This is a genomic window from Sporolactobacillus sp. PKPK-6 (assembly GCF_056678885.1).
Map to the genome: position 1 here is coordinate 57,672 of NZ_JBWXPA010000002.1, position 57,671 is coordinate 115,342.

Annotated in this window: 55 protein-coding genes, 2 pseudogenes and 1 riboswitch (2 of these 58 cut by a window edge); of the genes and pseudogenes, 22 read left to right on the forward strand and 35 right to left on the reverse strand. The window is 41.0% G+C overall.

Annotated elements, in window-relative coordinates; all coding sequences use genetic code 11:
• The 3 genes from AC1MBV_RS11130 to AC1MBV_RS11140 all read right to left on the reverse strand — a co-directional run.
• Nucleotides 1-351, reverse strand: the 5' portion of a protein-coding gene (locus AC1MBV_RS11130) for a DUF4064 domain-containing protein (RefSeq protein WP_255749383.1). The gene continues 57 nt to the left of window position 1, outside the view; only the first 351 of its 408 coding nucleotides appear in the window; the start codon lies at nucleotides 349-351; its stop codon lies off the left edge, out of view.
• Between the two features lie 34 nt (nucleotides 352-385).
• Nucleotides 386-910 (reverse strand): YcxB family protein, encoded by a 525-nt coding sequence (locus AC1MBV_RS11135; protein ID WP_480948308.1) that lies wholly within the window; start codon nucleotides 908-910, stop codon nucleotides 386-388.
• A gap of 176 nt (nucleotides 911-1,086) precedes the next feature.
• Entirely contained in the window at nucleotides 1,087-2,535 is a 1,449-nt protein-coding gene (locus AC1MBV_RS11140) for a glycoside hydrolase family 68 protein (protein ID WP_480948309.1), read from the reverse strand.
• Between the two features lie 445 nt (nucleotides 2,536-2,980).
• Here AC1MBV_RS11140 and AC1MBV_RS11145 point away from each other — a divergent pair, with 445 nt between their 5' ends.
• Nucleotides 2,981-3,853, forward strand: a complete 873-nt coding sequence (locus AC1MBV_RS11145) for a helix-turn-helix domain-containing protein (protein ID WP_480948310.1) — start codon at nucleotides 2,981-2,983, stop codon at nucleotides 3,851-3,853.
• 423 nt (nucleotides 3,854-4,276) lie between these two features.
• On the opposite strand, the gene AC1MBV_RS11150 is transcribed toward AC1MBV_RS11145, so the two are convergent.
• From AC1MBV_RS11150 to AC1MBV_RS11170, 5 genes are all read right to left on the reverse strand, one after another.
• Nucleotides 4,277-5,905, reverse strand: a complete 1,629-nt coding sequence (locus AC1MBV_RS11150) for a M20/M25/M40 family metallo-hydrolase (protein WP_480948311.1) — start codon at nucleotides 5,903-5,905, stop codon at nucleotides 4,277-4,279.
• A gap of 115 nt (nucleotides 5,906-6,020) precedes the next feature.
• Nucleotides 6,021-7,016: an NAD-dependent epimerase/dehydratase family protein gene (locus AC1MBV_RS11155; protein ID WP_480948312.1), complete on the reverse strand. Its 996-nt coding sequence runs from the start codon at nucleotides 7,014-7,016 to the stop codon at nucleotides 6,021-6,023.
• Between the two features lie 60 nt (nucleotides 7,017-7,076).
• On the reverse strand, nucleotides 7,077-8,390 hold the full coding sequence (locus AC1MBV_RS11160) for an MFS transporter (protein ID WP_480948313.1): 1,314 nt from the start codon (nucleotides 8,388-8,390) through the stop codon (nucleotides 7,077-7,079).
• Complete coding sequence (locus AC1MBV_RS11165) at nucleotides 8,380-8,904, reverse strand: PadR family transcriptional regulator (protein ID WP_480948314.1); 525 nt, start codon at nucleotides 8,902-8,904, stop codon at nucleotides 8,380-8,382. The genes AC1MBV_RS11160 and AC1MBV_RS11165 overlap by 11 nt, the downstream gene beginning before the upstream one ends.
• A 152-nt stretch (nucleotides 8,905-9,056) precedes the next feature.
• Nucleotides 9,057-9,608: a cysteine hydrolase family protein gene (locus AC1MBV_RS11170; protein ID WP_480948315.1), complete on the reverse strand. Its 552-nt coding sequence runs from the start codon at nucleotides 9,606-9,608 to the stop codon at nucleotides 9,057-9,059.
• A gap of 73 nt (nucleotides 9,609-9,681) precedes the next feature.
• Between AC1MBV_RS11170 and AC1MBV_RS11175 the strand changes: the two genes are divergently transcribed.
• Nucleotides 9,682-10,116 (forward strand): Lrp/AsnC family transcriptional regulator, encoded by a 435-nt coding sequence (locus tag AC1MBV_RS11175; RefSeq protein ID WP_480948316.1) that lies wholly within the window; start codon nucleotides 9,682-9,684, stop codon nucleotides 10,114-10,116.
• A gap of 72 nt (nucleotides 10,117-10,188) precedes the next feature.
• On the opposite strand, the gene AC1MBV_RS11180 is transcribed toward AC1MBV_RS11175, so the two are convergent.
• Complete coding sequence (locus tag AC1MBV_RS11180) at nucleotides 10,189-11,169, reverse strand: beta-ketoacyl-ACP synthase 3 (RefSeq protein ID WP_480948317.1); 981 nt, start codon at nucleotides 11,167-11,169, stop codon at nucleotides 10,189-10,191.
• 122 nt (nucleotides 11,170-11,291) lie between these two features.
• Complete coding sequence (locus AC1MBV_RS11185; protein WP_255749406.1) at nucleotides 11,292-11,777, reverse strand: Dps family protein; 486 nt, start codon at nucleotides 11,775-11,777, stop codon at nucleotides 11,292-11,294.
• A 272-nt stretch (nucleotides 11,778-12,049) separates the two neighbouring features.
• On the opposite strand from AC1MBV_RS11185, the gene AC1MBV_RS11190 reads away from it, so the two are divergent.
• From AC1MBV_RS11190 to AC1MBV_RS11205, 4 genes are all read left to right on the forward strand, one after another.
• Nucleotides 12,050-13,408: an IS4 family transposase gene (locus tag AC1MBV_RS11190; protein WP_255749780.1), complete on the forward strand. Its 1,359-nt coding sequence runs from the start codon at nucleotides 12,050-12,052 to the stop codon at nucleotides 13,406-13,408.
• A gap of 99 nt (nucleotides 13,409-13,507) precedes the next feature.
• On the forward strand, nucleotides 13,508-14,506 hold the full coding sequence (locus tag AC1MBV_RS11195) for an acrylyl-CoA reductase family protein (protein WP_480948318.1): 999 nt from the start codon (nucleotides 13,508-13,510) through the stop codon (nucleotides 14,504-14,506).
• Nucleotides 14,507-14,848: 342 nt separating this feature from the next.
• Entirely contained in the window at nucleotides 14,849-15,298 is a 450-nt protein-coding gene (locus AC1MBV_RS11200) for a MarR family winged helix-turn-helix transcriptional regulator (protein WP_255749409.1), read from the forward strand.
• Nucleotides 15,295-18,522, forward strand: a complete 3,228-nt coding sequence (locus AC1MBV_RS11205; protein ID WP_480948319.1) for an MMPL family transporter — start codon at nucleotides 15,295-15,297, stop codon at nucleotides 18,520-18,522. Before AC1MBV_RS11200 ends, AC1MBV_RS11205 begins: the two co-directional genes overlap by 4 nt.
• 50 nt (nucleotides 18,523-18,572) lie before the next feature.
• Here the strand turns inward: AC1MBV_RS11205 and AC1MBV_RS11210 are convergent, their stop codons facing one another.
• Complete coding sequence (locus AC1MBV_RS11210) at nucleotides 18,573-18,998, reverse strand: GNAT family N-acetyltransferase (RefSeq protein WP_480948320.1); 426 nt, start codon at nucleotides 18,996-18,998, stop codon at nucleotides 18,573-18,575.
• A 27-nt stretch (nucleotides 18,999-19,025) separates the two neighbouring features.
• A complete protein-coding gene (locus tag AC1MBV_RS11215) occupies nucleotides 19,026-19,163 on the reverse strand; it encodes a hypothetical protein (protein WP_255749415.1) in 138 nt (45 codons plus the stop codon).
• A 193-nt stretch (nucleotides 19,164-19,356) separates the two neighbouring features.
• Here AC1MBV_RS11215 and AC1MBV_RS11220 point away from each other — a divergent pair, with 193 nt between their 5' ends.
• A complete protein-coding gene (locus AC1MBV_RS11220; protein WP_480948778.1) occupies nucleotides 19,357-20,673 on the forward strand; it encodes a hemolysin family protein in 1,317 nt (438 codons plus the stop codon).
• A 139-nt stretch (nucleotides 20,674-20,812) separates the two neighbouring features.
• Here the strand turns inward: AC1MBV_RS11220 and AC1MBV_RS11225 are convergent, their stop codons facing one another.
• On the reverse strand, nucleotides 20,813-21,769 hold the full coding sequence (locus AC1MBV_RS11225; protein ID WP_480948321.1) for a helix-turn-helix transcriptional regulator: 957 nt from the start codon (nucleotides 21,767-21,769) through the stop codon (nucleotides 20,813-20,815).
• A 103-nt stretch (nucleotides 21,770-21,872) separates the two neighbouring features.
• On the opposite strand from AC1MBV_RS11225, the gene AC1MBV_RS11230 reads away from it, so the two are divergent.
• The gene (locus AC1MBV_RS11230) at nucleotides 21,873-23,111 is read left to right on the forward strand and encodes an MFS transporter (RefSeq protein WP_480948322.1); all 1,239 of its coding nucleotides are present in this window, start codon (nucleotides 21,873-21,875) and stop codon (nucleotides 23,109-23,111) included.
• Between the two features lie 42 nt (nucleotides 23,112-23,153).
• On the opposite strand, the gene AC1MBV_RS11235 is transcribed toward AC1MBV_RS11230, so the two are convergent.
• On the reverse strand, nucleotides 23,154-23,795 hold the full coding sequence (locus AC1MBV_RS11235) for a GNAT family N-acetyltransferase (protein ID WP_480948323.1): 642 nt from the start codon (nucleotides 23,793-23,795) through the stop codon (nucleotides 23,154-23,156).
• Between the two features lie 108 nt (nucleotides 23,796-23,903).
• Here AC1MBV_RS11235 and AC1MBV_RS11240 point away from each other — a divergent pair, with 108 nt between their 5' ends.
• A complete protein-coding gene (locus AC1MBV_RS11240) occupies nucleotides 23,904-24,851 on the forward strand; it encodes a helix-turn-helix transcriptional regulator (protein WP_480948324.1) in 948 nt (315 codons plus the stop codon).
• 25 nt (nucleotides 24,852-24,876) lie between these two features.
• Here the strand turns inward: AC1MBV_RS11240 and AC1MBV_RS11245 are convergent, their stop codons facing one another.
• The 3 genes and pseudogenes from AC1MBV_RS11245 to AC1MBV_RS11255 all read right to left on the reverse strand — a co-directional run bounded on the left by AC1MBV_RS11245 (nucleotide 24,877) and on the right by AC1MBV_RS11255 (nucleotide 27,192).
• Nucleotides 24,877-25,296, reverse strand: a complete 420-nt coding sequence (locus AC1MBV_RS11245; RefSeq protein WP_255749704.1) for a CBS domain-containing protein — start codon at nucleotides 25,294-25,296, stop codon at nucleotides 24,877-24,879.
• 101 nt (nucleotides 25,297-25,397) lie between these two features.
• Nucleotides 25,398-26,634: pseudogene (locus tag AC1MBV_RS11250) on the reverse strand (MFS transporter).
• Between the two features lie 198 nt (nucleotides 26,635-26,832).
• Nucleotides 26,833-27,192 carry a winged helix-turn-helix transcriptional regulator gene (locus AC1MBV_RS11255; protein WP_480948325.1) on the reverse strand — a complete coding sequence of 120 codons (360 nt, stop codon included), beginning with the start codon at nucleotides 27,190-27,192 and terminating at the stop codon, nucleotides 26,833-26,835.
• Nucleotides 27,193-27,324: 132 nt separating this feature from the next.
• Here AC1MBV_RS11255 and AC1MBV_RS11260 point away from each other — a divergent pair.
• The 3 genes and pseudogenes from AC1MBV_RS11260 to AC1MBV_RS11270 all read left to right on the forward strand — a co-directional run bounded on the left by AC1MBV_RS11260 (nucleotide 27,325) and on the right by AC1MBV_RS11270 (nucleotide 30,193).
• A pseudogene (locus AC1MBV_RS11260) lies at nucleotides 27,325-28,504 on the forward strand (MFS transporter).
• Between the two features lie 237 nt (nucleotides 28,505-28,741).
• The gene (locus tag AC1MBV_RS11265) at nucleotides 28,742-29,317 is read left to right on the forward strand and encodes a DUF2087 domain-containing protein (protein WP_255749700.1); all 576 of its coding nucleotides are present in this window, start codon (nucleotides 28,742-28,744) and stop codon (nucleotides 29,315-29,317) included.
• A 90-nt stretch (nucleotides 29,318-29,407) separates the two neighbouring features.
• A complete protein-coding gene (locus AC1MBV_RS11270; protein WP_255749699.1) occupies nucleotides 29,408-30,193 on the forward strand; it encodes a helix-turn-helix transcriptional regulator in 786 nt (261 codons plus the stop codon).
• Nucleotides 30,194-30,234: 41 nt separating this feature from the next.
• Here AC1MBV_RS11270 and AC1MBV_RS11275 read toward each other — a convergent pair whose 3' ends face one another.
• Both AC1MBV_RS11275 and AC1MBV_RS11280 read right to left on the reverse strand, forming a co-directional pair.
• Nucleotides 30,235-30,657: a DUF2000 domain-containing protein gene (locus AC1MBV_RS11275; RefSeq protein WP_255749698.1), complete on the reverse strand. Its 423-nt coding sequence runs from the start codon at nucleotides 30,655-30,657 to the stop codon at nucleotides 30,235-30,237.
• Between the two features lie 83 nt (nucleotides 30,658-30,740).
• A complete protein-coding gene (locus AC1MBV_RS11280) occupies nucleotides 30,741-31,529 on the reverse strand; it encodes a class I SAM-dependent methyltransferase (protein ID WP_480948326.1) in 789 nt (262 codons plus the stop codon).
• 301 nt (nucleotides 31,530-31,830) lie between these two features.
• Between AC1MBV_RS11280 and AC1MBV_RS11285 the strand changes: the two genes are divergently transcribed.
• Nucleotides 31,831-33,765, forward strand: a complete 1,935-nt coding sequence (locus AC1MBV_RS11285) for an acyltransferase family protein (protein ID WP_480948327.1) — start codon at nucleotides 31,831-31,833, stop codon at nucleotides 33,763-33,765.
• Between the two features lie 39 nt (nucleotides 33,766-33,804).
• Here the strand turns inward: AC1MBV_RS11285 and AC1MBV_RS11290 are convergent, their stop codons facing one another.
• The gene (locus tag AC1MBV_RS11290) at nucleotides 33,805-35,241 is read right to left on the reverse strand and encodes an aminotransferase-like domain-containing protein (RefSeq protein WP_480948328.1); all 1,437 of its coding nucleotides are present in this window, start codon (nucleotides 35,239-35,241) and stop codon (nucleotides 33,805-33,807) included.
• A gap of 210 nt (nucleotides 35,242-35,451) precedes the next feature.
• On the opposite strand from AC1MBV_RS11290, the gene AC1MBV_RS11295 reads away from it, so the two are divergent.
• A complete protein-coding gene (locus AC1MBV_RS11295) occupies nucleotides 35,452-36,066 on the forward strand; it encodes a LysE/ArgO family amino acid transporter (RefSeq protein ID WP_480948329.1) in 615 nt (204 codons plus the stop codon).
• A 137-nt stretch (nucleotides 36,067-36,203) separates the two neighbouring features.
• On the opposite strand, the gene AC1MBV_RS11300 is transcribed toward AC1MBV_RS11295, so the two are convergent.
• A complete protein-coding gene (locus AC1MBV_RS11300) occupies nucleotides 36,204-36,476 on the reverse strand; it encodes an IDEAL domain-containing protein (protein ID WP_255749693.1) in 273 nt (90 codons plus the stop codon).
• A 322-nt stretch (nucleotides 36,477-36,798) separates the two neighbouring features.
• Here AC1MBV_RS11300 and AC1MBV_RS11305 point away from each other — a divergent pair, with 322 nt between their 5' ends.
• Both AC1MBV_RS11305 and AC1MBV_RS11310 read left to right on the forward strand, forming a co-directional pair.
• On the forward strand, nucleotides 36,799-37,926 hold the full coding sequence (locus tag AC1MBV_RS11305) for an IS4 family transposase (protein ID WP_480947342.1): 1,128 nt from the start codon (nucleotides 36,799-36,801) through the stop codon (nucleotides 37,924-37,926).
• Between the two features lie 186 nt (nucleotides 37,927-38,112).
• Nucleotides 38,113-38,592, forward strand: coding sequence for a flavodoxin domain-containing protein (locus AC1MBV_RS11310; protein WP_255749692.1), 480 nt, complete (start codon nucleotides 38,113-38,115; stop codon nucleotides 38,590-38,592).
• A 166-nt stretch (nucleotides 38,593-38,758) separates the two neighbouring features.
• On the opposite strand, the gene AC1MBV_RS11315 is transcribed toward AC1MBV_RS11310, so the two are convergent.
• The 3 genes from AC1MBV_RS11315 to AC1MBV_RS11325 are packed head-to-tail and all read right to left on the reverse strand — an operon-like array spanning nucleotide 38,759 to nucleotide 39,808.
• Nucleotides 38,759-39,118, reverse strand: coding sequence for a Type 1 glutamine amidotransferase-like domain-containing protein (locus AC1MBV_RS11315; protein ID WP_480948779.1), 360 nt, complete (start codon nucleotides 39,116-39,118; stop codon nucleotides 38,759-38,761).
• A complete protein-coding gene (locus AC1MBV_RS11320; protein ID WP_480948330.1) occupies nucleotides 39,102-39,296 on the reverse strand; it encodes a hypothetical protein in 195 nt (64 codons plus the stop codon). Before AC1MBV_RS11320 ends, AC1MBV_RS11315 begins: the two co-directional genes overlap by 17 nt.
• On the reverse strand, nucleotides 39,293-39,808 hold the full coding sequence (locus AC1MBV_RS11325) for a class I SAM-dependent methyltransferase (protein WP_255749690.1): 516 nt from the start codon (nucleotides 39,806-39,808) through the stop codon (nucleotides 39,293-39,295). Before AC1MBV_RS11325 ends, AC1MBV_RS11320 begins: the two co-directional genes overlap by 4 nt.
• A 374-nt stretch (nucleotides 39,809-40,182) precedes the next feature.
• On the opposite strand from AC1MBV_RS11325, the gene AC1MBV_RS11330 reads away from it, so the two are divergent.
• Nucleotides 40,183-41,094, forward strand: coding sequence for an AEC family transporter (locus AC1MBV_RS11330; RefSeq protein ID WP_255749689.1), 912 nt, complete (start codon nucleotides 40,183-40,185; stop codon nucleotides 41,092-41,094).
• A 125-nt stretch (nucleotides 41,095-41,219) separates the two neighbouring features.
• Here AC1MBV_RS11330 and AC1MBV_RS11335 read toward each other — a convergent pair whose 3' ends face one another.
• The 9 genes from AC1MBV_RS11335 to AC1MBV_RS11375 all read right to left on the reverse strand — a co-directional run bounded on the left by AC1MBV_RS11335 (nucleotide 41,220) and on the right by AC1MBV_RS11375 (nucleotide 51,366).
• On the reverse strand, nucleotides 41,220-41,681 hold the full coding sequence (locus tag AC1MBV_RS11335; RefSeq protein WP_255749688.1) for a flavodoxin: 462 nt from the start codon (nucleotides 41,679-41,681) through the stop codon (nucleotides 41,220-41,222).
• A 204-nt stretch (nucleotides 41,682-41,885) separates the two neighbouring features.
• A complete protein-coding gene (locus AC1MBV_RS11340; protein ID WP_480948331.1) occupies nucleotides 41,886-42,872 on the reverse strand; it encodes a 3-oxoacyl-[acyl-carrier-protein] synthase III C-terminal domain-containing protein in 987 nt (328 codons plus the stop codon).
• Between the two features lie 82 nt (nucleotides 42,873-42,954).
• Complete coding sequence (locus AC1MBV_RS11345) at nucleotides 42,955-43,284, reverse strand: hypothetical protein (RefSeq protein ID WP_480948332.1); 330 nt, start codon at nucleotides 43,282-43,284, stop codon at nucleotides 42,955-42,957.
• Between the two features lie 65 nt (nucleotides 43,285-43,349).
• Nucleotides 43,350-43,432: riboswitch (cyclic di-GMP riboswitch) on the reverse strand.
• A gap of 123 nt (nucleotides 43,433-43,555) precedes the next feature.
• The gene (locus AC1MBV_RS11350) at nucleotides 43,556-44,458 is read right to left on the reverse strand and encodes a VanZ family protein (RefSeq protein ID WP_480948333.1); all 903 of its coding nucleotides are present in this window, start codon (nucleotides 44,456-44,458) and stop codon (nucleotides 43,556-43,558) included.
• Between the two features lie 380 nt (nucleotides 44,459-44,838).
• Nucleotides 44,839-46,428, reverse strand: coding sequence for an APC family permease (locus tag AC1MBV_RS11355; RefSeq protein WP_480948334.1), 1,590 nt, complete (start codon nucleotides 46,426-46,428; stop codon nucleotides 44,839-44,841).
• Nucleotides 46,429-46,976: 548 nt separating this feature from the next.
• On the reverse strand, nucleotides 46,977-47,495 hold the full coding sequence (gene tpx, locus AC1MBV_RS11360; protein WP_255749686.1) for a thiol peroxidase: 519 nt from the start codon (nucleotides 47,493-47,495) through the stop codon (nucleotides 46,977-46,979).
• 122 nt (nucleotides 47,496-47,617) lie between these two features.
• Entirely contained in the window at nucleotides 47,618-48,076 is a 459-nt protein-coding gene (locus tag AC1MBV_RS11365) for a MarR family winged helix-turn-helix transcriptional regulator (protein ID WP_370645880.1), read from the reverse strand.
• Between the two features lie 159 nt (nucleotides 48,077-48,235).
• Nucleotides 48,236-49,648: an MFS transporter gene (locus tag AC1MBV_RS11370; protein WP_255745307.1), complete on the reverse strand. Its 1,413-nt coding sequence runs from the start codon at nucleotides 49,646-49,648 to the stop codon at nucleotides 48,236-48,238.
• Nucleotides 49,649-50,136: 488 nt separating this feature from the next.
• A complete protein-coding gene (locus tag AC1MBV_RS11375) occupies nucleotides 50,137-51,366 on the reverse strand; it encodes an IS256 family transposase (protein ID WP_155217839.1) in 1,230 nt (409 codons plus the stop codon).
• 442 nt (nucleotides 51,367-51,808) lie between these two features.
• Between AC1MBV_RS11375 and AC1MBV_RS11380 the strand changes: the two genes are divergently transcribed.
• The 5 genes from AC1MBV_RS11380 to leuD all read left to right on the forward strand — a co-directional run bounded on the left by AC1MBV_RS11380 (nucleotide 51,809) and on the right by leuD (nucleotide 56,572).
• Nucleotides 51,809-51,943 carry a hypothetical protein gene (locus AC1MBV_RS11380; protein WP_255745308.1) on the forward strand — a complete coding sequence of 45 codons (135 nt, stop codon included), beginning with the start codon at nucleotides 51,809-51,811 and terminating at the stop codon, nucleotides 51,941-51,943.
• Nucleotides 51,944-52,214: 271 nt separating this feature from the next.
• Entirely contained in the window at nucleotides 52,215-53,378 is a 1,164-nt protein-coding gene (locus tag AC1MBV_RS11385; protein ID WP_255745310.1) for a 2-isopropylmalate synthase, read from the forward strand.
• A 38-nt stretch (nucleotides 53,379-53,416) separates the two neighbouring features.
• The gene (leuB, locus tag AC1MBV_RS11390) at nucleotides 53,417-54,508 is read left to right on the forward strand and encodes a 3-isopropylmalate dehydrogenase (RefSeq protein ID WP_255745311.1); all 1,092 of its coding nucleotides are present in this window, start codon (nucleotides 53,417-53,419) and stop codon (nucleotides 54,506-54,508) included.
• A gap of 31 nt (nucleotides 54,509-54,539) precedes the next feature.
• Nucleotides 54,540-55,949 (forward strand): 3-isopropylmalate dehydratase large subunit, encoded by a 1,410-nt coding sequence (leuC, locus tag AC1MBV_RS11395; RefSeq protein WP_255745312.1) that lies wholly within the window; start codon nucleotides 54,540-54,542, stop codon nucleotides 55,947-55,949.
• Nucleotides 55,950-55,981: 32 nt separating this feature from the next.
• Nucleotides 55,982-56,572: a 3-isopropylmalate dehydratase small subunit gene (gene leuD, locus AC1MBV_RS11400; protein ID WP_255745314.1), complete on the forward strand. Its 591-nt coding sequence runs from the start codon at nucleotides 55,982-55,984 to the stop codon at nucleotides 56,570-56,572.
• 207 nt (nucleotides 56,573-56,779) lie between these two features.
• Here leuD and thiE read toward each other — a convergent pair whose 3' ends face one another.
• Together thiE and thiD are read right to left on the reverse strand one after the other, a co-directional pair.
• On the reverse strand, nucleotides 56,780-57,436 hold the full coding sequence (thiE, locus tag AC1MBV_RS11405; RefSeq protein WP_255745316.1) for a thiamine phosphate synthase: 657 nt from the start codon (nucleotides 57,434-57,436) through the stop codon (nucleotides 56,780-56,782).
• Nucleotides 57,429-57,671, reverse strand: partial view of a bifunctional hydroxymethylpyrimidine kinase/phosphomethylpyrimidine kinase gene (gene thiD / locus AC1MBV_RS11410; RefSeq protein ID WP_255745317.1) — the 3' portion only. Its footprint extends 570 nt past the window's final position; only the last 243 of its 813 coding nucleotides appear in the window; the start codon falls outside the window, past its right edge; the stop codon is at nucleotides 57,429-57,431. The genes thiE and thiD overlap by 8 nt, the downstream gene beginning before the upstream one ends.

Below are 57,671 nucleotides of genomic sequence, written 5' to 3' on the forward strand. Positions count from 1 at the left end.
AATCAACAAGATGCCCGGAATCAGCAATTCCGGAAGACTAAGCACGCCTGCTATAAGAATGAGTACACCAGCAGTTTTCGCCATTTTTAGCTTTAATAATAAAAATAATCCAATGGCCGTCAACAAAAAGATAATGATTGTAAACACCAAAATCATATTACCGAAGATTTGTGCAAAATGCACAATTTCATTAATCTGTTGCGGCGTTAAATTTTGCTCTTCACTTGCCGCTTTCAACTGCATCTGAAATGCCGAATAGTCTGCTGTAAGCAGGCGTATTCCGATTAGTAAAAATAAAAGGTTGATGCATCCGCCAATAATCGTTAAAGCAATTTCACCAGTTCTTCTCAAAATAGACCCTCCTCGAAGTCGTCGTTAATCCCGTTTATTCTTTTAAAACAGAATTAGGAACAATTTTTTCAAAAAGTTTATCTAGTTCACGTTCTCCAATCACTTTTTTCGGCAAAATGATCGCTGCCATTGGATTGATATAAAAGAAAAGATAGTCTGACGTTTCCGTGATCTTGACAATACCTGCCCATGAAGTCCTGTATTCTCGATCCGAACCTGCACCTTCGAGAAGACCTTCTTCTGTCAATTCAAGCCGCTCATCAAGGGGCAATTGATCCCCCATTTTTTCATCAATCACTTTTGAAAGGTTGCGTCGAACGCTTCGGAAAAAGAACTTAGGGGTAATGAAGAACCACACAATAGCGAGAATACAGAAGAAGATAAATAATCCCGGCATAAAATCACCGCCTACCATGGGAACGATCAATGGAAAGAGAACAAAAATAAGTGAACAAAGACGTGCTGTCCATAACGATCGGCTCATTGCCTGTGAATGTTCGTAAGCATTCAGATTAAAAGCAATGTAGTCATCCTTTGTCAATTGATAATGTAAATCCAAATGACCGCACCTCTTCAATATGGAAAATTGAACCTTATTAAAATAATACACTATTTCCACTAGACGTTCACTAAGTTTGTCATCAAGATACGGCAAGTTTTCACAAAAAAAGATTCTGCAGAAGGTTTATCTGCAAAATCTTTTTTTATTTCATATTGAATTGATCATTCACATTTTTAACGATGATTTTCAATCGTTAACTGTCCCTGTTCAAGGGTACTTTTTGGAACAACCGAGGTTTGAGAACCATTAATGCTGAGCAGGAAGCTTGGCGCAAATGTTGATTGATGATCCGCAAAGAATCCTCTATTGGTCATATAGCTCGTAATTACTACTTTATTTCCCTGTTTCTGAGGTACCGCAAAATGTGAATATGTGAAGGTCAGATCTTGCGGATCAAGATCCGTATGAAGAACGAGTCCGCTATTGTTGAGCGGTTTATAAGGACCGGTCAATGAATTCGAAACATAACCAAGCATAAAGATGTCTTTATCACCGATTCCGTTTATGGTCATTTTTGAACCGCGTGAATCCGTAAACAGGTACCATTTGCCATTCATTTTGAAAACATTTGCCCGTTCAATTTCGTCTGTAACTGTGTTTGACGTGATCAGAGGCTTCATCACTTTCTTTAAGGTAAAATCATTATTCAATTCGATAATACCGAGTGCACCGTTTGCCAGTGTAGCTAGTTGTTTTTTGGAGCCGTTCAGTAGGCTTTCTTTTTCAAATTTATAAAATGCATAGCTCCCACCGTAGTATGCCGGATTATACAATTGATCGTCACCTTGATATCCGGTATCAGTTCCTGTATTTGCTTCAAACACGAGATACTTCCGTCCGTTGTCTTCAACATAGTGAGGATCGCGCAGCGTATGATTGTCGCCGGATGCGAACAAGCCTTCATCATGGAACTGCTGTACGTTCTGATAAATGGTTCCATCGCCGCCATCAAAGATCGATTTATGATCTTGAACGCCATCTACTTTAAGAGTATCCCTACCCTCTTGACTTACATTAATTTGCGCGGTTGTGAGCACCTGGTTGCTATCACCAGTTCCTCCTAATTCCGGTGTTCCCGAATAATCCGTATAGAAGAGCCGTACTTTCCCATCACGTGTCAGTGTCGCGGATCCTGACCATTCTTGAGTCTGGTGACTTAAGTAGGGATCACTTGGCACAAATTTGTCACTGTCTTTGAATACACGACCAGCACTTTTCCAGCTGTCAATCGAGTTATCACCGATTTTTTGGTAGAACAAATAGATTGATGTGTCGTCTCCATTTTTCGGATCTCCTGCAAGTCCGAAAACGATATGATAGCCATGATAATTTGCCGTTGTTCCATCAGCATTTTGCAACGGCCAGCTGTCCCACACGTCGAGGCCTTGTACTGTGTCTAAATTTTTTATTGTTGAGGCATCAAAGGTCGGAACCTCGAAACGGCTGCTTCCTTGCTGCTTCGAAACCTTCAACATGTCATAACGTGTAATGTGTGAGATACCGTAGTCTTTGTTATCGTGATTTGCATGTTTTGCATAGGTAGATGTTGTGCCCATCCCCAGAAAGAGTGCCGCAGCGGCAACTGCAACCGTCGCTTTTTTTAAGGTTGCTTGAATAGTCATTTGTCATTCTCCTTTTTATCTTAATTTTCTGTCTTCATTGGTGTTGCATTTGCCCATCATTTGATAAAAAGGTCCCATACATTGCTATTTTTTATCTTTTTATACAAATAATGTAAATTTAATGTTAAAAAATGAGCTGAGAATCTGCTCGAGCCACATTCGCCCAACTATTGATTCTCAACTACCACAAGGCCTTTTCTCCATAAGTATGTAGCCCATGTTGTATTGAAGATAGACCATTGAGATACTGCAAAGCAGTCAAAATACGTATGCTATCGTTAAGGGGAGCATCAACAATAGCAGAAATCACAGACTTGGCTTAACAGCCCAAATAATATCAGGACTAAACATGGCTGGCACCTCCTTCGATGAATTTATAGTAGCATGATTCGACATAAGTATATTAAAATGTATAATATACTCACATAAATAGGAGGATGTTCTCATGACTTATCAATTGGGCGAAGTGTTAAAGAAAGTTCGACAATCAAAACGCTATACACAGAAATATATTGCTGGGAATGAAATGTCCAGAGCTACTTATGCAAAAATTGAGGCTTGCAATATGCAACCAACAGTTGGGAAGTTCATGCATATTTTAAAAAGGCTTGATATTACATATGAAGAGTTAACTTATATCCAGCACTCATACCAATTAAATGGAAAAGATGAAATTCTCCATGATTTTTTTCAATTATCTTTTAGTACAGAAACTCATAAAATACAGTCACTAAGTAGTAAATGTGAGCAATATTTGCAAAACAATTCAGATAATGTAATTGAAGATATCCATTCTGTATGTAAAGCACTTATTTCTATACATTTTGATAAAAGTTTTGATTCCGCTTTGCCATATGCTAAGAAAATATGGGACCGCCTTTCAAAGCTTGATAATTGGTATTCTATCGAGTTAAAGCTTATAAATAATATTTTCTTCTTTTTTCCGTTAGAAACTGCTATTTCAATTGCTACCAAAGCGTTACAAGAGATTAATCGTTTTTCGTATATTATTAGAAATACTGATTTAAAATCGTCATATTTATTAAATATAACTATTCTATTTATAAAAAATAAAAAATATCTAAAAGCTCTCAATTATGCCGATAAAACAATTGAAGAGTGTAAATTAATTAGGAGGTATGAAGGATTAGCGGTTGCTTATGGACGAAAAGGTATGGCTATGATCAATATGAATGATGAAAAAGAAGGATTGGATTATATAGATAAAGGCTTATCAATATGTAAAGTACTCGAATTGAACGCATTAAAAGATGCTATTACCCAAGAAGTTCATGAACTAACTAATATTAATTTGTAGCAGTAATCTGCCTTTTCTCTCTATTTTTCTCTCCTGAGATCGATATCCACTCACTACATCTTTTCCCCTTCTTTAGATAATAATATTTACATTATATTCAAATTTATTATTTTTATTTTTTCCTTCCTCCATTTATTATTCCTATACAAACTTTCATGAATCACGAATTTAAATCGTTCATGCAAAAATATTGTCCCATTCAAATGTAAAATTGTGTCCCTCCTACCAAAACACATCATGTTGCGCTGCACATTATATGTATGTATGATGTGCTTAAGTTAATGGTTCAGTATCTATAAGAATGCAATTATCATCTTAAAAAGTTCGGAAAAAGAGAATTTCATTTCTTTCCGCTCTGCTTTTGCTTTGAAAATAAGGTTACAATTCATTTTTAATTTAATTGCAGACGTTGGATCAAAGCGATTATTCGTTCACTGATAGGAGCTGGTGAACACTGAGTGTTAACAGATCCTTTAGTGGCCCAAATGCAAAGTCCGCATCAAGGCGCTCGGTCCATTGATGCGCGTCGCGCCCGATCGGACCGAGATTCAAGACGGGTACAGATAGCTGCTCCATCGCTTCAAAAGGAATAGAATAACCGCGATTCCAGATCGGCATATTGTGAATCAGTTGATTCATTGATGACTGTTTGGCAGGCATACCGATATAACTTAGATCCGAAATTCCGCTAAAATAATGTTGTTCCTTTAACTCGACTTGATAATCTGTATAGGCGCGATACTGAATTTTTTCAATGGTCTCTTGAATCAGCCGGCGATGATGCGATTGGACTGCCGGATAAAAAGGAGGCGCATAGAACAGTACAATCATTGGTGCCAGCGCTTTGCAGCGGATGGCCAGTTGATCTACAATCTGAATGGAAATTTCCCGATCATCTTTATCACCGCGTTCGGCAACCAAAGCATCAATAAGCGTATCAACGTGTTTGTCTCCCAATGACAGTCGTGCTTCATGAATTAATTCTTCAAATGTGAGCACACGCACCTTCCGTTCTGCTGCGGTGGAGCCGGTAAAATGTGCATACTGCTCTGCTTCCTTTTGATACAGCGCTTCGATTTTTCTCGCCGCTCGGTTTGCTTTTTTGAGCAACATTTCGGTTATATCTTCAATCGATCGCTCCAATAAAAACAGATTGAACAGGGTTACAGACCGATGTGGAATTTGAACAGAATAAGAATCCTTCAGTCCTTTTTGGATTAAATTCGTAGGTGGTGGAGCAGCTTTGCCTTCATCTTCATCACACAATTCAGTGCTTAATTCGATCTCCTCTGTTATCAGCGAGGCCATCAAATTGCCGTTTAAACCGGAAAAAGGCTCGCCAACATGCGTTTCTTTTCCATAGCACAAAAAACCGGGCATAACCTTGCCTATTGATCCGGTATAGATATAATTATTGTGATCTCCAGGATAGAGTGAAAACATTGGTTCGGAATTGAGAGCTGTGCAGTAGTCCAGTTTATGCTGCTTTTGTAAGTGTAGTAAATGAGGTACTGCTGCACGCATGCCGACGGAATTCACTTCCTCGTCTGGCACAGAAATAAGTAAGAGGTTACCGTCAAACACGCCCTCGCATGCTGACTCGATCAAAGACATATGAAGTGCAAGTCCGCTCTTCATGTCCATCGCTCCTCTGCCGAACAGCCAATTGCCAGAACCCAGATCATTGCGAACCTCATTTGGAAGATCATCCTTCTTCGCATAAAAAAGATCGGTCAATTTATTAATATCAAAAGCAAATTTTTTCCATTGTCCGTAATCCTGCACATCGACGACATCAAAATGGCTGAACAGTATAACCGTTTTAGCAGTAGGCTTCGGTGCACGAACAAGGGCAGATATAAATGATCGTCCATCATCTGTAGGTATTTCATTTAAGCATTCAGGATGTGTTTGAAAATAATCCAGCTCAGATAGCTTATGTAAAACCAGCTTAGGAAACTTCTTTTCGGCTTGTGAGCCGGAAACACTCGGAACATGAACCAGGTCACTCAATAGTTCAGTTAATGCTTCTTTCGTCTGCCACTTACTCACCAGAACACCGCCCTAATGCTTAAAATGAGATCAGAATTAATATTTATTATACAATGAATTGCAACTTTGCAAAAACTATTTATTTCATTGATTCATTGAATACAATCATCTTAAACTACTCATTCTTATCGCAATGTAGTATCAAAAGTTCCTTTTCACGATTCGCGTCCATTCCCACTTTCCATTCATGATTTGTTGGACGTGTCTTAAGCCATTCAGCAGTATCTCGAATAGTTTCCTGAATCGGTCGAAATGTAAGTCCTGCCTTGATTGCTTTCCTATTATCTACAGCTAGGAATCCATCCATATTCGCTTCTTTTGGGATCCAAAGCGGCACCTCCGACCAATACGCAACGCCTTGATTCAACAAAAATTTCTCGGAAATCCATTGAATACGTGCTGCCGGATTTAAAGTGTCTCTGCATGCTTCAAGGAACTGCTTCATGGTGAGTGGGAAGCTCGGGCCGGTCGCATGATACACACCGGTTTGTTTTTTCTCCACAAGATCAAGAACAAATGAAGCTAAATCTCGCACATCAATCCATTGAACCTGCGCCTGCGGATTTCCAGGTGCAAGCACGTCGCCACCTTTTTTCATACGCCAAGGCCAATAGGAGAAACGGTCGGTCGGATCATATGGACCTACGATTAACCCTGGCCGAACAATAAGTGAATGACCTGGAAACTTCTCTTGAACTGCCGATTCACAAAGTGCTTTGAGAGGACCATAGTTTCCATCGCCAATATCCTCGACACGTTCATCCCTCAGCTTTCCTGTGTCTGTTTCCTCGTTTAGATTCCGCTCGCTGAAGTCTTCATAAACAGAAATACTTGATATGAATGTATAGTGATCCGTAAATTGAGCAAGCAAATGTGCTGACTTGCGGACAACTCTTGGGACATAGCCTGATGTATCAATCACCGCGTCCCATCTTCTGCCTTTCAAAACCTCCAAGTCACCATCGCGATCACCATGTAACTGTTCTACCTCATTCAGAATATCAGGACGATTGCCTCGATTGAATAACGTAACACAATGACCTCTTCTAAGCGCGAGTTCGGCAAGATGCCTTCCTAAGAAAACTGTTCCGCCTAAAATTAATAGATTCATATACTTCTCGCCCCCTTCTCTTTTTTATTATTAAATAAAACGAATTTTAACAGCATTTCGTTACGAATCATTCATCGCATCTTGATATATTTTTAATTTACCTTTAATTCCGGTATCAAGAAGAGCATACAAAATAGCTGCTAAGATGCCGAAAAGGCTGACAATCAATACAATCACTGTCGCGGGAAGACGGTTGACCAATGTAATCATCAAACTTGCTGAAATCATCCCGAAAGAACCACTCAAACCAGCAATCCCGGTATATAATCCTCTTTGATCATCAGGTGCCAGTTCTGCAAGAAAATTCTGCCCAACCGGAACATATAATAGTTCGCCTATCGTCGTAATCAGCATCGCTAGAAAGAAAAGTAATGGTGCTGTACCGATCATCATATAGACATAGCCTGAAGCAAACAGCAGAGCTCCTGTAATGATTGCGACTCGCTGACTGATCTTTCTGACTAAAAAAGTGACTATGAACGTAAAACAAATAACTAAAAATGTATTTTCAGATTGAAGCATGCCAAGCAGATTCATTCCATTAAGATAGAAGTTGCCAAACAGTTGTTGACGAGGTATCGCTTCAGTCATATGAATCGCTATATAGTTCGTCATTTGACACGAAATAGTCGCCAAACTAAAAGCAGCAAGAAAATACATGACAAATAATCGATCTTTAATTAATCCGAAAAGGCTTTGCATAATACCAACCTTTTCTATTGCCGGACCTTCATTGTCCTCTCTATCCTTTGACTTCCGAACAGGTTCAAAATCATCGGTGATTAATAAAAGCGTCGACAAAAAAGCGATAACATCAGATAGTGCAACGAGCAGAAAGAGAACAAAATAATACTTTTGAAAGAAAAAACCGCCAATTAATGAACCTGAAGCTAATGCAAGATTGACCAGCCAATACTGAAACTGGTACATATATTTTCTATATTCAGGCTGACTCGAATCAATGAGAAGTGCAGAAACTGCAGGCGATAACATGCCGAAAAAAAGCATACTGATTACGTAAAGAAGGAAGGTCAGATAAACATTATTCCACCACGGTGAATTGCAAAAAGCGATTAACGTGTACGTTACAATTGTCGTACCCTCGGCGATTAACATGATCTTTCGTCTTCCGATACGATCAGCAAGCATTCCTCCAGTAATACCGCCAATGATTCCAGCAAGAATCACGCCGGCAAACATGATTCCTGTTAAGGATGTACCCACTCTCTGAGAGAAATAGATTGGTAAATAAGGCACAACCATGGTAAACGATGCATTCATCAGAAAATCAACGCAAAAGCGAATGCGAACATTTTTTCCAAAATGATTAAATAAATTATTCAATCGTCCCATTAGATTTAATTTATTTGACATGCGTGTTGTCTTCTTTCAAATAACGTTCAACAACATTCATCTGTGCTTTGTACATTTCCGCACCAAATGCATACGCTATTTTTTGTGTATCACTCATGTTGTTTTTCCACTTCGCATTCGTTTGGTCAAGCCTGTCGGCAAGCACTGCGATGTGCTGTTTTTCTTCCTTTAACCATCCCTTCAATTCATCTTCAGAAACATGTCTTCCAAAATAGAGACGAACCAAGAAATCGGATTGAAACACATCCGTTTGAACTTCCGACCGCAAGTAATTCTGGAATTCCATTTCTCCTTCTTGGGTAATGTAGAACACATGCTTATTGGGCTTCCCTTCTTGAGTGACAATTTCTTTTCTCACCTTTCCCTCAATCTCAAGTTTCTTCAAGGTAGGGTAAATCATCCCATATCCTCCGGAGAAAAAATGTGAAAAAACTGTTTGAAACATCTCATTGATGTCATAGCCTGTTCGCGGCATGTCCAGCAGCAGTCCAAGAATAACATCTCTGCCCTTCATAGTTATCACCTTCATATTCTTATTGTTAATATTGATTTAATTACCATAATTATATAGTTGTTTAGGCGAAAGGCAAGATGCATCTTGTAAAAATGGCTGGAAATCCTATTATCGAATTTCCAGCCATATCAAAGATTTTTGTACGATTCACTTCATTGTTCCTGTAGATAGTCACTCGTCGTTCTCACCTTAGCAAAGCTTTGCAAAGCGGCGAGAAATGAAGTTTGTACTTGATTTGCTTGTATGGTGTCATCTTCTATGACCAAATCTTTTGTTGCACAGGCATCACCAAGCAGCGTACAGTGATAACTAAATTCAGCCGCTTGCCGTGTTGTTGAATCCACACACATATGGGTCATCATGCCGCAGATTACTAACGAATCGATTTGATTACTTTTTAGTACCTCCTGCAAACGCGTCTGAAGAAAACCATTTGGAAAATTTTTCTGTACAATAAATTCATTTCCTTGATTTTTGGGAGTGAGTGCAGAATGTATCGCTGCCCCAAATGTATTTTCAAGAAAAAAAGTGGCGTTCGCAATTTTTGCGACATGCTGAATAAATACAATGGTTTTTCCTGTCTTACGAAAACGGTTGAGTACTCGCTCAATCTGATTGAGCGCAACCTCGGGTTTTTCAAGCTGCATCTTTCCCCCAGCAAAATAATCATTCTGGACATCAATAATAAGTAAAGCTTCAGTCATGATTGTCACCCTCCAAAAGATCTGATATGGTGATTGTACATGAATGGAAGTAGTGTTTTACAGTAGCGGATGAATGAAATCACTCTTCCATTTTTTCAATGTGAAAGGAAATCAACGATGGACGAACTCGACCCGATTATTAACTAAAAACAGCCGGCTAACTTGGAAACAACTTGGTGAGAACATTCATATGATGGGACAAGCAACAGGTCAGCGCGTTCAGAAATTAATCGACCAAGGAATCATTCGCCGTTTTACTATTGACCAGCACTATGATTCCATTCAGTTTATAACCATTTATATGTCTTCGTCCGATTACAGAGGATTCGAACAGATGATCGCTGAAAATCCGAGTTGCATTGAGGCCCATAATATTTCCGGTGACGGATGTTATCTGTTGAAAGTCTGCTTTCCGGATGTGAAAAATCTTGATGAGTTCTGCACGCAGCTTTTGCGGTTTGGCAGGTATAAGGTGAACAGTTCAATATGGCAGCTTGATTGCCACTAACCGTATAGAAAAATGGATCAGGAAGAAAACAAAGATGTTTTCTTCCTGATCCATAATTTTTAGAACATCTTTTTAGATGCTCCATTCAATAATTTGACCGCAGTGGCAAAGTCCCCCGCCAAATCCGTATAAAAGTAAACGATCATTTTTCTTAATTTTTCCTGTCTTGACGGCTTCTGATATCGCCAGAGCAATCGAAGCCGATGAAGTGTTGCCGTAATACTCTAAGCTGTAAAGAACTTTATCCATCGGAATCGCTAATCGTTCAAATATGGCTTCAATTAATCGCAAGTTTGCGCTATGCGGAATGAACCAATCAATATCCGAAATTTGTAATCCGCTGTTTTCCAGCAGTGCCGGGATTCCGGCGGTTACTGTCTTAACTGCCCATTTGAACACTTCACGGCCGTTCTGAATCATTTTTCCTGTATCAATGAGCTTTTCTCCATCCATAGTTGACGATAATCCTGTACGATAAAGGGCTTTACCAAGACTTCCGTCAGCACCCATATAAGAGCCGAGAAAATTGCCTCTTTCATCCGTATGTTCAACAAGCGCGGCACCTGCTCCATCACCAAGAAGAATGCATGTGGTTCGATCCGTATAATCCGTTACCTTTGACATTGTTTCAGCAGCAACCACGAGCACTTTCTTATTCAATCCGCTTGTAACAAGACCGTTCGCAACGTGCAGTGCATATTCAAAACCCGAACAAGCGGAACTTAAATCAATCACACCTGCATGTTTGAGTTGAAAGGCTGCTTGAACTCTCGCGGAGACACTTGGAAATCCATAATCCGGTGTGGTGGTCGAAATAATGACCAAATCCACATCAGTAAGGTCACTTTCATAACGGTAAACGAGATTACGTACCGCTCCGCAGGCCAAATCACTGGAAAATTCTTCAGGACCTGCAATTCGACGTTCTTTCATCCCAGTCCGTCGAACGATCCATTCATCCGATGTATCGACAAGTTGTTCTAAATCGTGATTCGTCATTCGGCGTTCCGGAACATATGCCCCAATGGCCGTTATTGTCGCTTTTGATTCCAATCGATATCCGTCCTCCTTATTTCTAGCCTTTATATTATATCAGATATTAGTACTAGGTGCTAATATTTAAATAAAAAAATGAAAACCGAAATAATTCGGTTTTCATCTTTGAATAATTATTCTCATTTAGGGTTGTTCTGAGGTACCGGGTCTTTACCCAGGAACGAAGAATAAAACCAAATGTCTTTGTCAATTTTATTTTTTACAGCAATCAGCATATCATTGGTTACGGCATCGCCTTCTTGATCTGATAAGACAATGCCTTCTGCCAATTCGTCACGCAACTGTACCAGATCATCAATAGCGACCTGTACCATTTCGTTCTCATTCAATGGATTCGTGTATGGTTTTTCTTTAATCGTCGCATGCTCTAAGAATTCCTGAAGTGTCGAATAGGGTTGACCATCGATTTGAATCAGTCGTTCTGCCACTTCATCAAGAATCGCAGTTACTTGATCATATAATTCTTCAAATTTAATATGCAATGTGAAGAAACTTGGACCTTTCACGTACCAATGTAGTTGATGAATCTTTGTGTAGAACAAACCGAAATTTGCTACCTGCTGATTTAGAAAAGTTTTGGTTGTTGTGCCTTGCGCAACTGCCATAACAATCTCTCCTTTATTTATATTAATTATTTAACTATAATTATTATAATATAATTCATTACTACTGTCTAGTCTTAAAAATTCCGCAAAATGCATTGATTTTTTCAGTGTTCATTTTAACCGTTTACATTTACAATACTAAAACTTGAAACATCAAAAATGGGCTTCACAGCTTATCCTGTAAAGGATTAGCACAAAAATAAAAGCAAGAACACCGATAACTCGGTATAATTGAAGTGTCGAATCCCAATTAACCGAGGAGTGTTCATGCCATGAAAAGTATATCACGAAATGACCATCCATCTCTTGGAATTTCTTCTTCAGTCCAGGAATTTTTTACACGATTTCGTTTGAGTCAACTTGCGAGAGCCTCAAACGCCACAAAGGCAAAGGGGGTCCCCTTCCGGGTACTGTTCTGTTATCTCATTAGCACGGTCTTTTCAAACAAGTCAGCGTATCGCGATTATTTGAAGCATCAAAATCAGCTGAACTTCTCGGATAAGACCTTTCGCAACCTGCTCAACAACGGCAAGATTAACTGGCAAAAGTTTCTGATTCTGCTCTGTTGCCGGATCATTCAGTTCATTAAACCCTTGACGGATTCGGCACGGAAGCCTGTGTTCATTGTGGATGATTCCATGTATGAACGCGCCCATGCGAAACGCGTGGAGCTGGCGGCGTTTCAATTCGACCACGCCAACCATCGGCATGTGCGCGGCTTTCGGTTTCTTCAACTAGGCTGGAGTGACGGCAACACTTTTTTGCCGGTCACCTTTTCCTTGCTTTCGGGTCAGAATCAGGTATGCGGTACAAAAGCTGATGCTCGCACCCATTCTGGAAAGCGGAAGCTTCAGGCCCAGCGTAAAGCGCCTGATGTGGTTCGAGAACTGCTTTCTTCTGCCCTGAGGCATGGCGTCCGAGCATCCTATGTTTTGTTTGATTCTTGGTTCTCTAGTCCTAAAATGTTTCAGCAGCTGCGTCAACTTGGCCTTCATACCGTCGCTATGGTGAAACGGTCGAAAAAGGTTTATTACCGGTTCAATGGTCAAATGATGGACGTGAAAGCGATCTTCAACGCTCAGAAAAAACGTCGTGGACGCTCACGCTACCTACTTTCTACCGTTGTAGAAGCGGTTGTTGAGGGAGAGGTCTTACCCCTGAAACTCGTATACGTCCGCAACCGTCGTAAACGCAAAGAGTATCTGGTCTTAGCGTCAACCGATATCCAACTTTCTGAAGATGAAATCATCCAGCTTTATGGAAAACGCTGGTCCATTGAAGTGTACTTCAAGATGTGCAAGCACTATCTTCGACTCGCTAAATACCAGGGTTTGTCTTATGACGGGATTTTTGCGCACACCGCCCTGGTCGCTATCAGTTATTCCCTTCTTGCGGTTCAGCACCGTGAACAGGTGGACGATCGCACTTTGGGTGAGTTGTTTTATTTGATGGTCGATGAGCTTTCGGATGTGACCTTCGTCGAAACGCTTCAGCAGTTGATCGACTTATTTCAAGAAGTTTTCAAAGACGAGTATGTTCTTTCTGAGCAAGCAGTCCATCACATCATCGAAAATTTTCTAGAGAAGCTACCTACCAGCTACCAGAAACAGCTGACAAAAGCGGCGGCCTGACCTAAATTATTCATAGTAATCATAGAGCAGGCAAGGGATGGGTGCGCTTTTTTAACTTTCAAGTTTTAGTACAATAGATAAAGGTAAGGAGGAATTGCTGTGGAATCAATACTTCGAGCTTTAGTGGTCAATAAAAACAAAGAACATTTTTCAGTCGCAATGAAAAACATTACTATGGATCAACTGCCTAAGGACGATGTGGTTGTTAAAGTGCATTACTCCAGTATAAATTATAAGGATGCGCTTGCGTGCATGCCTGACGGAAAGATCGTGAACACATACCCTTTTATTCCAGGCATTGATTTGGCTGGTGTCGTTGTAACATCTGCAGATGATCGATTCAAGCAAGGAGACCAAGTCATTGCAACCGGCTATGGTATCGGCGTCAATCATTACGGCGGTTTTTGCGAGTACGCATCAATTCCTGGTGACTGGATCGTACCACTGCCCGATGAGCTTACCTTTAAAGAAGCAATGATTTATGGAACCGCCGGATTTACGGCCGCACTCGCCATAAACAAGCTTGAACAAAATGGTATGACACCAGAAAAGGGACCCGTGCTTGTTACCGGAGCAACCGGTGGTGTCGGAACAACAGCTGTAGCCATGCTTTCTAAGCTAGGTTACGATGTTACTGCAAGTACAGGTAAATCCTCGCAAACAGAGTATCTGAAACAACTAGGCGCAACTGCCGTCAAACCACGAAGTGCTATTTACGATGGAAAGATTAAAGCATTAGATAAAACACAATTTGCTGCTGCCATTGACCCTGTGGGAGGAGCGCAGCTCGCCTCACTTATCAGTAAAATTGCTTATGGTGGTACCGTCGCTGTCTGCGGATTAACCGGAGGCAGTAAGATTCCGACCACAGTTTTCCCGTTTATCCTTCGTGGAATTAATCTACTAGGCATTGACTCAGTGTATTGTCCGATGCCACTGAGAAAAACAATCTGGAAACGAATGGCAAGCGAATTAAAAGACAGTCAAAAGCTTTCTATGATAAAAAAAGAAATAGCGTTTCAAGCACTGCCGGATATTCTGCCAAAATTACTGGAAGGAAGTACTGTCGGAAGAATCATTGTGAACATAAATGAATAAGAAGAACGAAAAGCAGTGAGCCATTAAAAAATGGATTCGCTGCTTTTTCATCAATATAGTCGCTTTCGATACCTCAGCCGATTTGTTATTGATCAGTTGTCGTAGTAATGCATTTTTAAAATAAAGGATCTGCGCTCCTGATCATTTTAATCCTTTACTCCCTCCTTTTTGATTCTTCATTTATTAGACGGACGAGAAGTGATTTTAGACGAATAAAAAAATATATTTATTAGTTGAATGTGATTATAGAAAAATTATCAATTTTAGTTGACTGTATAAACCAAATGTTGTTATTATAAAAAATGGTTAACACAGTTATCTATTTAAGGAGGAAGTGCTCAATTGGAATTAGATTCGGTTAAATCCTTGATTAGTGCTTATGAAGATGTCTCTATTTATACATCAAATATCGTTCACGAAGCTGTTGAAGATCTCATTAAAGCCCATGGCATCACATTTGAACAGCTTTGCTTGCTCCGGATGCTAGAGAAGAAGCCGGGACTCAGCCCGATTCAAATTGCGAATCTGCTCGATATAAATAAAAGCGGCGTTAGTATTCGCGTCAGTCGGTTAGTGGATAAAGGTTATATTGAAAAGCGGATGATTGATAATCGCAGCTTCGGATTGTACAACACAAACACAGGAAAGGCTATTTTTCTTGAAGGAGAACGTAAGATTCATGAGCTTGTAGGTAAATGGATCGAAGAAGTCGGCGAACAGGACAGCAAGGAATTTGTTCGTATCTATTTGAAGATCAACGAAATCATTATGAGACAGAAGGCGGACAAATGAAAAAAATGATCACATTGCGGTGGGTACTGCTTGGTATTTGGGTACTTGGCCTTGCAGTCCTTATGTTTACGGCTCCGAATTTTAATGCGCTTGTTCGTGATAAAGGCGGTTACTCATTGCCCGATAATTATTCGACACAGCAAGCCAGTAAACTAGAGAAAAAATTCAGCGAAAATAAAGATACAACCGCTTATATCGCTGCTTTCCATTCCAACAAGGGCTTTTCTCGAAAAGACTTAAATGCGATTGAAAAGACGTTAAACCGTGTTAAAGACAACAAAAAGGATCTCAAAATTGAGAGCGTCATCGATGTCTTTGATCATAAAGATTTAAAAGATCAGCTGGTTTCAAAAAACAATAAAACGTTAATGGCTGCCTTTCAAGTACAGAACGTAAATCCGACAGCCGTTCACTCACTTCGAAATAAAATCGATGCTGAAATTAAAACAGACGGTGTCAAAACCTACTTAACAGGTCAAGAATTGATTAATGATGACATGAATTCAGCAGCTGAGGCAGGCGTAAAGAGAACAGAGGGTCTTACACTCATCTTCATCCTCGTTGTTCTTTTCCTTGTCTTTCGTTCTGTTGTCGCACCGTTTGTGCCACTCATTACCGTTGGCATCAGCTATATCGTTGCACAATTTGTGGTTTCATTTCTTGTAAACTATTTCAATTTCCCAATTTCAAACTTTACGCAAACATTTATGATCGCTGTCCTGTTCGGTATCGGAACCGATTACTGTATTCTCCTTTTAAGCCGATTTAGAGAGGAACTTGCAAAGGGAAATGATAAATATCAGGCGACACTGGCAACGTTTCGAACGGCCGGGCTGACTGTACTGAAAAGCGGAATTCCCGTTTTTATCGCCTTTCTCTCACTTGCATTCGTTGAATTTAACCTCTACCGAAGCGCGATTGCTGTCGGGGTTGGTGTCATCTTCCTGTTGCTTGCCCTCTTTACGCTGCTCCCTCTTTTCATGACCACACTAGGAAAACACCTTTTCTGGCCGATGAGTGGAAAAATAAAGGAACCAAAAAGCGATCTTTGGGCAGCTGCCGGCAAGCTTGCTTTTGCACGCCCGATCGTTGCCCTGCTAATCGTTGCTTTATTTACGATACCGCCGATCATTACTTATAGTGGGCAGCTTTCCTTTAATTCACCTGAAGAATTGCCAAATTCCTATGGAGCAAAAGCAGGCTTTAATGTCATTTCCAAAGATTTCGGTGCCGGTAATATGTCTCCGGCTACAATCTATTTGCAAAATGATGACAACATGCGCTCATCGGATTATGTTGCGCTGATTGAACGCATCTCCCTGGCAATAAAAAAAGATCCGAATGTTGATAAAGTGATGAGCGTTTCACGTCCGCTCGGAAAACGACTGAATGACATCTATGTAACCAAACAATCGGATACCGTTCATAAGGGGCTGAAAAGTGCCTCCGGCGGATTAGGAACCTTGCAAAACAGTCTGCAAACAGCAAGTAAGAAAATTGATAAGTCTCAGCCACAATTGAATTCTGCAATAACCGGCATCGACAAACTGCAAACCGGAACATCCGCTACAAAAGACGGAGTTCAGAAAATACAAACCGTACTGGCGCAGATCTCGGATGGAATTAAGTCCGGTTCAGCCGGAACAGCGGAAATCAGAAAAAATGTTCAAGATGCTCAGAAACAGCTGAAACAGCTCCAAACCGGTCAAGAACAAATTCAGAATGGCTATCAACAGGTGGCTGACAACTTGCAAAAAGTCTCAGACCAACTTGGCCAATTCTCATCATCAGGATCCGGCAGCCAGCCAGCAATCGACACAAGCGATTTGGAAAAGACACTTGGTCAGATTCAAATAAATTTGCAGGCGTACATCAAATCCCATCCGGAAGCGATGCAGGATCCGAATTTTGTTCAATTAGCAACCGGATTAAAGCAGTTACCGACCGTTATGGAAAATCTTCAGAACAATATCCAAACTGAGATTACCAATCAAACGAAAACAGCTAAAGCGCAAATCACTCAGCTGAACAGCAGCATTCAAAAATTAGCGGATGCAATGAATCAACTAAACAGTCAGTCCGCAAAGGTGACGCAGGGAATCAGCAGCTTTCAATCCGGCCTCACCCAACTGGATGACGGTCTAGGCAAATTGGAAAACGGATTGAATCAGGCAAGCAGCGGTCAAGACCAAGTCATCCAGAACACACCGCAGCTGACCAATGCGCTCACACAAATTGCTTCCGGTCAAAATCAGTTAAAGAACGGCTTCAGTGATGTGCAAGATCAAATGCAGACACTGTCCGGCGGACTTGCAAAAGGCGCGGACGGTGCAAAAAAGATTAAGAACGGTGTCAATTCAGCGAATGATTTTATTGGCAACTGGACCAAGGTTTCCTATGAACAGTCAGGGATCTATGTGCCGGATCAAATCTTCACAAATAAGAGTTTTAAAGATGCCCTTGATCAATATATGAGTAAAGATGGCAAAATCGCAAGCATTCAAGTGACTTTGAAAGATGATCCTTACTCAAATAAAGGGATTGCTCATTTTCAAGAATTCAAAAAGGAACTTCCGTCTATTTTGAAAGGAACGAAGCTCGAAAATGCACATGTGGGGATCAGCGGCATCTCTAGTTTTAATAGTGACTTAAAGCAGCTCTCAAGTTCAGATTATCAAAAAGCCGTTACCTTTGTCATCATTGGTGTGTTCATCGCACTCGTCATTGTCTTGCGGTCATTGACTATGCCGATTTATTTAATGGCATCTCTCCTTTTGACCTACTTCTCGGCAATGGGTTTTTCGGAATTAATTTTCTCAAAACTGTTCCATTTCTCCGGACTAACGTGGACAACGCAATTTTTCGGATTTATTGTACTCGTCGCACTTGGCATTGATTACTCAATCTTTGTCATGGAGCGATTCAACGAGTATGCAAATCGGGCAATACGAGAACGTATGCTGCTGACGCTGTGGCATATGGGCAGCGTAATCTTCTCAGCTGTGCTCATTCTGAGCGGAACCTTCGCAGCAATGATGCCTTCCGGAATGCTCTCGCTTGTTGAAATTGCCAGCGTCGTCATTATTGGCTTGATCCTTTATGCAGTGGTGATTATCCCATTCTTTGTTCCGGTGATGGTCAAATTGTTCGGCCGTGGCAATTGGTGGCCTTTTATACCTAATAAAACAAAGTTGATTGATTCAAACGATTCACATTCAATATAAATAAAAAAATAAGGCCTCATACAGTGATCATAAACTGTACGAGGCTTTTTTTAGTAATTGAGCATTTTTTGCAATATGTACTGGCATTCGCCTTTACCTGGATAATCCCCTATTCTTCCAATCACTTGAAAACCAAGTTTTTGATAAAACAGCGGTGCCTGATAGCTCATGGTCTCCAGCAGAACCATATCGCAATGGTGCTCGCGTGCCTCCTGCTCGATTCGTTCAATCAGCTTTGTCCCGACTCCTTTTATCCGATACACTTCACTCACTGCCAGCAGGCTGACGTGAAGTGCGTTCCAATGAAATTCAGCCGCCGCTCCGCCTATCACTTGTCCCTGATCATCATACATTGCATAACTAATTTTTCGGAGCTTCCTGTCTGCGAAGGCAGGCCGTTTCTCTTCCGTAGTCACTTGCAATTCATGATCGACCCAATCCTTGATTTCATCATAATCGGCTTTCTTAATTTCCACTCAAAATTCCTCCAGCATTAAATAAAATCAAAACTTAAATGCGCCTGACGCATAGTAGTAAATTAATGTCGCAATCACGTCGATTGCACACACAACCGCGATAATCGTTACCACCTTGCTTCTTTTTGTCTTTTCAGCACTTGGCTTTGCTTCTTTCTTGTCCATTTTTCCGCCCTCCGACTTGCATCATATTGCTTTATTTTATCACATTTCTTTATTAATAGCTGTGTGTTCTCAATGAGTTATAAAGGCCACTTAATTCACTGACTCGTTTTTACATTTTATATAAAGTGGGTATAGTACAGATAAAGCCAAACGAATTTTTTACATAATAAGGAGCGATTACTTGGATACGCCTATGGGAGATGGTGGAAGTTCAATCTTCTTCCAGCTCGTACTTATCGCCATTTTAACATTAATTAATGCTTTTTTTGCAGCTGCTGAAATTGCCTTTGTTTCATTGAATAAGAAGCAAGTTGCGCACCAAGCCGATCAAGGCGATCGCAAAGCCATTCTACTAGAAAAATTAATCGGTGACCCGGGTAAATTTCTTGCAACCATTCAAGTTGGTATCACCTTTGCCAACCTATTTTCGAGTGCCTCTGCCGCTACCGGACTTGCGAGCCGATTTGCGGACATGCTGCCTATCCCATATGCCCGAGAGATATCGATTGCGACCATTACCATTCTGTTGTCGTATGTCACTCTTGTATTCGGCGAGTTGTTTCCGAAACGTTTAGCCCTGCAAAACACTGAAAAAATGGCCCGCTTTGCGGTAACACCAATTCTTTATTTCAGTAAAGCTACGCTACCCTTTGTTAAGCTTCTTTCACTCTCAACTAATTTATTGGCAAAACTGTCACGAGTTGATCGAGACAAAGCAAATGAGATTACCTCGCGTGAAGAAATTCAACTGCTCGCTCAAACAGGCGAAGACGATGGATCAATCAATCATGATGAGCTTGGCATGATCAGAGGTGTTTTTGAACTGGACGTTAAAAAGGCTCGGGAAATCATGACTCCAAGGACGGAAACATTTGCAGTCAGTGTGGACACGTCACCGTATGATCTTGCACAAATGATTTTAAATGAAAATTATTCACGTATTCCTGTATTTCAAACGGACAGCGATACGATTGTCGGTGTACTCAATATGAAGGACTATTTCAAAGCTGCTCGTGATGTTGGTTTTGATCAGGTTAATCTGACCTCCATATTACGCGAACCGTTATTTGTTCCTGAAACAAAATATATCGATGACCTGCTTCATGAAATGCAAAAAACACATAATCATTTGTCCATTTTGATTGATGAATATGGCGGCTTCTCCGGTATTGTTACCATGGAGGATTTGATTGAAGAAATTGTCGGTGAAATCGATGACGAGCATGATGAAGTTGAGCGTAAAATCACTCGAATTGATGATCGCACGTACCTCGTCAGTGGCTTGCTTGAGATTGATGAATTCAATGAACGCTTCGGGACCTCCATTAAAGGTGTAGATATCGATACAATTGCCGGTTTTATTTTAAATCAGATCGGATCCATTCCCGAAGAGAACGAGCAAGTAATCGTTTCTCATGAAAATATGGTTTTTAAAGTTGCCTCTGTCAAAGACAACCGGATTGAGAAAATCCGCGTTACGATTCAGGACAGTCAGAACAGCACGGGCTGATCTGTTCCATGTCTTTATTGCCTGACTTTTTTCACTGCTTATCATATGGATGTATAACAAATCTCAACTGGAGAAGAAAATCACTGTGATAGGCAGAAACACATTCACCTTATCTTATCAGGATAGCATATTAAGTGATTTATTTTTTGTTGGAATAGATCACAGCGAGGTCTCTTACCTGTTCAGCTATCTGGTTTCGCAATTCGTCTGGCTTTAATACTTCAACCTCTGATCCATAATAAAGGATTTTATGCACAGCCTGTTCAATCGTTTCAAAATTGACAGTAACGAGCACCTTGCCCGTTTCATCCTGTTTTAGTAATGTGAGATTTTGATATTTATTGTTTGCAAGTTCTTCAATGATGGAAGCATCAATACGAAGTACGCAAAATATCTTTGGAAGGCTCATTTCAAATGATTGGTACCATTCATTCCAAAAATCTGCAATCTCAAAACTTCGAGGAATAGAAAAATAGTGCTTAGTAAACGTAACCTTTTGAACGCGGGACACGCGGTAAACTCTTAATTTCTGATCATGCAGAGCCACGAGGTACCAGTTATCTGTCTTGGCAACAAGGCCATAAGGCGCAACCTCTCTCAAAATGATTTCACCCGTTTTCTTACGGTAGCGCATGAAAATTATTTGATTATGCTCTACCGCGTCTTTAATTATAGACAGCCAGGGAACTCGATCCTGCTCCTCAAACCATCCGCCATGATCCAAGTAAATGCGTCTTTCACATTGACCGACTTCATCAGCAAAGTGTTTTGAAAAATTCACGAGAAGTCTATTAAGAGTATTGCGATCCACATGTAAATTTAGATCACTGAACAATTTCGGTGACTGTTTGATGAATAACGCACGTATTTCCTGCGGTGTAATAGCTGGTATATTAAGGTGTACGTTTTTCTCCATTGCAAAACCGCCATGCGACCCTCTGACCGAATAAATCGGCATACCTGCAAAACTGAGTGCGTCAATATCCCGATAAATAGTCCTCTCGGTAACTTCAAGTTTTTCAGCAAGTTCTCCAGCTGAAACAATTTCTTTTGTCTGAAGAAGCAAAAGAATCGAAAGCAGCCGATCTGCGCGCATAATCATCACCCTTTTTTTAAGTATATCATTCATATCTGACAGAAGATGTCATGATTATTCATTAAACTAAAAACGATGAAACGGACAAAAGGGATGAATACGAGTGAACAGATTACATCAACTGCTCCCCAATTTTAATAAAAAAACATGGTGGCTATTAGCGGGGTATACATTATCTCTAATAGGAACAGGAATGACAGAACCATTTCTCATTATCTATCTGCATCACGTGCAAGCAATCTCATTGTCTGTGGCAGGGACAATCATTGGTTCAAGCGGATTAGCCGGTGTGATCGCGATTCCAATTTCCGGATGGTTAACAACTCATATACAAACAAAACGGATTTTTTTTCTTTCCGTATTGCTCAATGCCGTTGGACGTTTCCTTTTTATATTTGCTGCAGATGTCAAAACTGCGTTTTTCGCTTCCATCCTGTCAGGAGGAGCTGGAGCGGTATTGTGGAATGCCTTATCGATGATCCTTGCCGATTCTGCAGACAAGACTCAGACCAGAAGTATCTTCGGGACTGCATTCGCGTTGCAAAATTTGGGTTCAGGAATTGGCGCGGCACTGGGCAGTACAATCATTCATTCAAATTCTGCCTATTCATTTAAAACTATTTTTATTTTGGATGCATGTTCTTTTCTTTTATTTTCATTTTTCGGTCAAAAATGGGTGGAAAATTCGCGTAAAAAAGAGCTTAAGGGTCAAATAAAAAGAGACAAGTCTATCCATTCAGCTGCTTCACAGTGTAACAATATGATCATGCTCTGCTTCTGTTACGCCGTATTTGCAGTAGTAATGACAGGACTCTCAACCACCTTATTTCCTCAGTGGGCAACAGAAAATGCGCAGACACCACTGCGCGTTGTTGGTCATGCTTTCTTTCTCAACAGTCTTATGATCGTGTTGGGACAACCACTTATTCTTCGACTGACCGCCAGTATCCGAAGCACTCGTGTCATTAGTCTTGCTGCCTTCATTTTTGCTACGGGAGATTTTATGATTCTTTCCGCAAGTTTTCTTCAAGCTGGTTGGACGTCTCTTGTACTCATTTTGGCATTTACCATTTCAGCAATTGGTGAAAATTGTCTTTTTTCTAGTTTACCAGCGCTGATCAACCGTTTAGCTACTGATGAAACACGCAGCAGCTATAACAGTGCGATGAACACTGCTTGGCAAATCGGCTCTGTTTTAGGACCTGTCATTTCCGGATCTTATTTGTCACAAGGCAGGGCGATTCTTTTATTTATCTTATTTATTGGCGCCCTTATCATTCTTGTTTTCCTTTTACACATTTTAGAACAAATCATACCGGTCGATTTGAACAAAGGAAAGTGAGTTATTACACTTTTTTAATAGGTGCGTTGATGATTCCATCAATCATATTTTAAATCCCTTATCAGCCGCACTTCGTCTTCTAATCAGATAAGGATATAAAATTTCTCCTTCAATTTTTAAGGTTTCAAACCCATGTCTCTCTAATGCCCTCCTCCTTTCCTTATCTTTTGCTAAACACTGAACAATAATCTGCTGTAAACCGTAATCATTAAAAAAGTTTTGCGTCACTTTGAGTATATCGTCAAAGATTTGACCCTGTGCATAGCTGGAAATAATATCGATTCTTAGAACACCGTTTTGAACTCCCTGTTCAAATAAATGAGTTGGATTATCGACAAACGTTCCCGGCTTTTTATTGAAAACACGGCTTATATAGTTTGTAGTATCTGGAATGGATGCGATCTCAATTGTCCCAATGATTTTGTGATCATTTTTTGTCTCAGCTACCCAGCGAAAATAGTGGTTCTCTTCACATGCCTGTTTCCATTCCCCAATACACCGTGCCATTTCGTCTTTATTTTTGAATTGAAAAATTGTCTCACAATTATGATCGTCAATATACTTCTGAAGATAACGATCGGTGTAGCAGGCGTAGAGTTCGTCCTTCCATTGCTCACTTATCAAAACAAATCGTAAAAGCGACCCTAAATATCCTCGTTTCGCAATGTTCATCTTTTTGTTCATCATCATCTCTCCCTATCTGTTTCCTTTATTATAGAATGGTAATAGTGACAACAATATGGCACATTTATCATTTAAAATTGATTGAAAGAGCATTAGGGAGCGAGCAAAATGAAAATAGATCGGCTTTTAGGTATTGTCATTTTCCTGATGAATCACGAGCAGACGACTGCTCAGGAGTTAGCCGAAGAATTTGAAGTATCGATTCGTACCATTAAACGTGACATGGAGACGATTAATCTGGCGGGCATCCCCATCCGCTCTGTTTTAGGAGCACACGGCGGATACAGCATTGAGCCTCGGTTTTCCCTAAACAAACAGTTTGTTAAAAGGCAGGAATACATGACCATTATTACTGCACTTATGGGCTTGCAGTCGTCCTTTCACAGTAATAAATACCAAATTTTACTTGATAAATATAGAAATTTATATGGGGTTGCAAAGAACAGCAGCATCTTTCTTGACAACAGCGCCGCGCAGGAAGGAGCTAACGTTCAGCATAATCTTAAATTTTTGGAAAAAGCCATTCACCAACGCCGCCATATCCTTATATCCTATCGAAATGCACAGCAGGATCATTCACAAAGAAAAGTGCATCCACTTGCTTTAATCTGTAAATGGTACGACTGGTATCTTTTTGCCTATTGCGAACGTTCAAATGATTACAGACTCTTTAAAATCACTCGGATCAAAAAAGCTGCTATGCTTGATACCGAGTTTCAAGAATATAAAAATATAGAGGAGCTAATGAAAAAGCATGATCATTCGTATTCAGTGAGCTGCATTGACATTGCACTTCTGGTCCAAAATGAGGATCGTGATCTGCTTGAAGAATTTTTTCCAAAAGGGAAATTTGAACTCATAAGTGAAAAGGAATGGATCATGCATGTTTGTTTGCCTGAATATGAACAGCTTTGGAAAGCAAAATTGATCGCATTAGGAGACCGTGTAAAAATTCTGAAACCCGAATCCTTGAGAAAAGAATTAGTCTCTGCTGCGCGCTCATTTATTGCAAATAATGAGACAGGCACTTTTCTGCAATCAAAAAACCTTCCCTGATTAGTCGTCAAAGAAGGTTTGAGTGTTATAAATGGTTTATTGAGCCCGCCCGCAATTTAAGCAAGTAAGCAATAATTTCACGTCTTCGAATCATCCCGATAAATACGCCGCTGTCATCCACAATCGGAACAAAGTTCTGCGTTAAGGATGTCTCCATAATATCTTCAATTTCAACATCAATTGAAATCGCTTTGATATCCCTGTATCGCGGCACGTCTTTCAACGCGATGTTTTCAGTATCTCTGAAGTCTAGATCTTCATTTTTTTTCAGATTCCACAGAATATCACCTTCAGTTAAGGTCCCAACATAAATGCCTTTTTTATTTAATATTGGAATTGCCGAATAGCGATAGTGTTCCATTTTCTCTAATGCCTGCCTGATTGTCCAATGTTCATAGACAAATTTCACTTCACTTTTTGGCGTGATTAGAAATGCAGCGTTCATTCTTGATCCGCTCCTTACTCATTTGCAACTTTTTCCAATAAGATAGTTCGTTGTAACCGTTTGCGCTATGTCCATTGCATCGAAGACAATGCACAAATCGTTCAATTCATTCCTTTATTCCATCGCCGTATTTTCATATCGCCTGGCAGTAACGCTGAAAGTAAGCCGACAAGTGGGAACAGGCTGCAAAGAATCATGACAAATCGGATACTGAACAAATCCGCAAGGTTGCCGAACAACACGGCACCGATCGCGCCCATTCCAAAAGCAAAGCCGATCGTTAATCCCGAGACCATACCTAGTCGTCCTGGCATTAATTCTTGGGCATAAATGACAGTGACACTGAAGCTTGATGTAATAATTAAACCAATTAATAAAAAAACCGGAGCAATTAAATAAAGCGGCAAATAAGGCAGCATAACCGTCAATGGCACTGCACCGATAAAAGAGCTGAGAATAACTGTTTTTTTGCCGAATCGATCAGCCAGCGGGCCCCCTAAGAATGTGCCGACCACACCGGAGATCATGAAAATAAAAATGAAAATTTGTGCCGCTCGAATGGAGAGTCCATAATCATGAATCAAATAGAATTGATAAAAATTTGAGATACAGGTTGAATACCAGGAACGAGCGAAAATGATGAAAATGAGCAGTACCATCGCCGCAACAATCCTTTTATGTACAAATGCTTCGCGTTTATTCCGTTCCTGATGATGTGCTTGCTTGTCACGCGGAGTGCGAATCGGCTGATGGTTTTTATACCAAACCGAGACAAAAAATAGGACAACCATCCCAATAAATGCAAAGCCTGAAAAAGATAAAACCCCTTTCTGTCCAAACGGAAGAAAAATGAGTGCAGTTAGAACAGGAGCCATCGATTGCCCAAAGTTGCCTCCTACTTGGAAAATCGATTGTGCTAAGCCTCGTTTTGCCCCTGCAGCCATATGTGCCACCCGCGAGCCTTCCGGGTGAAAAATTGACGAACCGATACCAATGAAGAACACGGCAAACAGTGCCCATATATAACTCGGTGCCAGTGCAAAAACAATCAAACCGACCAAGCTGGTAAAAATGCCGATCGGCAACAAAAATGGTTTTGATTTAATATCTGCGTAATAACCAAAAAAAGGCTGAATAACCCGATGCAGTCATATTGGCGACAAAAGCAATCCAGCCAATTTGCGCATAGTTCAAATTTAAGGTTTGCTCAAGGATTGGATTCATGGCTGGAATAACAGCCTGAATGGAATCATTGAAAAAATGGCCGCAGCCAATTGCGAATAGCACACCATAGAATGTGCGTTGGGCTTTCATCTGTTGTTTCTCAGCTGTCCCCATTTTATCTCCACTTTCTCATGATATTTATTCTCATATTCATAAAACGATGAAACATGAAAACAAATTCATTATACAAAACATCAGATGGGATTAATAGAAAATCTCTCAAGCAAATGACAATAATCTAAGCACAGTTTTTCTTAAACGGAATATAAGTGTAACACCTGAAACTCGAGTATATGCTACAGCAATATTATGCTACTTAAGATTCGTTTTTTGTTCATTATCCTTTTTACAAAGGCGATTTTCTTTTCCCCATTCGGCCATTAACTCGAGAATGGGAATTAGGCTTTTCCCTCGCTCGTTCAATCGATATTCGACCTTTGGAGGAATCTGTGCATAGTCAATCCGTTCAATCAAATCGTCATCCCGCAGCTCACTCAATACTTGACTGAGCATTTTATGAGTAATTGACGGCAAACTTTTTTTGATTTCTCCATATCTCATGACATTGTTCTTAAACAACTTATAAAGGACAAGCCATTTCCATCTTCCCCCCGCCACGGACAGCGTGTATGAGATGGAACAATTTCCTTCATCTATCGACCACTTTTTCATCTTTACTTTCCTTTCATATAGTATCTTACTTTAAAGTGCATACTTCATTTTCTTCCCACTAATATATACACTGATTTACGAAAACACAAGATTTACATTTACTTGGCCAATTTTTTTATGGGGAAGGAATGATTGAAAAGCATGTGGAAAGTATACGTTTTAGCGCTTATCAGTTTTCTCATTGGTACATCACAATTTTGTTACATCAGGATTTCTCGATCAGATCGCTTCGTCAATGGGGATTACTGTTTCTGAGGCCGGCCAATTTACGACAGTCTATGCACTAACCTATGCAATAGGTACGCCTATTCTCATATCACTTACAGGAAAAATAGATCGGCGTAAACTCACACTTTACGCGCTCGGTATTTTTATCATTGGAAACTTACTGTCATACTTTTTCCCAAGTTTCGCACTCTTTACTTTTTCGCGAATGATTGTTGCTCTAGGTGCAGGAGTGGTTATTGTCACCGCACTTACACTTGCAGCTAAAATTGCGCCTGCTGGAAAACAGGCAAGTTCCATTGCTACGGTTACAATTGGCTTTACTATGGCGCTCATTATTGGCGTCCCTGTTGGTCGATTATTGTCCTCTGCCTTTGGGTGGAGAAGCGTTTTCTTAGATATTTCCTTATTTGGTGTTATTGCAACAATTGTTATCGTTGCTGTGATACCCAAAGTGCAAGGAGACAAGCCGATTCCGCTCATTAAACAGCTGGCTTTGTTAAAAAATCCAAAAGTACTGCTCGGGTTATTTATTACGCTCTTCTGGTTAAGCGGCTATGCACTTGTGTATATTTATATCGCCCCCTATTTGCTAAAAGGATTAGGCTTATCCGGAGTTTTACTGAGTCCTGCATTGCTCGTTTTTGGCATTGCATGCTTAGTTGGTTCAAAAGTTGGCGGATACTGTGCAGATAAATATGGAATTACCGTCACACTACTTGTCAGCATGTGCCTAAATATTAGTTCACTTATTTTTCTTTCATTATCTGCTCATCATCCAATCATCATATTTGTTTTTCTTTTTCTGTGGTCAGCCTCTGTATGGAGTACCCAGCCTGCGCAACTGTATAATCTAGCCACAATTGTACCCTCTCAATCAGGTATAATGCTTAGTTTGAACCAATCAATTAGTCAAATTTCGATGGCAATTGGGGCTGTTCTAGGCGGGTATATGATAAGCATGTTTTCCCTAGTTTCTTTATCCTGGTATGGAACTATCGGCGTTGTCATTGCCATGATCCTTGTATGGGAGCTGCATCGATTGAAAACAGTAAAAGGAACGCAGAATACTTCTTCCGCAATTTAACTTCGAAATTTTATAAAGAAGATTTAAAATTGATTCGAGTATTGGCGACATCAATTTGCCTTCCGGCGTGATCAGCCACTAAGGTAGTACGATATTGGTCATTTTAAGCGGATTAAGACTGCTCCGATAAAATTCCCTAATGCACGTACATTAGGGGATCTTATTATTACAGTTGATTTTTTAAGCTAATTTGTTTATTATCTAATTAGATGATAAACAAATTAGAAGGTGTTTTTGATGCAGCTTACTCGTATCGTTGAATTCCACAAAGCACTTGCCGATCTAACACGTATCCGAATTATTGCGCTCCTGAAGCAAGGACCGCTTCATGGTCAGGCTATTGCCGGAAAGCTCTCTTTAAGCCCGCCGACAATCACGCACCACATGAGCAAGCTTCGCGACGTGGGATTAATTAAAGAACGCCGTGATAAAAATACCATTTATTTTTCGCTGAATGAAAAGGTACTTGAAAGCTGTGCGGCCGCTATCCTATCATTCGGAAATGGAGATGAAAACATGGATATGTCCATATCAGAATCAGAACGTGCAGCCATTTTAAACAACTTTTTTACTGCTGACGGAAAGCTGAAGACGATTCCTGCACAAAGAAAAAAGCGATTAGTTGTTCTTTCACGTCTTGTCAAAGGACTCGAGTTCGGAAAAGTCTATTCTGAAAAGGAAATCAGTGATTATTTGAGAAATTTTCATCCGGATTATGCAACACTTCGCAGAGAACTCATCATTTATCAATTCATGTATCGGAAAGACGGATTATACGAAATGAATCCGCCGGAGCTTTGGAATGTGAATTAATCAATGCTTTACTTATACAGATCCATTAAGTCAATTGGTCGCCTTTTTGGGCGGATATTCGTTCACTTCAGATAGGTTGGGATGAGAAAAATGACACAGGTTTCATATCAAGTCGATCAATCGCTTTTGCTTGAGTTAAAGAAATGCACAAATACAATTCATACGTCAAGAACCCATTTCCATAATGAACTTTCCATCGGATTAATTGAACAAGGCTGCTGTCAGACTATCATCAATCAGAAATCTTTCGCTCTCAATGCAGGAACACTGCTCATTATCCCAGCTAAATCAACACATCGCTGCCAACCGCAGGATGTCGGTAACTGGAAGTTTCGAATGCTCTATGTTCATCATGCTTGGTTTTCCAAGTTTACTTTTGATCAGTTCCGCGACGGCCGGATTTATTCAGACCTACCCTCGAGCACCTTTCATGAGTTCATAGATGAGTTCAAACGACTGGAACAAAATTTCTCTCATAGAAAAGTGGAAACACACGCATTAGACGATCTAGTAAATATGATGGATTTTCAGGAAAATAATGCTGCCAGTACCCATTTAACACAATCAGTTCCGCAGGATATTCAAGATATGAAGCATTTTATTAAGAAAAACTGTTTAAAGAAATTATTATTAGACGAGTTGGCCGATCATGTAGGCGTTGATAAATACCAGTTGATTCGTCGCTTTTATCGATACATGGGATTAACACCGCAGAAATATTTGATTAATTTACGTATCAATAAGGCAAAGAAAATGCTTCAAAACGGACTGCCGATCGCAGATGTCGCTGTCACCTCCGGCTTTTACGATCAGAGTCACTTTTCTAAATATTTCAAGGCGTATACCGGCGTTACACCGATGCATTACATTCAGTAAAAAACCGTTCGCCTCGTTCAAGCAGACAAACGGTCTTTTCTTTATTTAAGCGTTGGGAGACTCCCAGTGAGATGATTCACTGCCTTTTTTTCTCCATAGAGACAAATACCTAAGAACTTAAGATCATAAGTCTGCGTAGCGGATAATTTCAAAGTGTAATCTTCGTAGTCTCTGCTCCTCTGTGCGGTCGTTGTAAACCCGATCAACTCAATTTTTTCGGAAAAGCTTTCACTGACTTCTCGATGTAATTTCGTTAGATCTTCACGAGTCGACGATAAAACCGGGATGGGCAGATTGACAATACCTTTATGTAAAAAACCGTTGCCATCCTCGATACTGTTGCCAATCACTTCACCAAAATCCTTGCCCAAAGTACAGCCTAGAATCGCCGCCGTATTGGCCATCACGCCAAGCGGTTGCTCATGATCAATGACCATCACACATTTTTTTGTTGAATCGTACATTTTGTGTCCTCCTTTTTCCTTCACACTCATAGTAAAGAAGGAGAACCAACATGAATAGGAAAAAATTGATCGGACGCATGAAGCTATCTTGATTCAAAGAGTCCGGTAGCCTTCGTTATTTCAATAAAGCCTCCGTTTTTCTTTTTCTCTTCATTTAGATAGTCTATGAAATGTTCACGTATTGCTCCGGACAGTACCTCTTTTGCTTTGGCGCTTGAAGACCAAATATAGTCAGCAATTGCCCGAACATCATCGATCAGAAGTCCTCCTGGAAAGCACGTGAGCTGTACCTGATCAAAAAAGTTTTCAAGCTGCTCCGTCCCATTTTCTAAGCCAAAGGCGTCAGCTTGTACATTGGTCAGATCAAAACCAAGATTAGGATCAAAGCCTTTTAAGAGTTCATTAAATTCAACCATATGCTGTTTTCCGATGGTTGATGAGTAAAAAACACCGCCCGGCTTTAAAACTCTGCGCACTTCCTTAATGGCCTGCAATCTGTTCGGAACATGATAAAGCATATGATTCGCAATAACCGTATCGAAGCTATTGTCCTCAAATGGAATGTCCTGAATATCAATAGCCTTGAAAGTGATACTTAAGTTGTTGCCTATTTTTCTTTGTGCATCCTTCAGCATTCCGTTTGAAAAGTCGGACAGCGTGATTTTCCAATCTTCTGGTATACGGTCCTTGTTTTTCATCCAAAATGTTCCGTCACCAGCTCCAAGTTCAAGAATCGTACTGCCAGATTCTATTTTATAATGATCAAAAAGCCATTCGTGCCAATCCTTTTTATTGGTACTATAGCGTTCATGAATCTTTGTCCTGATCGCCAGGTTTGAAGAATTCTGATATTGCTTTTCTACATTTCCCATACGTCTGTGTCCCCTGCCTTTTAACCATTTTAACATGATCGTTAGGAGTATATCTTTTTTATATGCAACGACTACTTAATATTCTGGATTATTCCAATCCGATTAAAACATTGGCAATAATTACAATCCATTTTTAAATAGATTGAAAAACTTTTTTCATACGGAATGCGTTAAAATAGATATATGGTTATTTGCTTGACTTGAACGGTTTCCGAAAAAAATAATCCTCTAAAATACATAGTCTCGCCTGCCGGTCAGCATCTTGATAACACACAACGTTTCTAAAAGGCGGGTGGTTTTCGTGAAAAATAAACTAAAACATCGCTATATGGGCGGTTTGGACGGATTACGTGCATTGTCCGTTCTTGCGGTTATTGCCTACCATATGAATTTAACCTTTGCCGGCGGTGGATTTTTAGGCGTCGGCATTTTCTTTGTCCTCTCGGGCTACTTAATTACGGATCTTCTCATTCAAGAATGGGAAGATACAAACTCCATTAATCTAAAAAACTTCTGGGTCAGGCGAGCAAAAAGGCTGCTGCCTGCTATGATTTCCGTTTTAGTTGTCATCTTAGGTTATGTCTTTTTCTTTCAACCTGCTCTGCTCCAGGAAACCCGTATGGACGCTGTCGCCGCACTCTTTTATTTCAGCAATTGGTGGTCTGTTTTTCACCAACAGTCCTATTTTGACAGTTTTGCAAATCCATCGCTTCTGAAGCATTTTTGGTCGCTTGCTGTTGAGGAACAATTTTACCTCATCTGGCCATTAATTGTGACCGCTGCTTTACGTATCGGCAAAGGAACGAAGGTTCTTTATGGCATAACTTTATTACTGGCTGCAAGCTCCATTCTCTGCATGGGCTTGATTTACCATACAGGTACTGATCCGAGCCGAGTCTATTATGGCACCGATTCCCGCGCCTTTGCCTTGCTTTTCGGCGCAATTCTGGCTTGCGTGTGGCCAAGTCGGCAGCTTTCCGGATCAGGCAGCAAAGCACTTGGCATTTTCTTAGATGGCATTGGCACATTTGCTTTGATTTTCTTGTTCTTATGTGTTATCTATGTCAATCAGTACGAAGAATTTCTCTATACCGGCGGGTTGGCACTGTTTTCTTTAGTTAGTGTTGTGCTTATTACCGCACTCGCCCATCCTGCAACTTTGCTCGGAAAATGGATCGGAGTAAGACCGCTGCGCTGGATCGGCTTGCGTTCTTACGGTATGTATTTGTGGCATTATCCGATTATTCAGCTCACGACACCGGCAAGTCAGGCTAATGAGGTACATCCTTTACGTATCGTACTGCAGCTCGTTCTAATTTTTGCCGTCTCTGCACTCTCCTACCATTTTATTGAACGGCCTATTCGCCGATTAGGTAAGGGCGGCAGTTGGCAGTTGATCATTCGAAATACCGGTATTGGACTCTGCACACTTTTCTTAATCTTTTATGGGTCTTCATTTCTTGCACAGCATACGAATGCAAAACCGGCAGCTAAACAAAAAGTAAGCGAGAAAGCACTGTCCAAAAATGATTCAGACGAGAAAAAGTCGACGGTATCTATGAAGGATGAGAAAACTTCTGCGAGCAAAGTAAACGGATCAACCATATCTAACCATTCAAAAAAGACGAAGGAGAAAAAATCAAACAAAAAAATTCAACCATCCAAAAAACAACCGTTAAAAAAAGCGGCAGAAAAAGTGAATCAGGAAAAACAGAATAAAGCAGCTGCAAAAGAGAAAACAGCGAAAACGCAGTCTAAAGTTTCCGATAAGCAGGTAACGGCGATCGGCGACTCGGTAATGCTTGGTGCCGAACCCTATCTAAAAGAAGAAATCAAAAACCTAACGATTGATTGCAAGGTTGGCAGACAGTTTCAGGAAGCATTCAACACGATTAATCAAATGAAACAACAAGGTAAATTAAATCAAAATGTTGTGATTGAGCTCGGAACAAATGGCCCGTTTACTCAAGAGCAAATGGATGAATTAATCAAGTTAATCGGACCGGATAAAAATATAGTTCTTATTAATACCCGTGTACCGCGTCAATGGGAATCGATTGTCAACCAAGTTATTCAAAAAACGGATAAAGATCATGAGAATGTTACCTCTGTCGATTGGCATCAAGCAAGTGAAGGACAGAGCAATTACATTGGCGATGACGGTGTTCATCTGTCTGTGACCGGGGCAAAAAAATATTCGGAACTGATTGTTCAGGCAATCCAATCGTTAAAATAAATTAGGATTTTCTCTTAGAATACCGTTTCTGAATTGAATTTAGTCAACTAAATTCACTATTATTTTTCTCAAAGCAGGGATTGCTTGCTCCATTTCTCGTTTTGATACATATGCGTACGATAAACGTAAATGGTGACTTGCACCGCGATCATAGAGGACACCAGGATTTAAAAGAATGCCGCTTGCCAAAGCACACTCAAACAGTGCATTAGGATCAATATTGGGAATCAATTTCAGCCAAATATAAAATCCTCCGCTAGGCTTGCTCCATTCGGCAAGATCGCTAAAATACACAGACAACAAATCGAGCATACGGTCGCGCCGGATTCGTAACTGATCGCGTATATAAGATTCATGCGCCTCATGCATATCGGAACTCATGTACTCTTCTGCTGCCCATTGTGATAAAGCACTTGAGCCGTAATCGTTTTGCATCTTAATGTCGGCTAAGCGATTGATTACTGAACGTTCACCAACAATCCAGCCAATCCTTAATCCGGGACTTAACACTTTGGACAAGCTGCCAATATAAAGGACATTACCAGAGCGATCCATACTCTTCAGCGATGGTGGAGGCGGCGCGTCAATCCAGAGGTCTCGATAAACGTCATCTTCTATGATCGGCAGCCTCATATATTCGCAGGCATTTACTATGGATTTTCTGCGAGCTGCAGTCATTACCTTCCCGGTAGGATTATGAAACGATGGAATGGAGTAGACAATAGTCTTGCCCCATTCCTTTTTTATGTGTGATAAACGATCAACCATTAGTCCCTCGGAATCCATTGGCAAACCATAGAAGCGCATGCCTGAAGATTGAAAAACATGTACCGAATAGAGATAAGAGGGCTTTTCAAGTACAATCGTTGATCCTCGATCTAGTAATCCAATTGAAATAAGCTGGAGTGCCTGCAGAGCACCAGAGACAATAAGTATAGATTCGGGGTCAGCCGCAATTCCTTTTAGCTTCAGGAATTTTGATACTTCTTCTCGAAGTCGAAGATTTCCCTTTGGCTCCGAGTATCCTAAAGATAGACTATGTATTGGCGCATTCAAAAATAGTTTTGCCAACTCATCACTTGGAATCAAATCCGGACTTAGCTCCCCAGTACCAAGCCGAATGATATCTGGAATAAATTCAGCTTGGTTAATGGTGCGAATCATTGGGAGATTCGGCTTGAATTGACCTGCCTCAACATAAGCACCCCAATCGGCAGGTTTTTGTTTCGCCATCAATCCCCATGTATTGTTAATCACTTTGGTACCGCCTCCACGGTTGCCTGCAATCAGTCCTTGAGCCGTCAGCTCCTCGAAGGCCGCAGTCACTGTGCTTCGATTAACCTTTAACCGTTCGGCTAAAGTTCTTTGCGACGGGAGGCGTGAACCGGTTGCCCATTCTCCTGCAGCGATCTGATTTGTTATGTACTCTTCTACTTGTTTTCGAAGTGGTACTGGCGATTTGCGATTTAATTTCAAAGAATAGTCTCCTTTGATTATTTATTTATCAATTACTTTTTCATTATCTTCGGTCAATAAGTTAAATGTAATTATAGCATGAAGAGATCCGAGGAACTGAGGAAGTAGCAACTTTCAATTTGGTTGGTCTATTATTTATCATTTGGCTGGCGACTCTCGCTTGCTTTTGATAAATAATAGTAATGTGATTTTTTTTCGGGGGGATTTTTCATGTTGACTGCACTCATTCACGGTTTTCTTTTATCCTTCAGTTTGATTTTACCGCTTGGTGCTCAGAATGTATTTATCTTTAATCAAGGGGCTCGTTCAACACATCTTACTGAAGCGCTGGCAGCCATTCTTGCCGCCTCGTTATCGGACACCCTGCTTATCTGCTTGGCTGTCGGCGGCGTATCATTATTAATTTTAACTTTTCCATGGCTGGTCACGTCTCTATTTCTTGTTGGCATTCTATTTCTCCTGTTCATTGGCTGGAAAATCTGGAACGATACCCCCATGAACGATGATCAACTAAGTGGTCGACTGTCTGCAAAAAGACAAGTCTTATTCGCTCTCTCCGTATCTTTGCTCAATCCGCATGCTATCCTGGATACAGTCGGCGTGATTGGAACCAATGCGATTCACTACCACGGTGTGAATCAATGGCTCTTCGCACTCGCCTGCGTCTCCGTTTCATGGATATGGTTTTTCAGTCTTGCATTTGCTGGTCATTTAACCGGACGAGCCGCCAAAAACGGACCGCTTTTGCCACTGATCAATAAATGCTCCGCAGTGATGATCTGGGGTGTTGCATTATATCTTTGCTGGATGCTTATTAATTCATAATCTTTATTGAAATTAAAAAATAAAATTATTGTATAGGCATCCGCTTTATTCAGATTTTCAGATCAAAAGTCAAAAATAATAGTTTGGCTTAATTAAATATGTAAGGGCTTACACATAATTAGCCAAACTATTTTTGATTATTCACTCAGCGCAGTTAATTTCTCGAACCAATCCTTGTCATAAGTTGCGAGCGCTAAATCAATCAAGCTGTCTAATTCCGCTCGCGTTAAATCGTCGTTGTCGTGAATGACATCCTCAAAAGAAATTTCCAACCATTTCATTCGCGGATGATTGGCACACTGAGTGACACGCAGCTTGCACCTCTGAAAATCCGGATAAATTGAAGTGATAAATCCAATGCAATCATGTTTCCCCATATATTTTGTGTGAACCCACTGTCCAACTTCCATGGCTGATCGCCTCACTCTGATTCAAGTTGCCTGGCCATCATCACACTCCCAAGGATCTGAGTATCTGTTAATAGCATATGAATTAAATTCGTACTATGCCACACATCAAGACCTGTTTGATCATTAACTTATGCAAAAGAATTAGGGTCATTGACAATTCGTTTATAAAAATTTATATTCAGGATCACTAGCGTTGCAGTAATCAAAACTGATGATTCAAAATACTAGGAATAGTCGAATTTAAAGAGGCTAGCCAACAAAAAAATCCTTTACAATGGAAGGATAGGTGATTCTATCCAAATCCAAAGAAAAGGATTCACGCATGGATAAGAATACACATCTCTCTTCATTTTCGCAATGGTTAAATCAGATAAACTTTAAACAGCTTGACGAAACCCTCGGACAAACCGGCGGTGACAAGTACGTGAAAAAGCTGACGACAAAGGCTTATATGACCCTTTTTCTGTATGCTCATCTCCAGAAAGAAGACAGTCTGCGTTCGATTTCGGACTGCGTCTTAAGTGAAGAGCTTCAGAAAGCAACGGGTCTCTCGTCGATCAGCGCCTCACAACTCTCAAGAAAAAATAACTCGGTTGACCCGCAACTGTTGATGATGCTCTTTCTTGATCTGGTCGCCAAGATTAAAGGCAAACGAGCACCCCAAATGGATGAACAGCTTAGGGTTGTGGATTCGACGACGATATCCCTGAATGCTCAGCGCTATCCATGGGCTCACTTTCGCAAAACCAAAGCCGGCGTCAAGCTGCACCTTCGCCTTGTCTTTATGGGAAAAGGGCAAGTGTTTCCGGAAAAAGCAGTCCTTACATCCGCTCAAGTCAATGACCGCTCGCAACTCGATGTGCTCGTTGACGAGAAAGAAGCCATGTATGTCTTTGATCGAGGCTATGTGGATTACCAGGCCTTTGATCGTTTTTCCGAAGAGGGGATGTTCTTTGCTTCCCGTTTAAAAAAGAATGCCGTTATCCATGTCCTGCACAACTATAAAGTCCCCGAGAAAAGTTCTCTTTTATCGGATCAAATGATCCTGCTGGGCAGCATTCAAAACCAAACGGAAAATGCCTTCCGTCTCATCGTGGCGCAAGACGATCAGGGGAAGAACATTCGGATCATCACCAATCGTTTTGACTTGTCGGCGACAGAAATCAGTGATGTCTATCGTCATCGATGGGCCATCGAACTTTTTTTCAAATGGCTGAAGCAACATGTTCGGATCCAAACATTTTACGGACAAAGTGAGAAGGCTGTCCAGAATCAACTACTTTTGGCGTTGATTCATTACAGTCTATTCGTTTTGATTCAGCAGAAACTTAAAACGACGAGTTCAGTACTTCAACTGAACCGATGGTTCAAAGCTGTGCTTTGGAAATCCTGTGAGCAATGGTTCCGCCGTATTCGTTTTCAAATGAATAAAAGGAAACGAGTAACCTAAAGGCACCTTAAAGGCTGTTGACACTTGGACACTGATTAACTGGATAAAATTGTAAAATGGATCGAGTCACCTTTTAGGTGGACATTAACTTTTTTGGCTTTGGTAGAAAAAATACAAATTCTGAATAATTCGTCAATATTTATGCAACGCTAGTGATTCAGGATAATTCACTAAGGAGCGGATTTTATGAAAACACTCATCCTGTACGCAACGAAATACGGAACAGCAGAAGTGGTTGCACAAAAGTTATCCAAGGAACTAGACGGAGTTGTTGATTTAGTCAATATAATGATTGAACCTGCACCAAGCCTTGAGCTTTACGACACGGTAATTCTCGGCGGATCCATTTATATGGGCAGAATTCAAAAGCAACTTACTAAGTATATGAAAGAACATATTCATGAGCTTGAAGGGAAGACAATTGGCCTTTATATTTGCGCCGCTCATCCTGAAGAAAGAAAACGCCAAATTGAACTGCAACAAGCATTTCCCGATTCATTAAACCGTAAAGCAGCAGTGAAGGCAATTCTCGGTTACGTTATTAATTTTGAAAAAATGAAACTAATTGATAAGTTAATCATGCGCAAGGTCAAAGGTGACAGCAACAGTAACGCTGAGTTTTATGAGAATCGAATACGCTCATTTTGCCAATCACTGCACGCTTGATATACACGATAAAAATTACGGCATAATTCTTAAAGGTTTCTGCGAATCGCTTAAAAAGAAAAAGGCCGGATTTAATCCTATTATATGGAAGAGAAGATCATCTTTTTGATACAGAGCTGTTCCTTCTGGCAAAGCAATAACAGGTTGTTGATTGTACTGAACATATTTAGAAATTTTTTCCATTATCTTCCTGAAAATGGCATGCCATTGAGAATCCGGAGATGAGATTTAATCCATTTAGATCATCATTTAGTTGCTGGAAGGTGTCAATTGTTTTACCAAGGACAATAGCCCCTGCGCTTTGACCGTAGATAATACCGCCATGATGAAAATAACGCTGCAGCAATTCGCCGAATCCGTTGTTGAAATGGTAAAGCAGTTTTTCTGCCGATCCGCCGCTCATATAAATCGCTGAAAAAATGCTCAAATCTGTTAGGTTTTTGCTATCTATATTTGTCCACATGGTCACCTCTCTGATTCCAAGAGGGCTAAATACAGCTTTTACATACTCAAGGCATGATTCCATAGGATCGAAACCTTGGATCTCCAGCAACTGGAATGTAGAGCATCGGCTTATCTTTTTCAATAATGGAAGCAAAAAAGGTATTTATTATTGCTGTTTGTCCTGCATCTCCTCCACCTGAAAGAAGTAACTCTCCCATATCTGTCGTCCTCTCTGAGTCATAAGTTTTCTGATCGCTCATTGTCGATCCGCCTGAATCATATAGCCGCTTTTATACCATTCAAGATCCTTCAGATTTGCATGCCACCCTCTTTTTCGGTACTCCCCTAAAATCTGATCAGGTTCAAGACTGTTTCTCATTCTTGGGTTGTTTTTCATGTACCACCCCATCTGTCGTATTCCGGATTTAACGAGCAAACTGATATCATCAAAATAGCGGTCAGTATCCTCAATAAACATAAAAACATCCCGACTCACTAAATAGTCAATACTCTGTTTCGCAAATAAATCATGAAGCTTACAGATATCCGCATGGATAAAGGTGAACTTGTGGTTGCTTAAAAGTTTGGTTAATTCTAATGCACAATTTTTATCTTGGTCCAGACCAAAAACTAGATTGATCTTCTGCTGGTTCAACAAATAGCTGCTAATAAATCCTCCCCCACAACCCAAATCAAGAATTACGCCCGACAATTCATTGAAATAACTATAGATACGTTGATTATAGAAATAGGCTGCAGCTTGCTGATTCACATGATTTTCACTGCCGCATTTTGAACATCTAATTATTCTTCCAAACGTCGTTTGATCCCATGGATGATGGGCACTTTGCAAAACGCTGCATTCAGCGCCGCATTTGCTGCAAAATGTTCCCCAAATCATATTTTTATGTTCATGAAAAATGATCATCACCCGCTATCTTTAAACTTGCTTCACATCTTACATTATTATAATTTTAACCGCTGTTCTCGTTGAAATCTGCTAATCGCACAAAATAAGTCATTTCTAGCGTATCTCGTGCTATGATAGAGAAAATAGTTTCACGTTTCACACCTTGTTTAGGAAAAAAATCGGCGAAAGTTCATGAACCATGATCATATCGTTCTTGCTGATTCGGAGGTATCTTAATGACCGCTTATATAAATCTTCTCACATCTATCAGTGTTCCAATTTTAATTATTTGTGTATGCGGAGCCATTCTTCAGAAGAAGCGAAACAGCGTTGACACCAAACTGCTCGCCGATATTAGTTTATACATACTCGCACCCGCACTTATTTTAAATGCATTGTCCGAATCACATTTAAAGGGCACCAATGTCATTCACATTTTTTTGTTCTCGGTCATCATGACAGCTGTTTTATGGTTGGTTGCGATGCTAACTGCTAAGCTATTCCGCTTCCCAGAACCAAGTGCCAGAGCACTTACCTTAACTGTCGTCTTCAGTAATGCGAATAATTACGGACTTCCCGTGTTGCTGCTGGCATTCGGTCAAACTGGATTTTCTCTCGGAGCAGTATATGTTATCGGGCAAATTATTCTTGTTAATATTCTCGGTATGTATATTGCATCACGAGCTGCGATGAGCGGCAAACAATCAATACTCCATATTCTTAAATCGCCGCTCATCTATGCCTGTCTTGTTGGTGCACTGTTGGCAGTCACTCATTTGCATTTACCCATCGGAACCGCAACCGCTGTTCAAATGCTCGGTACGGCATATCCGGTTCTGGTACTGCTAATTTTAGGCGTAAAGCTGGGCAGCACAAAATTTTCAGGCGTTTGGCGCCGCGAGGTATGGATCGGCGTCTTTCTCCGTCTGCTTATCGTCCCGATCATTGCTAAATTAGTTTTGTTTTCACTCGGAATTCATGGCATGCTCGCTTCTGTCCTCTTTGTAGAAATCAGCATGCCTGCTGCAGTAAACAGTGTCATGCTGATCGAGAAATTTGATGGGGACTCAGAGCTTGCTTCACTAATCGTTACCATCACAACAATTCTCAGCTTCATCTATCTCCCTTTTTTAATTTACATTGGTTAACTGGCAATTTGCAAGAAAGTTATTGTTAAACGGAGTATAAATTAGAAAAGGACGTTATTTACAATAGTTTACGATGCAGAAAAAAAGCAGACCATTTGATCTGCCTTTCGCTTACTTTTTTATATTCAATCTTTTTCTCTTTTTGCGAGAATCTTTCTCGCAAAAGATTCACCTAATTGTATTGCCTTGCCCTGCTCTTCTTTAGTCATCGAAAGCTCAACTTTGAAGTTGTCCTCAATAATTTCCGCTCCACAGTGTTCAAGTGCTTCTTGAATGGTATCTACAGCAGCAGCAAAGAGCCCATAGCTGCTGTCACCGGAGCCGAAACAAGCGGCAGCTTTTCCTTTAAGATCATTCTCGCTAATTGTGTCAAGAAAATCTTCAACTGAGTATGGAAGATCGCCCATTCCATCAGTGAAGCTGCCAAACATAATCCCATTGTAATCATTCAATTCTGACGCTGATAAGTTTAAAACGTCTTTAACGGCCGGATCAATCCCCACACGCTTAACACCCTCAGCTATTTTTTGCGCCATTTCTTCAGTGTTACCTGTCTCACTGGCATAGACAATTAGAATATCTGCCATTATATACGAACCTTCTTTCAAGCCTTGATTTTAATTGATAATGAATTTCATTTTCATTAAAATGATACCATTTTTGTTCCTCATGTTAAATACCCAGAATGATTATTCTAGGTAAAGGTACTTCAAGATTTCTATAACGACAAAAAAATCCGAGCCACTAATATCATTTAGCTCAGACTTGTTCGTGCATCTATAAAGGATTATTCAATAACGTATAAGAACGGCTATGTTTTGTGATCCGGCACCAATCGTCCAGAACATGACATAGTCACCTCTCTTCACACTTCCTTGGCTCAGTGCTTCGTAAAAAGCAATAAACGGACTGCTCGCTCCCGTATAGCCATATTCATTGCCAATAAAGAGTGAGCGTGATTCATCAATGCCGAGTAATTTTCGAAGATCAACAATATTGGCATATGCATACTGAGAGAAACAGAACATACTCACATCATTTGGTGAGAGTTGGTTTTCCATAAGCAGTTCGCGCATGTTCCTTGCAGCTGAATCAAGCGAGACATTTTCAAAGGGCTTCCATTCAAGCAGTCTTTCATTCTTTGATGCTTCACGAATTCTAGATGCTCCGCCACTGGGAAACAGAATATTATTATGTTCACTCGAATTAATCCGGCATCTTGCGCCAAGAAATCCTCGATCTTCTTTTGTCTTCTCTAATATTATGGCACATGCAGCATCGCCAAAATGCCCATAACAAAGTTCATTATCCGGATTAACGACTGAATTAATGTAATCTGATCCAACAATTAAGGCACGATTAACGTTTGGTGAGAGTGCCATATATTTTGCTGCATTCTCAAATGATAAAATCATTCCGGCGCAATTTCCATTAAGATCAAGACAGACGCATTCAGGTTTACCACCGATAGCCTGGTGAAGATGAATGGAGCTTGGCGGCACAGTATTTTCCGGAAAAAAGCTGGCAAGAACGATCAGATCAAGATCAGCACCACTGATTCCAGTTTTATTCAATACTTTGTTAGCTGCGGTTATCGCCATGGTCAGACTGTTCTCTTTTTCTGAGTCAATCAAATACCGCTTATCCATTCCAATAATATCTCTGAAAAAATGAGTATAGTCTTTTCCTTTTTGCTTAAAATGGTTGATGTATGTATCATTGGAAACAACTCTTTCTCCGTGATACATTTCAATCCCTAATAAGTTCACATTGATCACAAGTGCACTCCTCCATGAGCCAAAGATGATTCATTGATCGAGATAAGATTTTTATTGCAGCACCTAAACATCTATCTTTCTATCAAAGCAATTTGAATTGGGTAAGCCCTGCTTCTTTGGCTAACCGTTTAATTTGCATCTTAACAACTGCGCTCTTTCCCAAGTCCATGGTTATGTTCTGGAAACCCATGTCCTTGTACATTGCAATAATATTAGTGAGCATACCAACCATTTCTTGCGATGATACTCTTAGTTTGGAACCATCCAGCATTAGATTACATGTTGGTGGATTTACTTGGGCAGCGGCTTTTTTGAATTCTTCAATATACCCAGATGCATCCTCCATTGTAAAAACGCCTTCACACATGACACTGATGTCGTTACCTGTTGTCACTACACTGTATTTCCCCATCATATAAACCCCCACTATTTATTAACAAAAAAAGCCGTGACATGTTGATCACAGCTTCTATGTCCAATGGTAACCCGGCTGTCTTTGCTTTCGCATTAGACCCGTGGCTTTGCGTCCTAATCTTTCGGTTAGTTTGCTTTTGTCAGTTATTCAATTGGTAATAATTATCAATTTTTAATACTATTGTATCGTATAATTTTTTACGATATTAGTTAAGAGTACTAAGTATTGGTTCTTTTTTCACATTATATTTCGTAAATACATTGCAACTTTAACGAACAATAACAATGTCTGCAATAAATGTGGTAGGAAGTTGTTTTCCCCAAACACGAATCTTCTCATGTTCATTGAATTGCCGCATTCGGTTCAACGATATTTTCTTTAAAGTGATTTTAGATAAATTACTATGGTCTGTCTCCTTCTCCAAATACAATTTTGTCGATTTATCAATCGAAATGGTTACCTGCATACTCCCCTGATCAGGATCTGTTTTCATAATTAAATCATGCGTATTCCCACGAAGAAATGATCCAGTGTATTCAGGAATACCAAGAGTGACACCGATCATGTCTCTGTTGATATTTGCTGATCCGGCAAGCGTCATTCCATCATTATTAAATAAAAACAGGCAAAGGCTAATTAAAAGAGTCATTAAAAAAATACGCGTGTTCCGATTTATGTGATGCATGGAAAACCATTCACATAAAAGATGCCAAAGCGAGAAACCAAGTATACTTCCCAAGACATGTAGAATCAGATCATCCACATCACTGCGTCCGGTCATTGATGCATATTTGACCAATTCAATTGTAAATGAGATAGCAAAGGAAATGAAGATAAATTGCTCAAATTCCATCGACTTTTTTCTTAGTGTCGGCACAAGAAAGCCCATAGGTATAAAGAATGCAAACGACTGGAATGTACGCAGCAAAGCGGTTTGATAACCGGGATCACGATGATCTGATAAGTAAAACAGAGTATTGATCCGATTCATCGGAACCCAATTAATAGAACGAGAGTTTCTCCAATCCAGACCATGCTCAAATAGATTAACTTTTAGCAGAAAATACAAGTATATAAGAAACAGCAACCATAACATGAATTTAAAGAAGAGATGCAAATCCATCCATTTTCTTGCTTTAGCCCAATCATTGACTTTCAATCTATGAATCATTTTGCTTTCCCTTCCTTTTCATCCATGTGCTGAATATGCTCCTTGATTACATAATAAGTTTGCACTTTCACTATCAACTCAGATTTCGTTCTTGTCAGTAATAATAGAGTTATTCCCTGTTTTTTGAAAAAATGTACATAGATGTCCATTTTATGCGTATGGAATCAATTAGTGTGATGAAATCCACTGCACATGGAATAACTCCTTTCTGAACACTATTAAAGCATTCAAAAAGGAGCTTTCTGTTGAAAAAATTCTTATTTATTTCTTAAGATTTTTCTGTTAAGGATTAAAGACAGGTCGTTGAACTTAAAAAGGCATCATCTTCTCTAATCGAAGTGATGCCTTTTCCTTTATTCATAGCAAATTGATTTTATAATCTAAACGTTCTGCTTACGCATAGCATCCTCACGTTTTTTCAATTGTTCAGTCTGCCAGCCGCTTTTAATTCCCCAAATATAGAAAAGATAACTAAACAAGGAAATGACAAGGAAATCACAGCCAAACGGTATAAGGTCAATTCCGCCAAATTTGCTGCTGCCAAGCCAAGAAATTAAAACCATAAATCCAAGGTAAACCAACAGCCATATTCCCGCTTTAAGATCCTTCATGAAGCCTTCAAAGTGGTACTTCGCTTGATAATAAAAATAAATAGGCAATCCGATCAAAATAATAAAAGTAACTTTTCCTGTCAACGGCCAAGTTGCCCAATAATAAATCATTGAAGCCGCAATAAAAGCAATTGGAGCAATAATATGCATACCCTTGATTCGAAGCGGACTGCTCATATCTCGACCGAATTTTCGAAATACCATGACGCAAATCGGTCCGGTAACGTAAGAAATCAATGTGGCGACTGAGATGACACTGGCAAGCGAACCCCAACCGCGAAACAAGAATAAAAAGAGGTAGGAAACGCCAAGGTTGAGCCACATTGCTGCGCGAGGCACGCCGAACGCACTATTCACCTTGCCGAAAATATGTGGAAAAAACCCATTACGTTCCATGCCGTAAATCATCCGAGCTGTTGTTGCCGTATAAGTGATTCCTGTTCCAGATGGCGAAATGAACGCATCTGCAAACAACAGAAGAACAAGCCAATTAAGGCCAAGAGCCATCGCTAAATCGGCAAATGGCGAGCTGAGATTAAGATGTGCCCACCCATGGGTGAGCATCCCAGGAGTCACTCCACCGATAAACGCGACTTGAAGCGCCACATAAATCACCCCGGCAATCAGTATGGAGCTGATCACCGCAATCGGAATCGCTCGTCCCGGATTTTTCGCTTCGCCGGCTAAGTTGATCGGACTCTGAAATCCGTTAAATGCGAATACGATACCAGAGGTTGCGACAGCAGTCAAAACACCTGACCAGCCGTTTGGCATAAATCCGCCATATTGAGTATTAACAAAATTATGTGTGTGAAAACCGGCAAGTACAACACCAATAATCGCTGCCGATGGGATAATGAATTTAAAAACGGTAATTACTGAATTGACCTTCGCAAATAATTGAATGGTGAAATAGTTTAATAGAAAGTAGACAAAAACAAGCAATGCAGCAACTAAAAGGCCGGATCCGGTCAGCTCCGCTCCGTCATATAAGTGATGTGCCCATTCAAAGTTCCACGAACTTAAGTATTGTGTTGAAGCGACCGCTTCAACAGGGATAACGGAAACTATAGCAATCCAGTTTGCCCATCCGGTGATAAAGCCGACCAGTGATCCGTGAGAAAATTGTCCATAACGAACCATTCCGCCGGCAGCCGGAAACATCGATCCAAGTTCCGCAAAAGTGAGCCCGATAAATAGAATTAGTACCATGCCTATGATCCAGGAATAAATAGCTGCAGGTCCTGCAACACTAGCCGCTTTCCATGAGCCAAAGAGCCATCCGGAACCAATAATTGATCCCAGTCCTGTCATCGTGAGCGCAAATGTACGCATTTCGCGACGCATGCTGTTTTTCATAATGTACACACACCTTCTGTTTTTTCTCTATCTGAATAGCACTATGTGTGTGACTCTCATCGCTTTCCTAAACTTTACTAGAAATGAAATGGTCCTCATTTAATTGCTGACTCTGCTTTCTTGTTGATAAGCAAATACTACCGTTTTGAACGAAATCGGTTTTCGAAAAAAGACAAATTCCATGTTCTGTTTATCTTAAAACACACAATTTGTTTCTCAGGATCAAATGAGATATCTGAAGCCCGATCGTGGGTTTTTTGTTCCTTTTTTCACAAAAAACTTTTGTCCGTTACCATAGTAGCGCAAATCGACTGACCACTGATAAAAATAGTTCATTTGTTTGCTAAGATCACTTGAGAAGTCACACGCACTTTTTGAGTTATAAAAAACATTATAACGGATTATGAACAATTACTCAAAATGTTACATAAATTAAGTACGTTTATTTGCAGAAAAAAACGTGCTTTATCAGCACGCGATTTGTTATCACTTATCTTTTTCATGTATTTTCCACATTGACATGATTCTATGCAGTTCTTTAAGAAATTTTACAGAAGTGTTTTTACAGCGCTAAGAGCAGCGTCGTAATCCGGATGCTCAGTCATCTCTTTTAAATACTGTACATAACGAATCGTATTGTTTTTATCGAGGATGAAAATCGAACGCATATCAAGCTGCAATTCCTTGATCAGGACACCGTAGCTTTTTCCAAAAGAATGGAGCTTATAATCCGAGAGTGTATCCAGATTTTCAATCCCTGCTACCGTACAGAAACGACTCTGCGCGAATGGCAAGTCTACAGAAATTGTAAGTACAGCAACTTGATCGCCTAATTCTGCGGCAGCTTCATTAAAACGTCGCGTCTGCGCATCACAAACCTTTGTATCTAATGAAGGTACAACAGATATGAGTTTGATCTTATCTCCATAATCTGAGAGGCTTGCTTCTTCCATAAGATCTTTATTAACAGTAAACTCCGGTGCTTTATCTCCTGCCTTCAACTCAGGTCCGATTAATGTAATAGGGTTTCCGCCAACTGTTGCAACTCCGGTACGTTCTTCACTCATGTAAAAAACCTCCAATGTATGTTTTTTTGTTGCTTTCAATCCTTTTGTACTTAATTTTTAGCAGGCAGCACCTCCTTAAATTTTGCGAAATATAATTTCGCGAAATTTTTATGTTAAAAAAATTATTCACTTGGTCTGTTTTCACTAAAATTAGCAACGTGGTTGGTCAATATTTTGATCTTCTCGTTTAGTTTTTGTATCTCTTCCATCGTCATTCCACTTGATTGTGCCAGTGCTAAAGGAATGCACACAGCCTCTTTTTGGAGTGCGGTACCCTGGTTCGTCAAATGGATGTTCACCACTCGCTCATCTTCTTGAGTACGCTCCCGTAGAATAAGTCCTTTCCCTTCCATTCGTTTGAGCAGCGGTGTTAAAGTCCCGGAATCGAGTTCCAGTTTCTCACCCAATTGTTTCACAGAACGTTCACTGTTTTCCCATAGTACGAGTAAAACAAGATATTGAGGATAAGTAATTCCTAACTTCTTTAAAAGTGGCTGGTACATGCGTGAGATTGCACGTGAGCAAGCATATATGGAAAAGCATAAATGATCTTGAAGAGAAAACACTGGTTCCAATGACATCCCGCCTTATTAATTTTTCACAATTAAATTGTACACAATATTAATAGTAACTTCAATTTTTTTGATTTTCCTTTCATTATTAAACACAAATAAGCATCCACCGCTTAAAACTTAAACGATGAATGCTCATAATCACAACGAATCATTACTGATTCCATGTTATTTAAGAATTTGCAGCTTTGTTTCTGGGCCCCACATAACTGTTAAAAATGCAACGATTGCAAGAAAAATACCGATAAGAATAAATACAGAGAGAATGCCTTGATTGATGAGCAGCCAAGCAACTGCATAAGGCGTCACGATGGTAAAAAGTCGTCCGACAGCCTGAGCAGTTCCATTCCCACGCATACGAATCTGCGTTGAAAACAGTTCAGGCACATAAATTGAAAGTCCGACAGCCATGAGAATATAGAGACATACCGTCATAAGAAATCCAACCGTCATGATTGCAATCGGTTGATGCTGGAAGGCGTAAATGTAACCTAAAACGGCCGTCATAACAAATGCGCAGACAATTATCCATTTCCGACCAATTCGATCAACCATCATACGGCCAATCAGCGCACCGATTGGAGCACCAATCATCATGAGTGCTGTATAGCCGAGCGATTTTGAAACGGTAATACCACTGTTTACGAGCAGCGTCGGCACCCATGTGACGAAAGTATACGCTGCGGTGTTGATCGCAGCCAAGATCAGACATCCGAGAATGGTACGCCTGATCATTGTTTTACCAAATAGTTCACGATATCGTCCCTGCTTTGTAACAATCTGATTAACTGAATTTGTATCTGAATGCGCAGCACATATTCCTTTTTCCGCAGCCTCCTTCTCAAATAATTCGACAATCTGTTCCGCCTTTCTAAATTTTCCTTGAGAAAAATACCATCTCGGAGACTCAGGGAGACTGCGTCTGAAATACCAGACAATAATTGAGAGAACACCGGCAATTGCAAACATCCATCGCCACCCAATTGATGGAATAATCATGAACCCGAGAAAGGTAGCGATCGGGGCGGAACAATTAGCAAATACAGATAATCCGCCAACCCATTTTCCACGTGAACCGGCAGGCACAAATTCTGCTAGTAAAGCGAATCCCGTGACGATTTCAGCACCGAGACCTATGCCGCTGATTCCTCGAAGCACGATGAGTGTGGTCATATTCGGTGCAAAAAAGCTTGCGAGCGAAGCCAATCCAAAGATTAATAGATTGATTTGATAGGCAAACTGGCGTCCTTTCCAGTCTCCGATAAAACCTGTAATTATTGATCCAATAAACAAGCCGATAAATGTTGTCGAAATAAAAGTCGCGTTCAGTGCAAGCGACGACCACCCGGTTTGCACGAGCTGCCCAAGAACACCTCCTGCCAGGTAAACGTCAAAACCATCAAGCACCATTCCTAAGGTGATTAATGTGAAAATGCGATACATCGTTTTGGTCACGGGAAGATTATTAATGCGCGCTTCTAGTTCCTGTCTCTGCTGCTCTGAATAATGATCCTGTTCCATTTCATTAGTCTTTTGTTTGCTTCGTACCTTTTGACTGATTACTGCACCTTCCGAATTCATAACCAAACATCCTCTCTTTTTTGATCATCCTGTTAAGCGATCATTCTCTCTCTGATTTTCTCTGAATTGTTCAATAAAACTAAATGAGTCTTCCTATTTGCGGTTTTTCTGCCGCATATCTCCCCTCTCTGCACATAAAAGACAAAAAAAGTGTAAAAAAATAACCCATTCATGAATGAATGGGTAGTAAATACTAATCTTTTGTCCCACACAGAACATGAACAGGACACGAATCCTCCCGCTGCGTTCCGTACGGTTGCTGTGTCCTACTAATGAATGAAGTTAGGCTGCGGCAAATCAACTAGCCCTTGCAACAATTCAGTTAGCAGGTTTTGCAATCGACGGAACATGCTCATTGGTAGGCTTCCTTTCACAACGTTTTTTCGAGTAGTGTCAGTCTACTCCTTGCAATTTACATTTGTCAACAGCATTCTGAAAAAGGTCAAGTCTTTTTTCTTGTGTAAATTCATCTCGGTTAGAACAGATCATTAACTGGGATAAATCGTCGTCACTTTACTCGATTTTTCCGATTGATGTTGCTTGGCTTTCCAACTAAAATACTCATTCATTTTCAGATAGCAGCGACTCGACCACTTCTCATTCTGCTCCATGAGCAGCGAACCCATGATTCGGAGGATTGATTCACGATTGGGAAAGATGCGAATCACCCGTTCGCGACGACGGAATTCTTCGTTGAGGCGCTCCATACCGTTTGTTGTGCGTAGACGGCGACGATAAGGTTCTGGTAGGGTGAGCACGGCGGTCACATCATCAAAAGCAGCTTCGACAAGCTCGGTTACTCGAGGGACCTTTTCTTGATACGTCTCTAGAAACGATTGGAGTAAGGTCTGAGACGTTTGGACATTGGGTGCCTGAAGGATCGCTTTCACCTGCTCGGTGCCCTCGCGCTTGAGGGACTTCGGGAGCCGATCGTGCACGTTGCGTAGAAAATGAGCCTGACACCGTTGCCAAGTGGCTCCCTGAAAGGCTTTTTGGACCGCCTTGACGAGACCGCCATGATCATCACTCACCACGACATCAACGCCTTTCAAGCCACGAGCTTTCAGCCAGTCAAAATAGTTTTTCCAAGCGTCCGTGCTTTCGCTGTCATCGATTTTCAAACCAAGAATGGTTCGATAGCCCAGATCATTGATTCCATAGCTGATCAGGACACCTCGGGAGCGAACGCGCCCATCTTCACGCACTTTGGTATAAACCGCGTCAACAATGAGAAAAGGGTAGTTTCCCTTCAGTGGACGATTGTTCCAGCCCGAGACCATCGGATCCAGATGTCCGCAAAGATCTGAAACGGTCGTTTTCGAAAACTCCGTGCCGCAAAGTTCTTCCGTAATCTGACTCACCTTGCGTGTTGAAACACCGTTGATGACCATTTCCATCAAGGAGAGGACCAGTGCCTGTTCACTGCGCTGATAGCGATTGAAAAGATCCGTTGAGAAATGACCATTACGCAGTCTGGGTACATCCAGTGTGAGCGTTCCTACACGTGTCTTCAATTGACGCGGATAAGAACCATTTCGGTAATCGGTTCGGGCATCGCTGCGTTCATATTTTTCTGCTTTAAGCTGTTCACTGGCCTGAGCTTTTAACACTTGATTTAAGATCGCCTCCAAAAGGGCGTTCATTCCTGATTTTTTCGCATCACCAAGAAATAATTGATGCAGAAGTTGTTCATTTAGAGTAATCTGTACTTGAGCCATCCCTGAGTCTCTCCTTTAGAATTTGGTTTTCGACAACTCTATTCTAACTGAGATGATGGGCTCCGGCTCATTTTCTATGAAAAAAATGAGAGAGAGAAGCGAGGAAGAAGGATCTCGCTGTTTTCCCGGAGGGGGGCCGGCCCCCCTCCGGGAAAACAGAACACCCACTCGTCATTTTTCTCTCATTTAGATCCCCCTTTTTACACAATTATACGGCCTCAACTCTGAAAAACAAGTGGTTAATATTTTTTAACACAAGAACAATTAATCTTTTATTTAATTTTACATTTGAATTGAAATGCATTCATGTCAACAGTTACAACCAACGTTCATGATTAAGCACGCTCTATTTTTCTAAAGAGACTGTTGACAAAAAAATATATCTCTGTATTATTGGGAGCACAAACATTTTTTACGACAACTTAAACGAATGAGTAAAGCAATGAAAAGGAAAAAGCGATCAGATGAGAAGCTTGCAGAGAGCCGGAGTATGGTGGAATCCGGCAGCCTCGCTGATTGCGTACTCGCCTTTGAGCGCCGATTTGAAATGCATCTTAGTAGAATCGGCCAAGTGTGACCGCACTTGTTATCAAAACAGACATTCCGAATCATCGGATTGCCGTTGAGTCGATATTCATGAGAATATCGAAAAGCCGGGTGGTACCGTGAAATGAGTCCATACAAGTCCTTTCACCCCTGCATCTGATCGTTTTTTGCGATTAGTGCGTGGAGTGAAGGGACTTTTTTATTTATTTCGATGCGCCGAGAATTCAGCATTTTCGGATTCTCTGACTATAAAAAAATGCGCAAAACCAAAACAGAAACAATTCAAGGAAAGGAGAACGAAAATGGAAAAGGTTGAAATTTACGACACAACACTCCGTGACGGAGAGCAATCCCCAGGCTGCAGCCTGAATGAACATGAAAAAGTGCAGGTGGCTCAGCAATTGGAACGCCTGAATGTGGATGTCATTGAAGCCGGGTTTCCCGCAGCATCGCCTGATGACTTCAAAGCAGTTCATAACATCTCGAATATCGTTAAAAACAGTACTGTTACCGGTCTTGCCCGATCAAAAAAGGCTGATATTGATGCGGCATGGGAAGCCCTGAAACAGACCGCAAATCCACGCATTCACGTGTTTATAGCAACATCACCGGTACACATGACCTATAAACTGCGCATGAAGCCTGAAGAAGTTATGGAAACGGCAGCCGCATCGGTCAGATATGCACGCCAATACTTTCCACAGGTTGAGTTTTCTTGTGAGGATGCCACCCGCAGTGATTATGCCTTTATGTCACGAGTCGTCCAAGCGGCAATTGAGGCAGGTGCTTCAATTATTAATCTACCGGATACGGTGGGCTACTGCTCTCCTCAGGAATACGCAACAATGTTTCAATATGTTAAAAAGCATGTGCCGAACATCGATGAAGTTCGTCTTTCCTGCCATTGCCATAATGACTTAGGTATGGCCACAGCAAATACGCTTGCCTCTGTTAACGCAGGCGTGCGACAAATTGAATGCACCGTCAATGGTGTCGGTGAACGCGCCGGTAATGTTGCACTTGAAGAAATCGGTGTCGCGCTTCATGTTCGCCAAGACTTTTACAAAGTGAAGACCCAACTGAAACTTGATGAAATTGCAAAAACGAGCAGAATGGTCAGTCAATTAATGAATAGCCCTGTATCAGCCACCAAAGCAGTTGTCGGTGCCAATGCCTTTGCTCATGAAGCTGGGATCCATCAAGACGGCGTATTAAAGAATCCCAAAACCTACGAAATCATTTCACCGTCCCTGATCGGCCTTGATTCCGGAACGCTCGTGCTCGGCAAACATTCCGGACGCCACGCTTTCAGAAACAAGGCGATCGAAATGGGTGTTCATTTAACAGATCAGCAGATTGATCAATCTTTTCGAGAGTTTAAAAACCTCGCAGATCAAAAAAAACAACTCACAGATCATGACTTTCGATCACTTTTTTCCAAATATGAGAAAACGATGGCGCGTTAATACAGCCAACAATTTCAAGATAGAGAGAGTTGATTCAAATGACAAAAACTATTACTGTTCTGCCCGGTGACGGCATTGGTCCGGAAGTTACTGGATCTGCAGTACGCGTCCTTCGTTCCGTCTTGGACAAGAGCAGGAATAAGATCCGATTCGTGGAAAAGAAAATAGGCGGAGCTGCCATTGATGCTTATGGAACACCGCTTCCTCAAGACACTATTGATCAATGCAAGCAGTGTGATGCGATCCTGTTGGGGGCCGTCGGAGGACCAAAATGGAATCAGCAGTCTATGAAGTTGAGACCGGAGCAAGGCCTGCTTGGCATCCGGAAAACAATGGGCTTATTTGCCAATCTTCGTCCGGTAAAGGCCTTTCAGGCATTGATTCATTCCTCACCGATCAAACGTTCATTCGTTGAAAATGTCGATTTAGTCATCGTACGCGAATTAACCGGCGGTCTCTATTTCGGTCGTCCAAGCGAACGTCGAGGGACAAATAAAGAACAAGTTGTTGATACACTCGCCTACAGCCAATTCGAGATTGAGAGGGTTGTCGAAAAGGCTTTTCAATTGGCGATGAAAAGACGTAAAAAGCTAACTTCGATTGATAAAGCAAATGTATTGGAATCCAGCCGAATGTGGCGTGAAGTCGTAAATGAAACGGCAAAATGCTACCCGGAAGTAGAAGTCTATCATCAGCTCGTTGATTCAATGGCGATGCAGCTGATCACCAATCCGGCCCAATTTGATGTACTCGTCACCGAGAATATGTTCGGCGATATATTAAGCGACGAAGCATCCGTGATTACCGGCTCCTTAGGCATGATGCCTTCTGCCAGTCTCAGATCCGATAAAGTCGGTTTGTACGAACCGGCTCATGGATCAGCACCGGATATTGCCGGACAAGGAAAAGCGAATCCACTGGCAACCATTTTGTCGGCAGCCTTACTCCTTCGCTATTCGTTAGACATGGAGCAAGAAGCAGCGCGAATTGAGGAGGCTGTTCGTGATGTTCTGAACCAGGGCTACCGTACGTGTGATCTGCAGACAGGGCAACAGGATGAGAAAGTGTTAAATACAGAGGAAATGACTGATCGAGTGATTAACGAGATAAATAAGGCAACGATTGCTTAATAAACCAACATTTTACGAGGAGGAACAACATATGCAGCCCCGCAATATTATTGAAAAAATATGGGATCAGCATCTGATTCATAAAGAAGCCGGAAAACCGGATTTACTTTATATCGATCTTCATCTTGTTCACGAGGTCACGTCTCCGCAAGCGTTTGAAGGTCTTCGTATGAATCATCGAACCGTTAGACGCCCGGATCGAACATTTGCAACCGTCGATCATAATGTCCCGACATCAGAAAACAGAGAAACAAAAGATTCAGTTTCAAAGATTCAAATTGAAACGCTGCAAAAAAACTGCAAGGAATTTGGGGTTGAACTGGCTGATATATACAGTCCTTATCAAGGCATTGTTCATGTCATCGGTCCGCAACTCGGTCTGACGCAGCCTGGGAAAACCATTGTCTGCGGAGACAGCCATACCTCAACTCATGGCGCATTCGGTGCCATCGCCTTTGGGATCGGCACGAGTGAAGTGGAGCATGTTCTTGCGACTCAGACCTTATGGCAGAAACGTCCGAAAACGATGCAGATCAAGGTCAATGGTAAATTGGGAATCGGTGTAGGTGCCAAAGATTTGATTCTCGCGATTATTGCTAAATACGGTATTTCAGTGGGAACCGGACATATCGTCGAATATACGGGAGAAGCAATTCGGGATCTGTCAATGGAGGAACGTATGACCGTTTGCAATATGTCTATTGAAGCAGGCGCAAAAGCTGGTTTAATCAGTCCCGACCAGACCACGATTGACTATTTACGTGGCAGACGTTTCTCACCAAAAGGAGCCAAGTTTGATAAAGCTGCTCAGAAATGGCTGGCGCTCGCAAGCGATGACGATGCAGCCTACGATCGTACCATTGAAATCAATGCTGCTGAAATCGAGCCTCAAGTCACATGGGGAACCAACCCCTCAATGGGCGCTTCAGTTAATGATACGGTTCCGGATCCGGAAAGCTTTGACACGGAAGACAAAAGGCAGGCGGCAAAAAAAGCGCTCGCTTATATGGATCTCAAGCCGGGAACACCAATACACGCTATTCCAATTGATGTTGTATTTATCGGCTCCTGTACCAATAGCCGGATCAGCGATCTGCGCCAGGCTGCAGAAGTCGCGCGAGGAAAGCATGTCCATGAAGGTGTACGTGCATTGATTGTACCGGGTTCCTATGCAATTAAAAAACAGGCTGAATCTGAAGGTTTAGATCAAATTTTTAAATCCGCCGGTTTTGAATGGCGTCAAGCCGGATGCAGCATGTGCCTGGCAATGAACGATGACATTGTACCGGCAGGAAAGCGCTGTGCATCGACATCGAATCGTAATTTTGAAGGACGTCAGGGTACCGGATCACGCACACATCTTGTAAGTCCGGCTATGGCAGCAGCAGCAGCAATCAGTGGCCATTTTGCTGATATCCGTTCGTTTGCTGTTGCCCAATAAAATAATGAAAAATAGATTTGGAGGAACTAAAAATGGAACCCTTTCAAACGTTTGAAGGACTCGTCTGTCCACTTGATCGTACGAATGTAGATACAGATCAAATTATTCCGAAACAATTTCTGAAACGTGTCGAACGAAAAGGCTTCGGCTCCTGTCTTTTCTATAATTGGCGCTTCGATGAAAATGGAAACAAAAAAACAGATTTTGTTCTCAATCAGCCAAAGTATACTCAATCATCCATTCTTGTTGCTCGTGACAATTTCGGTTGCGGTTCGTCGCGGGAACATGCGCCATGGGCACTTCAAGATTATGGATTCCGAGTGATCATCGCGCCAAGCTTCGCTGACATTTTTTATAATAACTGTCAAAAGAACGGTATTCTTGCCATTCGGCTTGGCGCTGATCTTGTGAACAAACTTATTCAACATGCGACTCAAGAAACATTCAGGCTCACAGTGGACTTGAAGCAACAGAAACTATCAGCACCGGGCTTCGATGAATCCTTTACTGTTGATCCTTATCAAAAAGAACTGTTGCTGAAGGGCTTGGACGAGATCGCAATCACCATGACCTATGAAAATGAGATCACTGCTTACGAAAAAGAACAAGAAGTCGCTCAATAATGAGATAATAATCTTCCACCTCCTAATTAGGAGGTTTTTTTAATTTAAGTCTGCCACTCAACACGGGCTCTCTACATGCATCAACTCATGCTCATTCTTGAATTCGTGGATAGAGTCCTTGGTTTCTCCTAGCGTCACACAGTAATAATAAAAGCAGAACATTCTTCTAAAACGAATGCTCTGCTCAAATTGACACTTCAATTAGAATCAAAACACATTCAATTCCGATAAAAAGCGGTCCACTGCTTTAGCAGGATCGGCACTTTTTGAGATGGCTGATATCACGGCGACTCCTGCTGCACCTGCTGAAAGAATGGTGGGCACATCATCTGGTGTTACACCCCCGATTGCAACCATAGGCAACGGGTAGCCTCCTTTTGTGAGCTCTTTGAACAGTTCACTGCCTACAGGCGACTCCGCGTCGGCTTTTGATTGTGTCGGCTTATAAGGACCGATACCAATATAATCAGCACCGTCGGCGCGTGCACGCTCAGCCTCCTCAAAAGAATGGGCAGAAACACCCAGCCACATATCTGCTCCAATTCTGTCCCGGACTGATTGTGCACCCTCGTCCTTTTGCCCAACATGCACGCCATCGGCTTCAAGCTCCAAGGCCAGTTCCACGTCGTCATCAATAAAAAAAGGAACATGATAATGATCACAGAGCTGACGCGCATCATGAGCAAACGCTATCCGTTTCATTCCTTTCAATGAATGAGGTCCTTTTTCTCGCCATTGATAGCAGCTGATTCCGGATTTCAGTGCTATTTCCAGCGTCGTCAATGGATCATAAAGACCCACATCCTGCGATCCCATGACAAAATATAGCTTTAGTGCTTGATTTAAATGTGAATCATCACTCATTTTTGCCACCGTCCTCCCGTAATGACCAATGCGCAACCGGCCCATGACCATGGCCGATTTCGGGTGCTTGAGCAATTGCACGTGTCAGAAGCTGTTTTGCAGTGCGGATGCTTGCCTCTAAACTATTGCCTTTAGCCAATTCTGCCGTAATTAAAGAGGATAGCGTGCAACCGGTGCCATGGGTATGCGGTGTATGAATGCGCTTTGCTTCAAGCCAAATCGTCTGATCCTTTGT

Coding starts and splice junctions, on each gene's coding strand:
- AC1MBV_RS11185 (WP_255749406.1), bottom strand. CDS start 11,777: ATGGCAGTTGCGCAAGGCACAACAACCAAAACTTTTCTAAATCAGCAG.
- AC1MBV_RS11355 (WP_480948334.1), bottom strand. CDS start 46,428: ATGAAAAACAGCATGCGTCGCGAAATGCGTACATTTGCGCTCACGATG.
- AC1MBV_RS11235 (WP_480948323.1), bottom strand. CDS start 23,795: ATGAACAAAAAGATGAACATTGCGAAACGAGGATATTTAGGGTCGCTT.
- AC1MBV_RS11225 (WP_480948321.1), bottom strand. CDS start 21,769: ATGCGCGCAGATCGGCTGCTTTCGATTCTTTTGCTTCTTCAGACAAAA.
- AC1MBV_RS11310 (WP_255749692.1), top strand. CDS start 38,113: ATGAAAACACTCATCCTGTACGCAACGAAATACGGAACAGCAGAAGTG.
- AC1MBV_RS11265 (WP_255749700.1), top strand. CDS start 28,742: ATGCAGCTTACTCGTATCGTTGAATTCCACAAAGCACTTGCCGATCTA.
- AC1MBV_RS11160 (WP_480948313.1), bottom strand. CDS start 8,390: ATGTCAAATAAATTAAATCTAATGGGACGATTGAATAATTTATTTAAT.
- AC1MBV_RS11375 (WP_155217839.1), bottom strand. CDS start 51,366: ATGGCTCAAGTACAGATTACTCTAAATGAACAACTTCTGCATCAATTA.
- AC1MBV_RS11140 (WP_480948309.1), bottom strand. CDS start 2,535: ATGACTATTCAAGCAACCTTAAAAAAAGCGACGGTTGCAGTTGCCGCT.
- AC1MBV_RS11380 (WP_255745308.1), top strand. CDS start 51,809: ATGAAAAGGAAAAAGCGATCAGATGAGAAGCTTGCAGAGAGCCGGAGT.
- AC1MBV_RS11320 (WP_480948330.1), bottom strand. CDS start 39,296: ATGAGCGATCAGAAAACTTATGACTCAGAGAGGACGACAGATATGGGA.
- AC1MBV_RS11350 (WP_480948333.1), bottom strand. CDS start 44,458: ATGATTCATAGATTGAAAGTCAATGATTGGGCTAAAGCAAGAAAATGG.
- AC1MBV_RS11330 (WP_255749689.1), top strand. CDS start 40,183: ATGACCGCTTATATAAATCTTCTCACATCTATCAGTGTTCCAATTTTA.
- tpx (WP_255749686.1), bottom strand. CDS start 47,495: ATGAGTGAAGAACGTACCGGAGTTGCAACAGTTGGCGGAAACCCTATT.
- AC1MBV_RS11165 (WP_480948314.1), bottom strand. CDS start 8,904: ATGAAGGGCAGAGATGTTATTCTTGGACTGCTGCTGGACATGCCGCGA.
- AC1MBV_RS11245 (WP_255749704.1), bottom strand. CDS start 25,296: ATGAACGCTGCATTTCTAATCACGCCAAAAAGTGAAGTGAAATTTGTC.
- AC1MBV_RS11205 (WP_480948319.1), top strand. CDS start 15,295: ATGAAAAAAATGATCACATTGCGGTGGGTACTGCTTGGTATTTGGGTA.
- AC1MBV_RS11170 (WP_480948315.1), bottom strand. CDS start 9,608: ATGACTGAAGCTTTACTTATTATTGATGTCCAGAATGATTATTTTGCT.
- AC1MBV_RS11295 (WP_480948329.1), top strand. CDS start 35,452: ATGTTGACTGCACTCATTCACGGTTTTCTTTTATCCTTCAGTTTGATT.
- AC1MBV_RS11300 (WP_255749693.1), bottom strand. CDS start 36,476: ATGGAAGTTGGACAGTGGGTTCACACAAAATATATGGGGAAACATGAT.
- AC1MBV_RS11220 (WP_480948778.1), top strand. CDS start 19,357: ATGGGAGATGGTGGAAGTTCAATCTTCTTCCAGCTCGTACTTATCGCC.
- thiE (WP_255745316.1), bottom strand. CDS start 57,436: ATGAGTGATGATTCACATTTAAATCAAGCACTAAAGCTATATTTTGTC.
- AC1MBV_RS11385 (WP_255745310.1), top strand. CDS start 52,215: ATGGAAAAGGTTGAAATTTACGACACAACACTCCGTGACGGAGAGCAA.
- AC1MBV_RS11155 (WP_480948312.1), bottom strand. CDS start 7,016: ATGAATCTATTAATTTTAGGCGGAACAGTTTTCTTAGGAAGGCATCTT.
- AC1MBV_RS11145 (WP_480948310.1), top strand. CDS start 2,981: ATGACTTATCAATTGGGCGAAGTGTTAAAGAAAGTTCGACAATCAAAA.
- AC1MBV_RS11190 (WP_255749780.1), top strand. CDS start 12,050: ATGAAAAGTATATCACGAAATGACCATCCATCTCTTGGAATTTCTTCT.
- AC1MBV_RS11315 (WP_480948779.1), bottom strand. CDS start 39,118: ATGGAATCATGCCTTGAGTATGTAAAAGCTGTATTTAGCCCTCTTGGA.
- AC1MBV_RS11240 (WP_480948324.1), top strand. CDS start 23,904: ATGAAAATAGATCGGCTTTTAGGTATTGTCATTTTCCTGATGAATCAC.
- leuC (WP_255745312.1), top strand. CDS start 54,540: ATGCAGCCCCGCAATATTATTGAAAAAATATGGGATCAGCATCTGATT.
- AC1MBV_RS11255 (WP_480948325.1), bottom strand. CDS start 27,192: ATGAAAAAGTGGTCGATAGATGAAGGAAATTGTTCCATCTCATACACG.
- AC1MBV_RS11335 (WP_255749688.1), bottom strand. CDS start 41,681: ATGGCAGATATTCTAATTGTCTATGCCAGTGAGACAGGTAACACTGAA.
- AC1MBV_RS11215 (WP_255749415.1), bottom strand. CDS start 19,163: ATGGACAAGAAAGAAGCAAAGCCAAGTGCTGAAAAGACAAAAAGAAGC.
- AC1MBV_RS11345 (WP_480948332.1), bottom strand. CDS start 43,284: ATGGGGAAATACAGTGTAGTGACAACAGGTAACGACATCAGTGTCATG.
- AC1MBV_RS11275 (WP_255749698.1), bottom strand. CDS start 30,657: ATGTACGATTCAACAAAAAAATGTGTGATGGTCATTGATCATGAGCAA.
- leuB (WP_255745311.1), top strand. CDS start 53,417: ATGACAAAAACTATTACTGTTCTGCCCGGTGACGGCATTGGTCCGGAA.
- leuD (WP_255745314.1), top strand. CDS start 55,982: ATGGAACCCTTTCAAACGTTTGAAGGACTCGTCTGTCCACTTGATCGT.
- AC1MBV_RS11270 (WP_255749699.1), top strand. CDS start 29,408: ATGACACAGGTTTCATATCAAGTCGATCAATCGCTTTTGCTTGAGTTA.
- AC1MBV_RS11305 (WP_480947342.1), top strand. CDS start 36,799: ATGGATAAGAATACACATCTCTCTTCATTTTCGCAATGGTTAAATCAG.
- AC1MBV_RS11370 (WP_255745307.1), bottom strand. CDS start 49,648: ATGAATTCGGAAGGTGCAGTAATCAGTCAAAAGGTACGAAGCAAACAA.
- AC1MBV_RS11365 (WP_370645880.1), bottom strand. CDS start 48,076: ATGTCATTGGAACCAGTGTTTTCTCTTCAAGATCATTTATGCTTTTCC.
- AC1MBV_RS11175 (WP_480948316.1), top strand. CDS start 9,682: ATGAAATCACTCTTCCATTTTTTCAATGTGAAAGGAAATCAACGATGG.
- AC1MBV_RS11280 (WP_480948326.1), bottom strand. CDS start 31,529: ATGGGAAATGTAGAAAAGCAATATCAGAATTCTTCAAACCTGGCGATC.